Here is a 43,946-nt window from a genome sequence, read left to right on the forward strand (position 1 = left end):
TACTCCGCGACCATCGCGTCGCCGAACGCTCCTCCGGCCACCAGGACCAGGAACCCCAGCCCGACGGGCACGGCGAGCACGGCGGTGAAGACGGCGGCCCGGCCGTACTTGTGCAGCGCCGGCCTGTCCCGGCGGATGCCGTAGATGCGGTTGCTGCCACGCTCGACCTGCGCCATCGCCGTCGTCATCGAAAGGACGGCGAAGAGGAGCCCCAGGGCCAGCGCGATCTCGCCGGTGCCCTCCGACCCGCCGGCCAGGGCGTCGACGAGCGCGTCGTCGTCACCGGTCGCGGGCGAGACGGCGTTGACGGTCGCCGCGACGACCCGTGCGGGCCGGTCGTCGTCGATGTCGGCCGCGAGCCCCATCACGGCGAGAAGGAACGGCACGACCGCCAAGCAGGTCTGCAGCGCCAAGGCCCGGCTGTTGGTGAAGCCGTCGCCGTACCGGAACCGGATGAAGGACCCGACCATGACCGCTCGGAGACCGTAGCGGCGGGCGAGGTGCCAGGCGTCCCCGGCGTCGAGCTCGTCGCCGTCCATCTCCGTCGTCACCGGCACGGTGCGGGCCGTGGTCATGGCGGCACCCTATGTGAGTCGGCGCTCGCCTCCCCGCCCCACTCGTGGTCAGGGGACAGCTGGAAACGGGATCCCGGTGTTGGCGTGGCAGCGGTAGCCGTAGGGGTTCTTGTGGAGGTACTGCTGGTGGTGCGCCTCGGCGTAGTGGTAGCTGCCGGCGGGGGCGATCTCGGTGGTGATCTCGCCGTAGCCGCGGCGGGCGATCTCGTCGCCGTACACCTTGGTCAGCTCGCGGGCGGTCTGCTCCTGCTCGGGGGAGTGGAAGTAGATCGCCGAGCGGTACTGCGTGCCGACGTCGTTGCCCTGGCGCATGCCCTGGGTGGGGTCGTGCACCTCGAAGAACTTCTTGACCAGGTCGGCGTAGGACACCTGGTCGGGGTCGAAGACGACGCGGACGGCCTCGGTGTGGCCGGTGCGGCCGCTGCAGACTTCTTCGTACGTCGGGTTCGGCGTGACGCCGCCGGCGTAGCCGACCGACGTCGACCAGACGCCCGGCACCTGCCAGAAGATCTCCTCCGCGCCCCAGAAGCAGCCCAGGCCGAACTCGGCGACCTCGAGGCCCTCGGGAACGTCGTCGGTGACCAGCGGAGCGTCCAGGACGGCGTGCTTCTCAGGCAGGGCGAAAGCAGGCTCGGAGCGCCCCGGGAGCGCCTCGGCAGGGTCGACCATCTCGGTCTTGCGGCGGGAGAGGAACATGCCTCCAGTCTCCCCGCGGGCGCAAGCTCCACACCGCTCTCCGGAAACTCTTAACCCTGCCCGTGGACGGCGCACCAGGCGTCGCGCTCGGCCGAGTCGGGCGTCGCGAACATCCGCCGGATCATCAGGGCCTGGAGCGCGGCGTACGTCTCGATCTCGCGCTGCACCAGCCTCCGCTGGAGGGGGGTGCGCGCGAGCGCGAGCTGCTCCGCGTGCCGCCAGACCATCTCCCGCCAGCCGCGCATGATGACGCCCGCGACGGTCTCGTCGATCGAGCCGGCGTCGATGTCGTCGAACCTCGGGTCGAAGCGCGCCGCCTCCTCGGCGAACACCGGCGCGTAGAGGGAGTCGAGCCGCCGGTTGTAGCGGTTGTGGTCGGCCTTGTGGCTGGTGCCGTCGGGGGCGGTGAGACCGACCCGGGCGATGACGTAGGGGAAGTCGCGGTTGATGTGGGCGTTCATCGCGAGCATGAAGTTGCCGAGCCCGGACACCGCCTTCTCGTCCTCGGCCCGGAGCGCGATCCGCCACGCGCCCGGGATGTTCGTGCGGCGGCCGCGCTCCCAGCGCCGGGTGACGTCGAAGTAGAGGTCGGCGAAGACCGTGTCCACGCGGTTGAGCCACTTCCGGTCGTCGAAGTAGCCGGAGCGGACGGCGTTGCGGACGTTCTGGGTCACCCGAAGGTAGGCGAGGGAGAAGATCGCGCTGTGTGAGCAGGACGCAGCAAGGACGTCGAGCCGCGCGCGCATCCGCTTGATCACCCGGTTGATGCATCGGATGCTCCCGGAGCGGCAGAGGTCGCCGGCGTAAGCCGCGCCCGGCACGGGCAGCGGCGGCAGCAGCCCGACGAACGTGTCCAGCGGCGGCAGCACGACGCTGCGGACCGGGTCCGGGTCGGGCTCCGGGTCGGCGGCGGTCGCCGGTGCGAGGGACGCAGCGGCCAGCACGAGCGCGAGCAGGGTCCCGAGGACGGCGCGGATCAGGGAGGTCACATCAAGGTCCAACGAGAACGGGTTCCAACGGCTACGAGAGGTACGGCGGCGCGGCCGGCCCCGTGGCGTCGTACCCAGGACTAGGTTGACGGGTCATGAGCGACACCTCGGACTCCTCGTACCCGCCGCCCCCGCCACCCACAGCGCCCACAGTTCCGGCGAACCATCGCCACGAGAAGCGGCGCTCCATGGTGCTGCGGCACCTCGTCAGCGCGGCGGTCGCGCTGGTCCTGACCCCGATCGGGATCGTCCTGTTCGACATCGGCGCGACCCGGTACCGGACGCTCCAGCTGGTCGCCCTCGACGACGGCGGGAACGTGCCCGAGCTCCTGGTGATGGGGATCGGGCTCCTGCTCCTCCTCGCCGCTGCCGCCTGCGGTCGGGTGTCCGGCCTCGGTCCGCTCCTTGCCGGCCTGGTGTGGGGCGTGGTGCCCGCGGTCTGGGTGTACGCCGACGCGATCGGGTTCTACGAGGTCGTGCTGGAGCTGCCGACGGTCTGGGACCACTCGAACTGGTTCGGCGTCGCGTCCTACCTCTTCCCCCTCGTCGCGGCCCTGCTCCTCGGGGCGGCCGTGGCGGGACGCTGGGCGGGTCGCAAGCCGTAGGTCCTGGGCAGGACGTCCGCCACGGCGGGTCGCTACGCTCGCCGGGTGAGCCAAGAGCATCGCGACAAGAGTGGCTTCGAGACCCGCGCCATCCATGCGGGCTACGAGCCGGACCCGACGACCGGAGCGGTGATCCCGCCCATCTACGCCACCTCGACCTACAAGCAGGACGGGGTCGGCGGCCTCCGCGGCGGCTACGAGTACAGCCGCAGCGCGAACCCGACCCGGACCGCGCTCGAGGGAGCGCTGGCGGCGCTCGAGGAGGGGGAGCGCGGGTTCGCGTTCGCGTCCGGGCTCGCCGCCGAGGACACGCTGCTGCGTGCGCTCTGCCGGCCGGGGGACCACGCGGTCATCCCCGACGACGCCTACGGCGGCACGTTCCGGCTGTTCGACAAGGTCGCGGTGCCGTGGGGGCTGAACCACAGCCCCGCCCCGGTGGACGACGTCGACGCGGTCCGCGCCGCGATCCGCCCCGGTGAGACGAAGGTGGTGTGGGTCGAGACCCCCACCAACCCGCTGCTCTCGATCGGTGACATCGAGGCGCTCGCCGCCGTCGCCCACGAGGCCGGAGCCCTGCTCGTCGTCGACAACACGTTTGCGTCGCCGTACCTCCAGCAGCCGCTGCGCCTCGGCGCCGACGTCGTCGTGCACAGCACGACGAAGTACGTCGGCGGTCACTCCGACGTCGTCGGCGGCGCTCTCGTCGTCCGCGACCACGAGCTGGCCGAGCGGATCGGCTTCCACCAGAACGCGATGGGTGCGGTGCCGGGGCCGTTCGACGCGTTCCTCACCCACCGCGGGCTCAAGACATTGGCCGTCCGGATGGACCGGCACTGCGACAATGCCGAGCGGATCGCGGACTTCCTCACCAGCCACCCGAAGGTCGGCGACGTGATCTACCCCGGCCTCGAGACCCACGCGGGCCACGAGGTCGCGCAGCGGCAGATGAAGCGCTTCGGCGGGATGGTGTCGTTCCGGTGCACGGGCGGGGAGGAGGCCGCCCTGAAGGTGTGCGAGCGAGCGGAGGTGTTCACGCTCGGGGAGTCCCTCGGCGGCGTCGAGTCGCTCATCGAGCACCCCGGCCGGATGACCCACGCCAGCGTCGCCGGCACCGACCTGGAGGTGCCGGCCGACCTGGTGCGCCTCAGCGTGGGCATCGAGACCGTCGACGACCTGGTCGCCGATCTCGAGCAGGCCCTCGGGTGATCCCCGCGATGACCCCCGCAATGACGCAGCGATGAGACAGGACGTCGTCGTCTGCGTCGACGTCGGCTCGACGTACACGAAGGCCCTGCTCGTCGACCTCGCCAGCTCCACCGTCGTAGCGACCACCCAGCGGCCGACGTTCGGCACAGGTGACGTGCTCGACGCCGTGGACGGGTGCCGGTCCGACCTCGCGGCCGCCGACGGGCGGGCGGGTGTCGCCGAGGTGCTGGCGTGCTCGAGCGCGGGCGGTGGCCTGCGCGTCGCGGTGGTCGGTCACGAGGCGCTGGTGACCGCCGAGGCCGGTCGCCGGGTCGCGCTGTCGAGCGGTGGGAAGGTGGTCGGGGTCGTCGCGACGGCGGGGCTCGACCGCGACGAGGTGGTTGCGAGGCTTGCCGGGCTCGCGCCTCAGCCGGACCTGGTCCTGCTCACCGGCGGCACCGACGGCGGCAACCGGGACGCGCTGGTCGCGGCCGCCCGGGCCGTGGCCGCCTCCGGTCTCGCAGGCCCGGTGGTCGTCGCGGGCAATGTGGAGGCACACCCGGAGGTCGACGCGATCCTGGCCGGCCGGCCCCACGTGCTCGCCGACAACGCGGTGCCCCGGATCGGCGTCCTCGCGCCCGAGAGCGCCCGCGCGGCCGTGCGGGCGCAGTTCCTGCAGCACGTGATCGCGGGCAAGGGTCTCACCGCGCGGGGCGAGGAGCTCGCGCGGCTCGTGCAGGGCCCGACCCCCGACGTCGTGCTCGCGGGCGTGGAGATGCTCGCCCACGGCATCGACGAGCAGCGGCCCGGGATCGGCGACGTCGCCGTCGTCGACGTCGGCGGGGCCACGACCGACGTCTACTCCGTGGTCACGCTCGACGCCGAGCGCGCCGACGACGGGCTCGCGCACGAGGTGGTGGCGCCGACGGCGGCCAACCGGACCGTCGAGGCGGACCTCGGCATGCGGGAGTCGGCAGGGCTGCCGGCGTCGTACGTCCCGACGACCGAGGAGGAGTACGCCGCCGACGAGGAGATCGCCCGCGCCGCAGCCGCGACCGCCGTACGACGCCACGCCGGCCGCTCGCGGGTCGTCCTCTCGCCGGACGGCCGGGTGGTCGAGCGGACGGGGGTGGACCTGCGCGAGGTGCGGTTGCTGATCGGCAGCGGCGGCGTGCTGCGGCACGGCCGGCCGGGAGTGGCACAGCGGGTGCTGGGAGGTCTCGTGACGTCCGACGACCCGGAGGGGTGGCAGCTGCCGGAGCGCGCGCGGATCGTCGTCGACGACGAGTACCTCCTGATGGCTGTCGGGCTGCTCGCCGGCCGTCACCCCGACGTCGCCTACCGGCTCGCCGACCGGCTGACGCACCGGCTGACAGGGTCGCTCGACACCGAGGGTTCTAGGGTGGCTCCGTGACCGAGGACGAGCCCGCCGGGGGGGAACCGGACGACCACCGGCACCGGCGCTTCCCCCGGCTCCGCCGGTCCGAGGAGGGCGACGAGCGCTCGGAGCACGAGCGGCTCGAGCGGCTCGAGAGCGTCCTGCAGCGGTTCGCGACCCAGTGGGCGATGGTGCGCGAGGAGCGTCGCGGCGGACCTGCGCCGATCACGACCGGGCCCTCCCGGTTCGACCGGGCCCAGGTGCCCTGGGGGCTCGACCTCGCCGCCGCGTGGGCATGGCGGCTGCTGATCATCGCGGTCGCGGGCTACGTCCTGCTCTGGCTGGTCAGCTTCTTCGCGATCGTCACCATCCCGATCGCCGTCGCGCTGCTCATCAGCGCCCTTGCCTGGCCGTTGGTCCGCGCACTCACCTGGCTCAGGGTCCCCAAGGGACTCGCTGCCCTGGTCGTCGTCATCGGTGGTCTCGCCGCTGTCGGGGCGCTGCTCACCTTCGCGGGCCAGCAGGTCGCGACCGGGGCCGCGGACCTGGCCGACTCCACGGTCCAGGGCCTGGAGGAGATCCGCGCGTGGCTGCGCGACGGACCGGTCAATGCCAGTGACTCCCAGATCAACGACTGGATCAAGAGCGTGCAGGAGACGATCAGCGAGCGCTCCCAGAATGGTGAGGCGCTCTCGCAGGTGACCGAGCTCGGCACGGCCGTTGGTCACGTCATCGCCGCGTTCTTCATCACCCTCTTCGCCACCTACTTCTTCCTCGCCGACGGCGACCGGATCTGGTCCTGGCTCGTCCGGATCGCCCCGCGGGTGGCGCGCGAGAGGGTGGACAGCTCGGGCCGGGTCGCGTGGGTGTCGCTGGTCCAGTTCGTGCGCGCGACGGTGATCGTCGCCGCCGTCGACGCGGTCGGAGTGATGATCGGCGCCGCCGTGCTCGACGTGCCGTTCGTGCTGGCGCTCGGCGTGCTGGTCTTCCTCGGCGCGTTCGTCCCGCTCATCGGTGCGACGATCGCCGGCATCGTGGCGGTGCTCGTCGCGCTGGTCGACCAGGGTCCGCTGACCGCACTGCTCATGCTCGCGGTCGTGATCGGCGTGCAGCAGCTCGAGGGCCACATCCTCCAGCCGTTCCTGCTGGGCCGCTGGGTGTCGCTGCACCCGCTCGGCGTGATCCTCGCGATCGCGGGCGGCGTCCTCGTCGCGGGAGTGGCGGGCGCGCTCGTCGCCGTACCCCTCGCCGCGGCCGCGAACGCCGTCGTGCTGCACCTGGCTGAGCTGTCGCAGATGCCGGTCGAAGAGGCCGCGGAGGAGCTGGAGCCCGATGTCATCCACCCACCCGACGAGGGAACCGATGCCTGACCTCCTGACCCTCGCCGACATCGAGGGCGCCCGTCCGCTCGTCGACGCCGTCGCGGTCGCGACGCCGATGGTCGAGTCGCGCTGGCTGTCCAGTGTCGCCGGCACCCCGGTGCACCTGAAGTGCGAGAACCTCCAGCGCACCGGGTCGTTCAAGGTGCGCGGCGCCGCGGTGCGGATCGCCCGGCTGTCCGACGAGGAGCGCGCTCGCGGCGTCGTCGCGGCGTCAGCCGGCAACCACGCCCAGGGCGTCGCGCTCGCCGCGCAGCAGCACGGCATCCCGGCAACGATCTTCATGCCCGACGGCGCGCCGATCCCCAAGGAGCGGGCGACGCGCGGCTACGGCGCCGACGTCCGGTTCGCGCCCGGCGTGCTCGAGGACTGCCTCGCCGCCGCACGGGCGTTCGCCGAGGAGACGGGGGCCGTGCTCATCCACCCCTTCGACCACCTCGACGTCGCCGCCGGGCAGGGCACCCTCGGCCTGGAGATCCTCGAGCAGGTCCCCGACGCCGCCACCGTCGTCGTGCCGACCGGGGGAGGCGGGCTGGTCGGCGGCATCGCGGTCGCGGTCAAGACGCTGCGTCCCGACGTCCGCCTCGTCGGCGTCCAGGCCGCCGGGGCCGCGGCGTTCCCTCCGTCCCTCGCCGAGGGTCATCCGGTCCGGCTGCCCCAGATGGCGACCATGGCCGACGGCATCGCGGTGGGCCAGCCGGGCGAGCTGACGTTCCGGCTGGTGCAGGAGTACGTCGACGACCTGCTCACCGTCTCCGAGGAGGCGCTGTCTCGCGCGCTGCTCGCGCTCGTCGAGCGCGAGAAGCTGGTCGTGGAGCCGGCCGGTGCCGCCGCAGCAGCGGCGCTGTGCGAGGAGCCGGGCCGCTTCACCGGCCCGGTCGTCGTGCTCCTGTCGGGCGGCAACATCGACCCGCTGTTGCTCGGCAAGGTGATCCGCCACGGCATGGCCGCGGCCCGGCGCTACCTCAACCTGCAGGTCACCCTCGCCGACGTCCCGGGCGGCCTCGCCCGGCTGCTGACCCAGATCGGCGACGCGGGCGCCAACGTGATCGAGGTCGCCCACGAGCGGATCTCACCGAGCCTGCTGCTCGACGAGGTCGACGTGCACCTCCAGCTCGAGACCCGCGGCGAGCCGCACGCCGAGGCGCTCATCGACCGGCTGCGCGAGCACGGCTACACCGTGCTCGACCGGGGATAGGCGTCAGCCGCGGCCGCTCGGGCGATCAGGCGCCGTAGGGCTTGGCGTCGAGGATGACGACCTGCAGCTTCTTCCCGTTGGGCGCCTCGTAGGCCACGGTCTCGCCGGTCTTGTGGCCGATGATCGCGCTGCCCAGCGGGGACTGGGGGGAGTAGACCGTGAGGCCCTCGGGTTCGATCTCGCGGGCGCCCAGCAGGAAGGTCTCGGCCTCGTCGTCGCCGTCGCCCTCGAACTTGTAGGTCACGACCATGCCGGGCTCGACCACGCCGTCGTCGGCCGGGGTCTCGCCGACCTCGGCCTTGCGGAGCATGTCCTCGAGCTGGCGGATCCGGCCCTCGATCCGGCCCTGCTCGTCCTTGGCCGCGTGGTAGCCGCCGTTCTCCTTGAGGTCGCCCTCGTCCCGCGCCGCGCTGATCCGGGCGACGATCTCCTGCCGCTGCGGACCCTTGAGGTCCTCGAGCTCCGCCACGAGCTTGTCGTAGGCGTCCTGGGTCAGCCAGATCGTCTGGTCGGTCTGCGTCATCGGGTACTCCTGGATATGCGGGGATCTTCTCGGTGCGTGCCGTGTTCGTACAAAGGTCCGGGTCGTCTCGCCCGCTTCTGCTGCGGGACCCCGTGGCTGACGGGATGGCGTTCGGTCTGGGAGGCGCCCCGGGGTTCCCCCGGCCGGGGCGCCGGCTCGAGGCCGGACAGAAGGATCAGTTTACCAAGCCGGGGGTGAAGACGCCGATTTTCAGCGCGGACGGGGTTGGTCCTCGGCGGTGCACCCGATGTTCTCGACGGCGGTGGCCCGGCGCTCCGTCGCGATCTCCACCGAGTGGTCGGGGCCCTCGTCGGCGGCCGGCTCGAAGGTGGCCTGGCCGACCACGGCCTTGTCGTGCGCGAGCGCCCGGACCGTGCAGCGGGCTGCGACCGGCTCGTCGCCCCACTGCACCCGGATCACCGCGGTCGCGGTGTGGTCGTCGACGATCTCCGACGAGATCAGCTCGGAGGACACCGGCGGGTCGGACTGCTCGATCGTGATCCACGTCCAGACAGCAGCAAGGGCACCGACCACGACCACGACCAGCCCGATGAGCGCGAACCGCCGCCAGCGCGGGGGTGCGCCGTACCGCTCGGCGAGGGAAGAGTTCGGCGCGCTCACTGGTTCATGCTCGCATGGTCGACGCTTCTACGATGACGGGCATGCCCACCGGATCTCGACCGGCTCGACCGACGGGTTCGCGCCCGGGTCTGCGCCTGCTGGCCGTCCACGCCCACCCCGACGACGAGTCGAGCAAGGGCGCCGCGACGACGGCGCGGTACGTCGCCGAGGGGGTCGACGTCCACATCGTCACCTGCACCGGCGGCGAGCGGGGCTCGATCCTCAACCCGAAGATGGACCGCCCCGGGATCCTCGACAACATCCACGAGATCCGCCGCCAGGAGATGGAGCGGGCCCGCGACATCCTCGGCGTCACCCAGGACTGGCTCGGGTTCGTCGACTCCGGCTGGCCGGAGGGCGACCCCAAGCCGCCGCTGCCCGAGGGCTGCTTCGCGCTGGTGCCGCTCGAGGAGGCGGCGGCGCCGCTGATCCGGCTGGTCCGCAGCTTCCGGCCCCACGTGATGACGACGTACGACGAGAACGGCGGCTACCCGCACCCCGACCACATCAAGTGCCACGAGATCTCGGTCTTCGCGTTCGACAAGGCGGGCGACCCCGACTACGCCCCCGAGCTGGGCGAGCCGTGGCAGATCAGCAAGCTCTACTACCACCACTCCTGGAGCTACCAGCGGATGTCGGCGCTGCACGAGGCGATGCTCGAGCACGGCCTGGAGTCACCGTACGCCGAGCGCCTCGAGCAGTGGGAGCGCGACCCGGAGTGGGAGAAGCGGGTGACCACCCGGGTGCCCTGCGGCGACTACTTCGGCGTGCGCGACCAGGCCCTGCTGGCGCACGCGACCCAGATCGACCCGGACGGCTTCTGGTTCGCCATCCCGCGCGAGATCCAGCAGATGGTGTGGCCGACCGAGGACTACGAGCTGGTCAAGAGCCACGTGCCCAGCGAGCTGCCGGAGGACGACCTGTTCACCGGCGTCGACGTGGCAGTGGGACAATGACGCCATGGTTGTCGATCTGATTCTCGCCGCGCCCAAGGACGAGGACGTGGTGGCCGGTCCGATCGGCTTCGTCATCTTCATCGCACTGTGCCTCGCGGTCGCGTTCCTCGGCTGGAGCCTCAACAAGCACCTCAAGAAGGCCGACCGGGCCGCCGACGAGGGTGTCTACGGCGACCCGGTGCAGCCGGCCGTCGACAAGAAGGCCCCCGAGGACGACTGATGGTGGGCCTCGACCAGCTGCTCGGCTTCGGCGTCGCTGCGCTGGTCCTGATCGTGATCCCCGGCCCGAGCGTCGTCTTCGTGGTCGGCCGTGCCGTCTCCTACGGCCACCGGGTCGCGCTCGCCAGCGTGGTCGGCAACACGGCCGGGCTGTTCCTGGTCATGACGCTGGTCGCGGTCGGGCTCGGCGCGGTGGTGGCCGAGTCGATCGCGCTCTTCACCGTGATCAAGCTCCTCGGCGCGGCCTACCTGGTGTGGCTCGGCCTCCAGGCGCTCCGCCACCGCCGCGACATGAGGGTCGAGGACGGCGCCGTGCGGAGCCCGCTGACCTGGCGGCGCGCCGTGCGGCAGGGCTTCGTCGTCGGCGTCAGCAACCCCAAGGGCTTCCTGCTCTTCGCCGCGCTGCTGCCGCCGTTCATCGACCCGGACCGCAGCACGGTGCCGATGCAGATGTTCGTGCTCGGCACGGTCGCGGTGCTCCTCGGGCTCGTCTGCGACACCGTCTGGGCGCTCGTCGCCGGCCGCGCCCGCGAGTGGTTCGCCGGGTCGGCGCGCCGCGGCAGCGCGCTCGGCGCCATCGGCGGCACCTCGATGATCGGGCTCGGCATCGGCATGGCGCTCAGCGGTCACGAGAGCAGGTAGCCCGCCACCAGCGCGACGATCTCGTCGAGGATCTGGTCGCGGGTGATCGCCGGCTGGTCGAGGACCCACCGGACGGCGAGGTTCTCGATCGCCAGCACCGTCACCCAGGTCGACACCGACGGCACCGGTCGACGGCTGTGCTCGGGCCGGGCGAGGAGGTACGTCGCCGCCAGCTCGCCGACCCGGCGCTCGAGCGCGGCGCGCCGGGGGCCGCTCCGCGCCAGCGGCAGCTCCTCGGCGACGACCCGGAGCAGTGCACGGTCCGCCTCGAGGGCGGTGAGCAGGGCGTCGACGATGTCGCGGACGACCTCGATCCCGATACCGCCGATCCGCTCGGACATGGCGGCAGCGACCCGCTCGGCCGTCTCCTCGGTGTAGCGGTCGACCACCAGGTCGAGGATCGCGGACTTGTCCGGGAAGTACTGGTAGAGCGAGCCGGGGCTGATCCCGGCGGCCGCCGCGACCCGGTTGGTGGAGAACGCGTCGTAGCCGTCTTCGACGAGCACCTCGCGGCCGGCGGCGACGATCCGCTCGACCATCTGACGCGACCTGGCCTGCCGGGGTTGCTTCCGCATGACGCGAATTGTATGCGAGTGATCGCTCGCGTCACCATGGAGCATGGTCGCGATGCAGGACGAGTCACTGCCGGTGGGCGCCTTTCCCCAGCGGTTCCGCGAGGCCGAGGCGCGTGGCGTCCGGCTCGGCGTCCCGCTGCGGGTGATGGGCCGGGTCAAGGGCGTGGACGAGGAGCTGATGGACCGGGTCGGCCGCGCGTTCGGCGAGCGCGACGAGCTCGGCGCGGCGCTCGCGGACGCGATCCGCATGCGAGCAGGGCAGCCGGGACGGGTGTCGATGGAGCAGCTCCGTACGGCGCTCGCGGGCGGGCTCGCCGCCGTACCCGATGCGCCGCCGGCGCTCGTCTTGTTCCTCACCGAGGTCGAGCAGGTGCCGGACTGGGTGGACTGGGACCTGCTCGACGAGGGTGCCCTCGTCGCCCGCCGACTCGGCCAGAACGCCGCCGACGTCCTCACCCAGCTCTCGCTCATCGGCGGCTACCGCTTCGGCGGCCCTTCGGACCTGCTCGTCGCCACCGGCGGGCTGGTCGGCGACGACACCCGCCGCCGCCTCGGAGAGACCCAGAAGTGGGTCGTGGAGCTGACCCGGCCCGGCTCGCTGCGGCCGCCCGGCCATGGGGGAGACGGGCGGCCCGGCGGCGAGGCGTGGCGGCTCACCGTCCACGTCCGGGCGATGCACGCGCTCGTCAACGCCGCGTTCGAGCCCGGCTGGGACGTCGAGCGGTGGGGGCTGCCGATCAACCAGGCCGACCAGGCGTCCACGCTGATGCTCTTCGACGGGATCCTCGTGATCGGCTCCCGTGGGCTCGGGGTGCGCGTGAGCCGCCGCGAGTCGCGGGCGCTCATGCACCTGTGGAAGTACGTCGGCTGGCTGATGGGCGTCGCCGACGACTTCCTCGTCGACGACGAGTGGGAGCGCCACCGGCAGGCCTACCACGTGCTGCTCGCCCAGGCCGACGTCTCTGAGGCCGGCCCCCGGCTGGCGCAGGCGATCGTCGCGGCGCAGCGGCAGCGCCGCTACCCGGGCTGGCCGCGGCCGCTCCAGGTCCTGCGGGCGACGTACGAGCGCGAGCGCCTGCTCAGCATGCTCACGACGTTCCTCGGCCCGGGCAGCATGCGCGACCTCGGGCTGCCGCTGCGGCCGCCGTGGGCGCACGCCTACCTCTGGGTGCTCAACACGCTGCGCTACCGGGTGGTCGGACGGACCGCGTGGGGCCGTCGCCGGCTCCTGACGTGGGGCGACCGGGTCAGCCAGCGCCTGCTGGACAGCTACTTCGTCGACGAGGAGCAGGCGGTCGGGGAGCTGCGCCCCTGAGGCCGAGGTCGAGCAGCTGGTCGGCGACCGCGTCGGCGAGGTCCCGGTCGTGCGTGACCCAGAGCAAGGCGCAGTCCCGGTCGGCGAGCCCGGTCATCAGGCAGTCGGTCGTGGTCTCCTGCGTGACCAGGTCCAGTCGCGACGTCGCCTCGTCTGCGACCACGAGCGCCGGCCCCGGCAGCATCGCGCGGATGATGGCCAGCCGCTGGAGCTCGCCCCCCGAGACCTGGCCGGGGCGGCGCTCGAGGAGGTCCTCGGTCAGGCCGACGGCAGCGAGGAGTGAGCGCAGCCGCTCGGGCGGGACGTGGTGCCGCCCGAGGACGTCCGCAAGTGCGGTGCCCAGGCTCACCCGGGGCGGGAACGACGAGGCCGGGTCCTGGTAGAGCTTCTGGATCCGGCCGTCCCGGAGGGCCGGGGCGTGGTCGACGAGGCCGCGGTCGGGGCGGACCAGCCCCACGAGCACGTTGCCCAGGGTCGTCTTGCCGACCCCGCTGGGACCGCTGACCGCCCATCGCTCACCGGCCCGGATGGTCAGCGAGAGATCCTCGAAAAGGGGCTGGTCGCCGTACGCCTTGGCCAGACCGGTTGCCGTCACCAGCGGTGGCCCTGCCGGCTCCGGCGTCGAGGCCCGCATCCACGGCAGCTGCCAGCGGCTCGGCTCGGCGGCGACCAGCCGCCGGGTGTAGTCGTGCGTCGGCGCGCCCAGCACGTCGGCGACGGCGCCGCGCTCGACGATGGTCGCCTCGCGCATCACGAGCACGTCGCCGCCGAGCCGACGGGCCAGGCGCAGGTCGTGGGTGATGGTGAGCAGCGCGCCGCCGTCGGCGCAGTGCTCGAGGAGCAGGTCGGCGAGCTGGTCGAGCGCGACCGGGTCGAGACCCTTCGTGGGCTCGTCCACGATCAGCACGCGTGCGCCGCCGATGGTGGTCGCGGCGAACGCCACCCGCTGCGCCATGCCGCCGGACAGCTGGTGGGGGAACGCGCGACCCGCCCCGGAGAGACCCAGCCGCCCGAGAGCGGCGTCGGCGCGTGCGCCGGCGCCCCGGTCCCGCCACCGGAACCCCGGCACGCCCTCGGCGACCTGGCTGCGCACGCGCATCGTCGGGTCCAGTGCCGCGGCAGGCTCCTGCGGGAGGAGGGCGAGCTCGCGGCCCCAGAGGCTCCGACGACCCCGGAGGTCGCTGAGGTCGAAGCTGCGCGCGCCGAGCCGGAGCGCGCCGGTGACCTCGAGGTCGGCCGGCACGGTGCCCATGGCCGCGTGGGCGAGCAGGGACTTGCCCGAGCCGCTCTCGCCGATGATCGTCAGCGGCCGCCCGGGTGCGACGTCGACGTCGGCGACGTCGACGAGCAGGTTGCCGTGGTGGCGGACCCGGGCGCGGTCGATGGTCAGTGCGATCTCGCTCATGCGGTCTCCGTCCGGCGCAGGCCGAGGAAGCAGACGGTCAGGAGGAACAGCACGGTGACCGGTGCGAGCGACAGCCAGGGCGCCACGTCGTAGTAGGGGAAGGACTCGGTCACCATCAGGCCGAGCTCGGCGCGGGGCGGCTCGAGCCCGACCTTGACGAAGCCGAGGGTCGACATGGCCAGGATCGAGGTGACCATCCCGAGCGACGCGAGCGTGGTCAGCAGCGGCCGGAGGTCGGGCCACAGATGGCGGCGTACGACGTGCCGCCAGCCCAGGTCGAGGAGCCGAGCGGCCTCCACGGCGGGGGAGGCGAGGACGACGGCGGCGCGCGCCCGCACCACCCGGAAGTACTCCACCCACTGCGCCAGCGCGATGCCGACGTACAGCGCCCAGACACCGCCGTCGGCCGTCGCCGCGACCAGGAGCACGACGAGGAGGGCGGGCATCGCCACGAACACCTCGGACACCGACCGGAGGATGGTGTCGACCCAGGTGCCGCGCCAGGCGGCGAGGATCCCCGCGGCGGTGCCCACGACAAGCGCGGTGGCGACGCAGAGCGTGGCGAGCACGAGCGAGAGGCGGGTGGCGTGCGCGAGCCGGGAGAGGACACTTCGACCGTACTCGTCGCGGCCGAGCGGCTCGGCGAGGCTGGGCGCCTCGAGGTAGCGGTCGAGCGTCTGCGCGGCCGGGTCGGCGAGCAGCAGCGGTCCCACGACGGCGAAGAGCACGAGGCCGCCCAGGAGGACGGTGCTGACGCGGCGGGTGAGCACCGACGCGCGCGATCGGCGGGCAGGCCGCGCGGTCGCGCGCATCGGCTCGGAGAGCGTGGTCATGACATCGCCTCCTGTCGCCGCGGTCGGGGGTCGAGCCACAGCACCGTGAGGTCGACCAGGGTGTTGACGGCGACGACGAGCAGTGCGAGCACCAGCGCGGTGGCCTGGAGGACCGGGATGTCGCGCCAGAACACCGCGTGCACCAGGGCATGGCCGAGCCCCTGCCACGAGAAGAGGGCCTCCACCACGACCACGCCCTCGACCAGCACCACCGCCTGCACTCCGAGGTAGGGGACGAGCACCGCAGCCGCGTTCCGCGCTACGTGGCGCAGCAGGACCAGCCGATCGGTGAGCCCCTTGGTGTGGGCGAAGCGCACGTGGTCCGACTGCCGGGTCTCCACGACGGCGTCCCGGGCCACCCGGGCGATGAGTCCGGACAGTCCGAGGGCGAGGGTCAGTGCCGGCAGCACGATGGTGGTGGACCCGCCGTGTCCCGCCGACGGCAGGAGCCTCAGGTGGACCGACAGCACCACGATCAGGATGAGCCCGAGGAGGAACGCCGGCAGCGCCCGCACCAGGGCCACCCAGAGATCGGTGAGCCGGTCCACGACGCCGCCCGGTCGCAGGGCCGCGGCGGTGCCGAGCGGGCAGCCGATCACGACCGCGAGGAGCAGCGCGACCGCAGCGAGCTGAAGGGTTCCAATGAGGAAGTAGCCCACCTCGGAGAGGACCGGCTGGTGGGTCACCAGCGACCGGCCGAGGTCGAGCCGTCCCAGGTCGCCGAGCCAGCCCAGGAGCTGCTGCCAGGCAGGTCGGTCGAGACCGAGCTCCTCGCGGACGCCGGCCGCCGCGTCCGCGTCGACCAGGTCGTAGCCGTAGCGGCCGGCGGCGATGCGGTAGGCGACGTCGCCGGGCAGGCGCTGGACCACGATGAAGCACAAGCCGGAGACGAAGACGGCGACCCCGACTGCCTGCAGGGTCCGGCCGACGAGCTCAGGACGCCCACCGGGCCTCCGAGAGGTGCCAGGAGGTCTCGAGCGGATCCATCACGAAGCCGTCGACGTGGTCGCCGACCGCCGCGTTCATCCGGTACCAGGCGACCGGCATCAGCGGCAGCTGCTCCTGGGCGATCGTGGCGACGGTACGACGCAGCTCGGCCGCCCGCTCCTCCGTCGGGCCGGCGAGCAACCCATCGACGGCGGCGCTCATGTCGGGGTCGGACCAGTTGTGCACTCCCCAGTCGGATCCCTCGGGGGCGAAGGTGTCGGCGATCGTGACCAGCGGGTCGGACACGAGCGCGAAGTGGCGGGCGACCAGCGCGAGCTCGAGGGTGTCGTCGGCGTGCCGCACGGGGATCTCCGTCGAGTTGGTGACCTCGACCTCGATGTCGATGCCGACCTCCTTGGCGGAGGCCTGGATCGCCGTGGCCAGGGCCGGCAGCTCGGGCCGGTCGGGGTACGTGACGAGGCTCAGCCGCAGCGGCTCGCCGTCCTTCTCCAGGATGCCGTCGGACCCGGGCGTCCAGCCGGCCTCCTCCAGGAGCTCCCTCGCGGCCTCGACGTCGTGCTCCAGCGGCGCGAGGTCGGGCTGGTTCCAGGCGGTCAGCGACGGCGGGAGGAGCTGGGTGGCGGCGAGCTCGTGCTCGCGCAGCACCGCGTCTGCCATGGCCTCCCGGTCGAGCGCCATGCTCAGCGCACGCCGGACGGCCAGGTCGCCGAGGACGGGGTGCTCGTTGTTGACCTTGAGCAGGATGGTCCGCGGCTGGAGGGTCGAGACCAGCTCCACACCGTCCGCCGCCTCGACCTGCTGGCGGCCGGCAGGCTCGAGGTGGAACACCACGTCCGCCTGGTCACTCGCCGCCATCAGGGCGCGGGCCTCCGGTCGGGACACGGTCTGGTAGCTGACGTTCTCGATCTCCGGGGCCGTGCCGCGCCAGTCGTCGAACCGCGTCACCTCGATCGAGGCAGGAAGCTCGACCCGGTCGATCCGGTAGGGACCGGTCCCGATCATCTCCGCGACCCGGCCCTCGTCGTCGTACGCCGCCGGGGCGAGGATCATCGCGCTGTAGTGGGTGAGGATCGCGGGCAGGGTGAGGTAGCGCTCCGTGAGGTCGAACCGCAGGCCCGACTCCGTCGCCGAGATCTTCTCGATCGGTGCCTCCGCGAGCGGGCTGGCCTCGTCCTCGCGCACGGTGTCGAGCGCGTTGACGGCTGCTCCGGGGGTCAGCGGCGTGCCGTCGTGGAAGGTCACGCCGGGCACCAGCTCGAAGGTCCACGTCCGCCCGCCGCGAGCGGAAGCCCACTCAGAGGCAAGGCCCGGGGCCAGCTCGCCCTCGAGATCGGCGGTCACCAGGGTCTCGGCGACCTCCAACCGGGTGAAGAAGCCGCTGGTCGCCGTCGGCTCCAGGCTGTGGATCTCGAACGGGCCGGCGACCCGCAGCGTGTCGCTGTGGTGGTCCTCCGCCCGGCTCGTGCTGCATCCGGGGGCGAGCCCCAGGACCATCGCCACGGTGACTGCTGCGCTCGTGCGCCGAAACCTCTGCATCGTCCGCCTTCTCTCGTTGGTGGGCTGGACGATAATGAGAACCGTTCTCAAAAGACAAGTCGACGCCGCTGTCGGCGCGCTGTGGCAGATTTCGGGTCGTGCCCGAACGTCCCGACGTCCCTCTCGACTGGGTGGAGCGGCTGCGTGCCGTGTTCGAGGCCTTCCCCGAGTGCTACGAGGAGGCCGCGTGGACCGGTGTGCGCTGGCGGGTCGGCCAGGCGACCGTGGCGCACGTGTTCGGCGGTGAGGACCAGCTCTACCGGATCACGTTCCGCGCGGAGCCCGACGAGGTGCTCGCGTTCGAGCACCTCGGGGCGCCGTACTTCAAGGGCAGCTGGGGCGGCAACGTCGTCGGCATCCTGCTCGACGAGGACACCGACTGGGACGAGCTCGCCGAGCTGCTGACCGACTCCTACTGCGTGCAGGCGCCACAGCGACTCGCCGAGCTGGTGGAGCGGCCGGGCGCCTAGCCGGCCTCAGTCGTAGGTGTAGAAGCCCCGGCCGGTCTTCCGGCCGAGCAGCCCGGCGGACACCATCCGCAGGAGCAGCGGCGGGGGAGCGTAGAGCGGCTCCTTGAACTCCTCGTAGAGCGACTCCGCGACGGCCTTGACCGTGTCGAGGCCGATCAGGTCGGCCAGAGCGAGCGGCCCCTGCGGGTGGGCGGCGCCGAGCACCAGACCGTGGTCGATGTCCTCGGGCGTGGCGAAGCCCGACTCCATCATCCGGATCGCCGACAGGATGAACGGGATCAGCAGCGCGTTGACCACGAAGCCCGCGCGGTCCTGGCACAGGATCGCCTGCTTGCCCAGCTGCTGCTCGACGAACGCGCGGGACCGGGTCGTCGTCTCCTCCGACGTCATCAGGCTCGGGACCAGCTCGACCAGCTTGAGGACGGGGACCGGGTTGAAGAAGTGGATGCCGAGGATCTGCTGCGGCCGCTGCGTGACGACGGCGAGCTTCATGATCGGGATCGACGAGGTGTTGGACGCGAGGATCGCGTCGGGCGCGACGATCTTGTCGAGCTTCGCGAAGAGGTCGACCTTGGCGTCCTCGTTCTCGACGATCGCCTCGATGACGAGCTCGCGGTCGGCGAGCTCGTCGAGGTCGGTGCCGACGCGGACCTGCGCCAGCACGTCGTCGGGGTGGAGGATCTTGCCGCGCTCGGCCGCGCGTCGTACGGACTTCTCGATGCGTGCCCGGGCGGCCTCAGCAGCGGGTGCGTCCGACTCGACCACGAGCACGTCGCAGCCGGCGCGGGCGCACACCTCCGCGATGCCCGACCCCATCAGGCCGCCACCCACGACGCCGATCCGTTCCATCATGTGCGCATCCCATCCCTGTGATCTGCCCCCGCGCCGCCACGCTATTGGCTACTGGCGGGTCAGCAAACTCGCTCTTATCGGGCTCAGCCGTGCAGACCGTGGAAGAGCACGCCGGTCACGGCCGAAGCGAGCGTCTCCGGTGGGATCGGCCCGTCCGGGCGGTACCAGTCGACCAGCGAGTTGACCATGCCGAACACGAGACGGCTCACGATCTCCGGGTCCAGGTCGTCGCGCAGGTCGCCCTCGTCGACGGCCTGCTTGACCACCGTCGCGAGCCGCTCGTCGATGTGGCGCCGACGCTCGAGCGCCGCCTGCTCCAACGGGCTGTTGCCGCGGACCCGCAGAAGCAGGGTCACTGCCGGCAGGTGGGCGACGAGGATGTGGACGGCAGCCTGGACCGTGGCCTGCAACCGGTCGTAGGCGCGCTCGTCGCGGGTCGCGTCGGCAGCGGCGGCGACGGCCGCGTCGAGCCCGTCCAGGGCCTCGTCGAGGGCAGCCGCGAGGATCGCTTCCTTGCTGTCGAAGTGGTGGTAGATCGCCGACTTCGTGATCCCGAGGTCGACGGCGAGGTCGTTGATCGACGTGGCGTCGTAGCCCTGCCGGTTGAAGAGGTCGATCGCCCGCCGCAGGACCGTGTCCTGGTCGTAGCCCGGCCGTCCGCGCGGACGTCGTGCAGCCGGGGCGGCGGGCGCGGCAGTGACGTCAGGCATGCGCCTGATCGTCCCAGGTCTTCGCGACCAGGGTGAGCACGTCGTACGTCGCCACCGGGGCGTCGTCCTGGTTGGTGACGACCGCGTCCCACCGGACCTCGCCGTAGTCGGCGGAGGACCGGGGCGTGATCTGCTTGACGGTGAGCGTCACCCGGATGGTGTCCTCGGCCTTCACCGGCGTGAGGAACCGCAGGTTGTCGACACCGAAGTTGGCCAGCACCGGTCCCGGGTCGGGGTCGACGAAGAGGCCGGCGGCCAGCGAGACCACGAGGTACCCGTGGGCGACGATCCCGCCGAACAGCGGGTTGGCGGCCGCTGCTTCCGGGTCGGTGTGGGCGTAGAACGTGTCGCCGGTGAACTCCGCGAAGTGGTCGATGTCGGCGAGGCTGACCGTGCGCGGCTCGGACACGATGCTGTCGCCGATCCGCAGCTCCTGCAGGCTCTTGCGGAAGGGGTGCACGTCGTCGTCGCGCCGCTGGGAGCCGGTGGTCCAGCGGCCGGTGATCGCGGTGAGCATGTCGGGGGAGCCCTGGACCGCGGTGCGCTGCATGTGGTGGAGCACGCCGCGGATGCCGCCGAGCTCCTCGCCGCCACCGGCGCGTCCGGGACCGCCGTGCACCAGCACGGGAAGCGGGCTGCCGTGCCCGCCCGCCGCCGCAGCCTCGGCGGCGTCGTCGCGGTCGAGCACGAGGATCCGGCCGTGCCAGGGCGCCAGGCCCAGGGTGACGTCGCGCGCGAAGCCGGGGTCATGGGTCGCGACGGAGGCGACCAGGCTGCCCCTGCCGCGGGCGGCGAGCTCGACCGCCTCCTCGGTGGAGGAGTAGGGCAGCACCGTGGACACCGGGCCGAAGGGCTCGACGTCGTGTGGCTCGGCGGCACCGGGGTGGGCCTTGAGCAGCACCGGCGACATGAACGCGCCCCGCTCGGGGTCGGCGCCCACGACGTCGACACGGTCCGGGTCGCCGAAGACCACGTCGGAGCTGTTGCGCAGCGCCTCGATCGCCTTCCGCACCTCGTCGCGCTGGGCGAGGCTCGCGAGAGCGCCCATCCGCACGGACTCGTCGGCAGGGTCGCCGACGGTGATCTTGGCGAGGCGCGCGCTGATCGCCTCGACGACGGCGTCGGTCATCGGTGCCGGGACGATCGTCCTGCGGATCGCGGTGCACTTCTGGCCGGCCTTCACCGTCATCTCGGTGACGACGCTCTTCACGAAGAGGTCGAACTCCGGGTCCTCGGTCTTCACGTCGGGCCCCAGGATCGAGCAGTTGAGGGAGTCCGCCTCGACCCCGAGGCGGACGCCGCGGTGGAGGACCGCGCGATGGTTGCGCAGGATCTCGCCGGTGTGGGCGGACCCGGTGAACGCCACGGAGTCCTGCTCGCCGAGCTCGTCGAGGAGCGTGCCTGCGCTGCCGCAGACCAGCTGGAGGCTGCCCTCTGGGAGGATCCCGGACTCGAGGATGCGCCGGACCACGGCCTCGGTGAGGTACGCCGTCTGGCTGGCCGGCTTCACGATGCTGGGCAGCCCTGCGAGGAACGCCGGCGCGAGCTTCTCGAGCATGCCCCAGACCGGGAAGTTGAAGGCGTTGATCTGCACGGCGACGCCCGTGCGCGACGTGTGGATGTGCTGACCGACGAAGGTCCCGCCGCGACCGAGCGCCTCGGTCCCGCCGTCGAGCACGACGGTGTCGTTGGGCAGCTCGCGGGCGCCCTTGCTCGCGTAGGAGAACAGGGTGCCGATGCCGCCGTCGATGTCGACCATCGAGTCGCGCCGGGTGGCACCGGTGTGGCGGGAGACCTCGTAGAACTCGTCCTTGTGCTGGCCGAGGTGCTTGGCGAGCGCCTTCAGCAGTCCGGCGCGCTCGTGGAAGGTCAGCCGTCGTACGGCGGGACCGCCGACCTCGCGCCCGTAGGACACCAGGGCGGCGTGGTCGAGCCCTCGGCTCGAGACCCGGGCGACCTCCTCGCCGGTGACCGCGTCGAGGACCGGCTCGCCCTCGTCCTGCGCGCGGAACCAGCTGCCCGCGACATAGCTCTCCAGCAGTGCGCTCACGGTTGCGCTTCCTTCCGATGGGGGTCGGGGCGGGCCGTTGCGCGACCCGGATGCGTGTGCCACAGTATTACAGAACGTTCGGTCAGTAAATAGTCGTTGTCGCCCTGGAGGTGCCCATGTCGTCCGCCGTCGCGGAACCCGAGCTCGCCGCGCAGTTCGAGGCGACCGTCCGCCGCAAGGACCGCATCGAGCCGCGCGACTGGATGCCCGACGCCTACCGGAAGACCGTGGTGCGGCAGGTCGCCCAGCACGCGCACTCGGAGATCATCGGCATGCAGCCGGAGGGCGCCTGGATCGGCCGCGCGCCGTCGCTGCGGCGCAAGGCGACCCTGCTGGCCAAGGTGCAGGACGAGGCCGGCCATGGGCTCTACCTGTACTCCGCCACGGAGACGCTCGGCGTCTCCCGGCAGCACCTGACCGAGATGCTCATCGCCGGGAAGCAGAAGTACTCCTCGATCTTCAACTACCCGGCGCTGTCGTACGCCGACGTCGGCACCATCGGGTGGCTGGTCGACGGCGCTGCGATCTGCAACCAGGTGCCGCTGTGCCGCACGTCGTACGGGCCCTACGGACGGGCGATGATCCGGATCTGCAAGGAGGAGTCCTTCCACCAGCGGCAGGGCTACGAGCTGCTGATGACGATGATGCGCGGCACCGACGAGCAGCGGGCGATGGTGCAGGAGTCGGTCGACCGCTTCTGGTGGCCGGCGCTGATGATGTTCGGCCCGCCCGACGACGCGTCGCCGAACACCGAGCAGTCGATGGCGTGGGGGATCAAGACCCATACCAACGACGAGCTGCGGCAGCGGTTCGTCGACATGACCGTGCCTCAGGCCGAGGCGCTGGGCGTCACCCTGCCCGACCCCGACCTGGTGTGGAACGAGGAGCGCGGCGCGCACGACTTCGGCCAGCCGGACTGGGACGAGTTCTGGGACGTCGTGAAGGGCAGCGGTCCGTGCAACGCGCAGCGCATCGCCCACCGCAAGCGCGCGTGGGACGAGGGCGCCTGGGTGCGCGAGGCCGCGGTGGCCTTCGCGAACGCGAACGACGAGGAGGTGCCGGCATGAGCGACGTCCGGGGCGAGTGGCCGCTCTACGAGGTCTTCGTCCGTGGCAAGCGCGGCCTCAACCACGTCCACGTCGGCTCGCTGCACGCACCCGACGACGAGATGGCCGTGCGCCACGCCCGCGACGTCTACACCCGCCGCAACGAGGGCGTCTCGATCTGGGTGGTCCGCTCCGACGAGATCACCGCGTCGAGCCCGGACGAGAAGGACCCGCTGTTCGCGCCGAGCGGCGACAAGGTCTACCGGCACCCGACGTTCTACGACATCCCCGACGACGTGCCTCACATGTGAATCTCGACAGGCTCGATCACCAAGGAAGACGCGATCACCAGGAAAGACCCGATGGCTGAAGTCCACACCCACGAAGCCGACGACCACGACTCGGCGTACGCCGGCCTGCTCGTCAACGACGCCCACTGGGCTTTCGGCACCGACTTCGAGGACCCGCTGGCCGGCGTCGACACCACGGTCCCCGAGGGGGTCGACGCGCAGGAGCTGGCGGCGTACTGCCTCCAGCTGGGCGACGACGCGCTGATCCTTTCCCAAAGGCTCTCGGAGTGGTGCAGCCGCGCCCCCGACCTGGAGGAGGACATCGCGCTGGCCAACATCGCGCTGGACCTGCTCGGCCAGGCGCGGTTGCTCCTGGCCAGGGCGGCGGCAGCCGACCCGTCGTTGGTGCCGGCCCTGCCGGAGGGGTCCCCGGTGCCGCCGGAGGACGCGCTGGCGTTCTTCCGCAGCGACCGCGAGTTTCGCAACGTCTGCCTGGTCGAGCTCCCCAACGGCGACTTCGCCGAGACGATCTGCCGGGTCCTGGTGTTCTCGACCTACCGGCTCGCGCTCTTCCAGCGGCTCACCGCGCACCCCGACGCCGTCCTGCGCGCGGTCGCGGTGAAGGGCCTGAAGGAGCTGGCCTACCACCGCGACTTCGCGGGCCGGTGGTTCCTCACCCTGGCGCGCGGGACCGAGGAGTCCCGGCGGCGCCTCGAGGCGGCGCTGGCTCAGGTCTGGGCCTACCGCCACGAGCTCGGGGACGACCAGGATGCCGAGGTCGTGCTCGAGCAGGTGCTGGCCACCAGCGGCGTCGCAGCGCCCGGCGTACGACCCGTCTCGACCGTGGGCGGGCACACCGAGCACCTGAGCCGGCTGCTGGCCGAGATGCAGGTCGTGGCCCGTGCGCACCCGATGGGGCTCTGGTGAGCACCCTGGAGCAGGCGCGGGCGGTGGCGGCCTCGGTCGTCGACCCCGAGCTGCCGATGCTCACGCTGCACGACCTCGGGGTGCTGCGGGAAGTCGCCCTGGACGACGACGGCGCGGTCGTCGTGGCCATCACGCCGACGTACTCCGGCTGCCCGGCGATGGCGACGATGCGCGACGACCTGGTCCGGACGCTGCGGGACGCGGGGTTCGGCGACGCCCGGGTGCGGGTCACCCTCGACCCGGCGTGGACCACCGACTGGATCACCCCGGAGGGCAGGGCGGCGCTGACCGAGGCCGGGATCTCGCCCCCGGGGCCTGCGCCCCGTCGCGAGGAGTCGGTCACCCTCCAGCTGGCGCCGACCCGGCGTTCGGTCCGGTGCCCGCGGTGCGGGGCCGACGACGTCGCGCTGACCTCGGAGTTCGGGTCGACCGCCTGCAAGGCGATGTACCGGTGCCGGGCGTGCCTCGAGCCGTTCGACCACGTGAAGGAGATCTGACGTGACCGCGACCCTCGCCCCCGACCGGGCGGCCCGGACCGCCTTCCACGCCCTCACCGTCACCGACGTCCAGCGGCTGACCGACGACTCGGTGGCGGTCACGTTCGCCGTACCGGACGACCTGCAGGAGACCTTCGCCTTCGAGGCCGGCCAGTCGCTGACCCTCCGCCGCACGATCGACGGCGTCGAGCACCGGCGGACGTACTCCATCTGCTCGCCCGTCGGGTCCCCTCCGCGGATCGGTGTCCGCGAGATCCCCGGCGGCCTGTTCTCCTCGTGGCTCGTTCACCAGGTGCGCCCGGGCGACCGGATCGAGGTGCAGCCGCCGAGCGGCAGCTTCCGCGCCGATCCCGCCGCGGGCGGCCGGCACCTGTGCATCGCGGCCGGCTCCGGGATCACGCCGATGCTGTCGATCGCCGCGTCGGTGCTGGCCAACCCGCAGGCGCACGTGACGCTCCTCTACGGCAACCGGGCTACGACGTCGGTGATGTTCGCCGAGGAGCTGTCCGACCTCAAGGACGTCCACCACCACCGCTTCGACCTGGTGCACGTCCTGTCCCGGGAGCCGCGCGACGTCGAGCTGTTCTCCGGGCGGCTGGACGCCGACCGGCTCCGCGACCTCCTGACGCTCCTGGTGCCCCTCGCCGACATGGACCACGTCTGGCTGTGCGGGCCGTTCGGCATGCTGGCGGACGCACGAGCGGTCCTGGAGGAGCTGGGGGTCCCGGCGGAGAAGGTGCACTTCGAGCTCTTCTATGTCGACGAGCCGCCCCCGCAGCTCCGGCACGCCGACCGCGTCGTCGACGGGGTGACGAGCGAGGTGACCGTCACCCTCGACGGGCGTACGACGACCACGCCGATGGAGCGGGCCAAGTCCATCCTCGACTCCGCCCAGGAGATCCGGAGCGACCTGCCGTTCGCCTGCAAGGGCGGGGTCTGCGGCACCTGCCGCGCCAAGGTCTGCGACGGCGAGGTCGACATGGTCCGCAACTACGCGCTCGAGCCCGACGAGGTCGAGCGCAACTTCGTGCTCACCTGCCAGACCTACCCCGTCAGCCCTGCAGTCACCGTCGACTTCGACGCCTGAGAGCCGCGCAAGGAGACCTATGTCCGAGGCATTCATCCTCGACGGCGTACGCACGCCGATCGGCCGGCACGCCGGTGCGCTGGCCGGCGTACGCCCTGACGACCTCGCCGCGCTCGTGGTCCGCGCCGTCGTCGACAGGAGCGGCATCGACCCGGCCGACATCGACGAGGTCGTGCTCGGCGCCGCCAACCAGGCCGGCGAGGACAACCGCAATGTCGCCCGGATGGCCACGCTGTTGGCCGGCCTGCCCGACAGCGTCCCCGGGTTCACCGTCAACCGACTGTGCGCCTCCGGGCTCACGGCGATCACCACGGCCCGGCAGATGATCGCCTCGGGTGACGCCGACGTCGTCGTCGCGGGTGGCGTGGAGTCGATGACCCGCGCGCCGTGGGTCACCGAGAAGCCCGCGCGGGCCTGGGCGAAGCCCGGCCGGACCTGGGACACCTCGATCGGCTGGCGGTTCCCCAACCCGGCGTTCGACGCCGACACCACGATCACGATGCCGCAGACCGCGGAGCGGGTCGCCGAGCGATGGGCACTGGCCCGGGAGGAGCTCGACGCGTTCGCGCTGCGGTCGCACCAGCGGGCGGTGGCGGCCCAGAAGGACGGGCACTTCGACGCCGAGCTGGTCGCGGTCGGCGAGACGACCCAGGACGAGGGGCCGCGCGCCGACACCACGGCGGAGAAGCTGGCACAGCTCCGCCCGATCCACGGGCCGGGCGGCGTCATCACGGCGGGCAACTCCAGCCCGCTCAACGACGGCGCCGCGGCCGTCGTGCTCGTGAGCGAGGCGTACGCCGCGCGGCACGGTCTGCAGCCACGGGCGCGGGTCGTCGCCGGGGCCAGCGCCGGGGTCGCCCCCGACATCATGGGCATCGGACCGGTGCCGGCCACCCGCAAGGTGCTCGCCCGCGCCGGCTGGTCGGTGGCCGACCTCGACTCCGTCGAGCTCAACGAGGCCTTCGCCTCGCAGTCGCTCGCGTGCGTGCGGGACCTCGGCCTCGACGAGGAGGTCGTCAACCCGGACGGGGGCGCGATCGCGCTGGGGCACCCGCTCGGCTGCTCGGGAACGCGGATCACGGTCACCCTGCTGCACCGGCTGGAGCGCACCGGTGGGCGCCGCGGCCTGGCCACGATGTGCGTGGGCGTCGGCCAGGGCTCCGCGCTGCTGCTGGAGCGGCCGTGACCGGGCCGGTGCTCGTCGAGGAGCACGACGACCGGGTCGTGCTCCGGCTCGACCGGCCCGAGGTCCGCAACGCCATCGACCACGCAACCGTCGACGCGCTCCACGAGGCCTGCCGGTTGCTGGAGGACGAGCCGCGGGTGGCGATGGTCATCGGGTCCGGCGGCACGTTCGCCGCCGGTGCCGACATCGTCCAGCTCCGCGAGCGGCGGCGCGACGACGCCCTCGCCGGCATCAACTCCGGCGTCTTCGACCGGATCGCCCGGCTGCCGATGCCCGTGATCGCCCTCGTCGACGGCTACGCGCTCGGCGGGGGAGCAGAGCTCGCCTACGCCTGCGACTTCCGGATCGGCACCCCGGCCACGCGGATCGGCAACCCCGAGCCCGGGCTGGGGATCCTCGCCGCGGCCGGGGCGACGTGGCGGCTGCGCGAGCTGGTGGGGGAGCCGCTCGCCAAGGAGATCCTGCTCGCCGGGCGGGTCCTCGGGGCCGACGAGGCGCTCGCCGTACGACTGCTCAACGAGGTCGTCCCGGCGGAGGACCTGGAGGCCGCCGGCCACCGGCTGGCCGACCGGATCGCCGCCCAGGCGCCGCTCGCCGTACGCCTCACCAAACGGGCGTTCCACGCCCCGCGGGAGGCGCACCCGCTCATCGACGACATCGCCCAGGCGGTGCTCTTCGAGACCCAGGACAAGCACGAGCGGATGACCGCGTTCCTCGAGCGGCGCTCGAAGCCGGAGAAGGAGAAGTGATGACCGTGGCCCCGCTGCCGCAGGCGATCGGCGTGTACGGCGGAGGCCGGATGGGCGCCGGGATCGCCCATGCGTTCGCCGTCGCAGGGGCCTCCGTGACGGTCGTCGAGAGCGACGAGGAGGCGGCGGTCGCGGCGCGGGACCGGGTCGCGAAGAGCCTGGGCCGAGCGGTCGAGAAGGGCGTGGCCGTGGTCGGCTCGGTGGAGGTCGTGACCGACCCCGACCGGCTCCGTCCGACGGGCCTGGTCGTCGAGGCGGTCCCGGAGCTGGTCGACCTCAAGCGCGAGGTGCTGGCCCGGATCGCCGCCGTAGCGCCGGAGGCGGTGGTCGGCACCAACACCAGCTCGCTGTCCATCGACCAGCTGGCGGACGCGCTGCCCGACCCCTCCCGCCTGGTGGGCCTCCACTTCTTCAACCCGGTCCCGGTCAGCGACCTGGTCGAGGTCGTCGTGGGCAGGCGGACGTCGCCGGCGCTCGTCGCCGATGCCCAGGCCTGGGTCGCGGCGCTCGGCAAGACCGCGATCACCGTGCGGGACTCACCGGGCTTCGCCAGCAGCCGCCTCGGGGTCGCGATCGCGCTGGAGGCGGTGCGGATGCTCGAGGAGGGCGTCGCGAGCGCAGCGGACATCGACACCGCGATGACGCTCGGCTACCGACACCCCGTCGGACCGCTGCGGACGACCGACATCGTCGGTCTCGACGTGAGACTGTCGATCGCCGAGCACCTCGAGCGCGAGCTCGGTCCGCGGTTCGCGCCGCCGGCCCTGCTGCGCGAGAAGGTCGCGGCCGGCGAGCTGGGCCGCAAGACCGGACAAGGGTTCTACTCGTGGTAACCACCCTGCAGGAGGAACGATGACCGACCAACCCGTGCTCGTCGACCGCGCCGACGCGGTCGCGACCGTCACCCTCAACCGACCCGACCGCCGCAACGCGTTGACCGTCGAGGTCAAGGAGGCGCTGGTGACGGCGCTGGCGGGGATAGCCGAGGACACCGACGTCAGGGCCGTGGTGCTCACCGGCTCCGGGTCGGCGTTCTGCGTCGGGCAGGACCTCGGCGAGCACGCCGACGCGCTCGAGGAGGACCCGGCCACGGCGTTCGACACCGTCGTCCAGCACTACACGCCGATCGTCACCGCGCTCGCGACGATGCCGAAGCCGGTGGTCGCCGCGGTCAACGGCACCTGCGTCGGCGCCGGGCTCGGGTTCGCGCTCGCGTGCGACCTGCGGGTGTTCGCCGCCGGTGCCACGCTCGGTACGGCGTTCACGGCGATCGGTCTCACCTGCGACTCCGGGCTGGCCAGCACCCTGCCGCGTGCGGTCGGCGAGGCCCGCGCCCGGGAGCTGGTGCTCCTGGGCCGCAACTTCACGCCGGAGGAGGCGGTGACATGGGGGATCGCCGGCCAGGTCGTCCCGGTCGACGACGTGGCGGCGACCGCTGCGGAGACCGCCGCCCGGCTCGCCGCCGGCCCCACGCTCGCCTACGCCGAGTCGAAGCGGCTGCTGGCCGTCGGTCTCGACCGGAGCCTGGCCGACACCCTCGGCGAGGAGGCGGTGGCCCAGGCGCGCTGCGGCGCCAGCCAGGACCACGCCGGCGCCGTCACGGCCTTCCTCAACCGGGAGCGGCCGACGTTCGCCGGCGAGTAGGACGTCAGTCGTTCTCGACCCGGAAGTCGGGCGCGCCGCCGACGCAGGTCGCGTGGACCTCGGTCTCGCGGTCGCCGTCCGTCGAGCGGAACCTCACCTCGAGCTCACGGCCGCTGTGGCGGGTGTTGGTGTCGATCTCGTAGCCGTCGGCGGGGCTCGCCCCGTCGAGCCGCAGGTCGTCCCCGGTGCAGGAGACCCGGACCACGCCGGCCTCGCCCTGCCAGGTGCTCGAACGGCTGACGGGCGCAGCCTCCGACGTCGCGTCGCCCGACGGCGGGGGAGGAGGGACGATCGTCTGCGGGGCGGTTGTGGCGACCGTCGGCGCGGTCGAGGGGCCGGCGCCGGGCGTGTCCTCGGACGGGCCGCCGGGCGGCGTCGTTCGGGGTGTGCGGGTGCTCCGGGGGTCCCGGGGCGTCCGGTCGTCCGAGGGGGCGGTCGTGGTCGCCGACGGTGTCAGTCCGTCGGGTGCCGGCTCGGCGAGGACCTCCTCGCCCGCGGAGTCGATCACCCACCACGTCACGAGCGCGACGACGGCGACGACGCCCGCCCAGGCGAGCCCCGCCGAGATCCACCACGGTCTTCTCATCGGCCCCATTGTCCCGTCTGCTCGCGAGCGCGGGGGCGTTCCCGTACCTTCGCAGCATGGCGAGCGTGGTCGTGGTCGAGGACGATCCCGCGATCCGGCGCGGCCTCATCGGCGGGCTGACGGAGCGGGGGCACGCCGTCGCGTCGTACCCCTCCGGTCTTCCGGTCCTCGAGCACGTCGTCAAGGACTGCCCGGACGTCGTCGTGCTCGACCTCGGTCTCCCGGACGTCGACGGTCGCAAGCTGCTCGCGATGATCCGGGCGGTGTCGGACGTCCCGGTGGTCGTGGTGACCGCGCAGGACGACGACCAGTCGATCGTCGCCACCCTCGACCAGGGCGCCGACGACTACGTCGTGAAGCCGTTCGGGATCGAGCAGGTGGCGGCCCGGATCCGTGCGGTGCTCCGGCGTACGGCGACCGGGCCCGGCTCCGGCCCGATCGAGGTCGGGGAGCTGGTGGTGGACCCGCGCTCGCGGACGGCGACCCTCGCCGGACGTGAGCTGGAGCTGGCCCGGCGGGAGTTCGACCTGCTGGTCGCGCTCGCGTCGCGCGCGGGCGAGGTGGTGACCAAGCGCGAGCTGCTGGCCGAGGTGTGGCAGCAGCCGTACGGCGGCGCCGACCGCACGCTCGACGTGCACCTGTCGTGGCTGCGGCGCAAGCTCGGCGAGTCGGCTGCGCACCCCCGCTACCTGCACACGGTCCGCGGCGTCGGCGTCCGACTGGAGGCGCCGTCCGGGAGGCCCGCCGGATGAGGCGGCGGATCGGCTGGTTGGTCGCGGGCACGACATCAGCAGTGATCCTCGGGTTCGTGATCCCGCTGTGCCTGCTCGTGCAGACGCTCGCGCACGAGCGAGCCGTGAGCAGCGCCCAGGACGACGCCGACGACGTGGCGCTCGTGGTGTCCGGCCTCCACGGCGACCCCGGCCTCGCCGACGTCGTCCGCACGGCCACCGCCAGCACCGACGTCGAGACCAGTGTGGTGACGCCCCGGCGCAGGGTGCTCGGAGCTCAGGTCGAGGGCCTGGCGGCGGACCCCGACGTCGCCCGCGCCCGCGCGGGTGAGGCGTTCACCGTGGCCGACGACTCCGGGGTCACGATCCTCACGCCCGTCGTGACCGCCGACGGGACGTACGTCGTCCGCGCCCGCGTCGACGAGGACCAGCTGTCGGCGGGGGTGACCCGGGCGTGGCTGGCGATCGGTCTGCTCGGCCTGCTGCTGACCGTGCTGGCGATCGTGATCGCCGACCGGCTCGCCCGCCGCATCGCGACGCCGGTCACGGAGCTCGCCGAGGTCGCGCTGCGGCTGCGCGACGGCGAGCTCGACGCCCGTGCGGTGCCGACCGGTCCGCCGGAGACGGTGGAGCTGGCCGAGGCGTTCAACCAGCTGGCCGACCGGATCAGCGAGCTGCTCGTCGCCGAGCGCGCCGCCGTCGGCGACCTGTCGCACCGTCTCCGCACGCCGGTCACCGCGCTGCGGCTGGACGCCGACGCGGTGGCGGACCCGGAGGTCGCCGACCGGCTCCAGTCGCACGTCGCGCAGCTCCAGCGCACGGTCGACGCGATCGTCCGCGACGCCCGGCGCCCGGTCCGCCACGCGATGCGCCCCGGCTGTGACGCCCGTGCCGTGGTGGCCGAGCGGATGGCGTTCTGGTCCGCGCTCGCCGAGGACCAGGAGCGCCCGGTCGAGGTGACCCTGCCGGACGGCCCGGCGCCGGTCCCGGTCGACGCGGCCGACCTGACCGACGTGCTCGACGTCCTCGTCGACAACGTGTTCGCCCACACCCCCGACGACACGGCGCTCGCGGTCAGGCTGGCGGTGCCCGACGATCACGTCGTCATCGAGGTCGCCGACAACGGGCCGGGGATCGACGCCCGCCCGCCGGGCGAGCGCCCCGGGTCCACGGGCCTCGGCCTCCAGATCGCCCGGCGCACGGTCGCGTCGATCGGCGGCACCATCGACATCAGGTCCGGCGAGGGGACGACGGTCCTGCTGAGCCTCCCCAGCACCCAGCACGTGCCCGCCTGACTCCTCAGTCGTCGTCGCGGTCGTCGTCGTCCCGGTCGTCGTCGTCCCGGTCGTCGTCCCGGTCGTCGTCGTCATCGTCGTCGTCCCGGTCGTCGTCGTGGTCGTCATCGTGATCGTCGTCGTCCCGGTCGTCGTCGTGGTCGTCGTGATCATCGTCGTCGTCCCAGTCGTCGTGATCGTCGTCGTGATCGTCGTCGTGATCGTCGTCGTGGTCGTCCGGGTGGTCGACGTCGTCGTGGCGACCGTCCCCGCCGCCGTCCCCGCCGCCACCACCGTGGCCGTCACCGCCCGGGCTCCCCTCCGTGGTGCCGACCGAGGTGGACTGCAGCGGCGGCGCGGCCGGCGCGGCGACGTACTCCGTCAGGGTCCGCTCCTCGATCCGCAGGCACACCTTGGACCGCGGGACGGTGCCCTTGGGGCAGTCGGCCAGCTTCGTGACGGCGCGGGCCCGTCCGGGTTTCGTGGGTGCGGCCTCGGCTGTGCTGTCGGCGGGGGCGGTCGCGTCGTAGGCCACCACACCGGCGGTGCCGGACGCGGCCACGACGACTGCGGTGATCGCGAGTGTCGTGAGCTTCATGGCGGCAGCGTGGTCGCCCGATCGATAGGCGCACATCGCGGGACCCTCAAGGACACGTCAAGAAGTCGCCCGGTGATGACGTGCTCTTAACGGAGCACTGAGGCCGGCCTAGGCTCGCCCGCCCGAGTCTCGTCGTACCCCGTCCGAGGAGGAGCGACATGACGTACGACGCGAGACAGCGTGACCGCTACCGGCTGGCCGTCACCGCCGTGACCGGGCTCGCCACCTGCGCGGTGGCCGCCGCGACCGGAGCCGCGACGGGGATGGCCGAGGCGAAGACCGCGCAGGAGCAGGCCGCGCAGGCGACCGGGCACCCGCCGGCGCAGGCAGCCGCGCGAGGGAAGCGCGTCATCATGAAGGAGCGACCGGTGCGGACGAAGGTCGTGACCCGGGTCGTCCAGGTGACCGTCGGTGGCGGCGAGGCGACGCCGGTGTCATCGACCGGCACCAGCGGCTCGACCAGCACCAGCACCAGCAGCTCCGGCGGCTCGGGCAGCTCGGGCAGCTCGGGCGGGTCGGGCAACTCCGGGCCGGGCAGCAGCCAGTCCGGTCCGTCGCAGCCGCCCCCGCCGCCCCCTCCGCCGTCGCAGTCGTCGGGGTCGTGACATGGCGACCGGCATGGCGCGGTGGCGGGCGTGGAGCACCTACGTCCACCTGTACGTCGACGACGAGGCTCTCCTCCCACGGGCCGAGGTCCTGACCCGACAGCTGCTCGACGACGTCGATCGCACCTGCAGCCGGTTCCGCGAGGACTCGGACCTGTCCCGGCTCAATGCCGCGCCGGGTCGGTGGGTGGAGGTCGACCCGCTGCTCGTCGCGGCGACCCGGGTCGCGGTGGACGCGGCCCGGATCACCGACGGGCTGGTCGACCCGTGTGTAGGGCGGGCCCTGGTGAGCTGGGGGTACGACGTCGACCTCGACGTCCTCGTGCGCCGGTCCGGGGTCGCCGTACCCGATGTCGCGGCGCCGCTGCCCGACTGGCGCGAGATCCGGTGGGACGACGGCGCACTGCTGGTCCCGCAGGACTGCCTGCTCGACCTGGGCGCGACCGCGAAGGCCTGGGCTGCCGACCTGGTCGCCGAGACCCTGGCCGACGAGCTCGGCTGCGGGGTCCTCGTCAGCCTCGGCGGCGACGTGCGGGTCGCGGGGCGCGCGACCTCGGCATGGCCGCTGCGGGTCACCGAGACCGAGCACAGCGGCCACGGCCAGGCCGTCGGCCTGAGCAGCGGCGGGATGGCGACGTCGACGATCCTGGCCCGGCGGTGGCGCACCGACGGCGGCTGGGCCCACCACCTGATCGACCCGCGCACGGGTGCCCCCGTCACCGGGGCGGTGCGCACGGCCACCACGCTCGGGGAGGCCGCGGTCGGCGCGAACGTCGCGTCGACCGCGGCCCTCGTCCTCGGCGCCGAGGCAGCGGGATGGCTCGCTGATCGCGGCGTGCACGCGCGCCTGGTGCTGGCGGACGGCTCGGTCCGGACGGTCGGCGAGTGGCCGGCGGAGGTGGAGGCGGCATGAGCGACGCGATGCTGTGGTTCCTCAACCGGGGAACGGGGATGGCGCTGCTCGCCGTCCTCACCATCAGCGTGTGCCTGGGCGTCCTGGCCACTCGGGGCCGCGCCGGGTCGCAGGTGCCGGCCTTCGTCACCCGCGCGCTGCACCGCAACCTCAGCCTGTTCGGAATGGCCCTGCTGGCCGGGCACATCGTGACCGCCGTGCTCGACGAGTTCGTCGACATCCGGTGGTGGATCGCGTTCGTGCCGTACGGCTCCGGCTACGAGCCGCTCTGGGTGGCGGCCGGCACCGTGGCGACCGATCTCTTCCTCGCCGTCGTGGTGACGACGATGGTCCGGGCACGACTTGGCCTCAGCCGCTGGCACCGCGTGCACCAGCTCGCCCACTTGGCGTGGGCGCTGGGGCTCGTGCACGGCCTCGCGATCGGCACCGACCGGCGCGAGCCGTGGGCCGTCGGCTGCTACCTCGTCGCAGTCGCGCTGGTGGCCGTCGCCGTCCTGGCGCGGGTCGGGTCGCCCCAGCCCGTGCGGCAGGGGGAGCCGGCATGAGCACCGACACGCTGCGCACCGCGGAGGTCACCGTCGTGCGGGGTCCCCGCCTGCTCTCCGCGATCGGCGGCGGTCCCTCCCTCGCCGCGCACCGGGCCCTCCACGGGTCCCCGGGCCGGACCCGGCTCGCGACGTTGCTCGCCGACCTCGAGCGGATCGACCTGCGCGGCCGCGGCGGTGCGGGCTTCCCGTTCGCCCGCAAGCTGGCGTCCACCGCCCAGGCGCGCGGCCGAGCGACGGTCGTGGTCAACGTCAGCGAGGGCGAGCCGCCCAGCTCGAAGGACGCGGCGCTCGCGACGACGGCGCCACACCTGATCCTCGACGGCGCCATGATCGCGGCCGAAGCCCTCAAGACGCGCCGGATCCACCTGGTCGTGCCCGACAACGAGCGCGCCGTACGAGACGCGATGGCCACCGCCGTCGCCGAGCGCGCGGGGGAGCGCGTCTCGTGGGCGGTCCACCGGGCCGACGACGTGTTCGTCGCCGGCCAGGCCAGTGCTGTGGTCGAGCTGATGTCGGGACGGCCCAACCGGCCGGTCACCACCTGGCAGCCGGCCGCCGTGCGGGGCTACCAGGGACGCCCGACCCTGCTGTCCAACGCCGAGACCTACGCCCAGCTGGCCCTGCTGACGCTCCACGGCCCGGACGCCTACGTCGCCCACGGCACCGCGGCCGAGCCCGGGACGACCCTCCTGACCGTCCACGACGGCGGCGGGCGCCGGGTGGTCGAGGTCGAGCTCGCCAGCCCGTGGTACGACGTGCTCGCGCTCGAGGACCTCGGCCGGCCGGTGCTGCTCGGGGGCTACCACGGCACCTGGGCCGCGGCCGGCGAGCTGCGCGCCCTCACCGTGTCCCGGGTCGGCCTTGCCGCTGCCGGGCTCACCCTCGGCGCGGGCGTGGTGCTCGTGCCCGACTGCTGCCCGCTGACCTTCGCGAGCGCCGTGGCGTCGTACCTCGCCGGCGAGAGCGCCGGCCGCTGCGGGCCGTGCTTCAACGGCCTGCCGGCGCTGGCGGCCGCGCTGGAGCGGGTGGTCGCCGGGCGCGGCGGGATCGCGGAAGCCGAGCGACTGTGCGCCCTGGTGGAGCGCCGGGGCGCCTGCGCCCACCCGGACGGCACGGCCCGCATGGTCCGCTCCGCGCTCGAGCGGTTCCCCGACGAGGTGGACCGGCACGCACGCGGCGGGTGCTCCTACCCGCGCGACGGACGGGGAGGCTGAGATGGCGAACGGACGACTGCGCGTGGACTGGCCCGTCTGCCGGGCCCGCGGCCTGTGCTTCGAGCTGCTGCCCGAGGCGATCGAGCTCGACGAGTGGGGCTACCCGGTCGTGACCGGCGAGATCACGCCCGAGCTGACGGGAGCGGCGCGGGCGGCGGTGCGCGGCTGCCCGCGGATGGCCCTGCGACTAGTCCAGACGTGACCGGCTCGGCGCGAGCGCCGGGCCGAGCCATCGGCGTACGAGCGCGCGGAGCTCGTCCTCGGACCGCGGGGGATCCGCCGGGTACTGCAGGAACGACACGAACAACCGCATCAGGATCTCGGCGAGACCCTCCAGCTCGTCGTCCTCGACGCCGATCTCGGACCAGTCGACGGGGATCCGGCGCAGGATGCCGGCGCCCAGCGCGACCGCCATCGACGAGGTCGTGTCGCGACTGAAGACGTCGGTCTCGCCGGCCTGGAACAGCGCGCCGATGTGTCGCTCCTGCGGGATCGCGTGCACGGCGTAGACCACGGACTCGATCGCCGCCTCGGACGGCGTGGTGAAGGTGGACAGGTGCTGCTGCATCCGGTCCACGAAGTCCTCGAGCCCGGCGTGCGCGACGGCCGCGAAGAGCTCGGCGAGGTTGGCGTAGTAGCGGTACACCGTCTGCCGGGTGACACCGAGCTCGCCCGCGACGTCGGAGAGCGTCGTCTTGGCGGGCCCGAACCGCTCGAGGCAGGTCGCCGCAGCAGCGACGATGCGCTCCCGCGCCTCGGCCTCGGTCCGCGGCGGGTTGCCCTGCCAGCCGTGATGACCCATCGACGCTCAGCCCACCGCGACCGGAGCACGCCGCCGCGCGGAGTGAAGCACAGCGAGGACCGCTGCCGCTGCCGCGAAGGAGACGACCGTGTACCAGCCGCTGCCCACCCGCGTGCCGTCGCTGGTCATGCCGTTCTCGGCGTCGAGGAAGTCGGGCAGGGCCACCAGCCAGAGGAGCGCCATCGCGCCAAGGTAGACGACGGGGTAGATGCGGGCGAACGGCGTCATCGGCTCCGGGGGCTCGACGTCGCGACGCCGGACGTGGTCGACCAGGATCCAGAGGCCGGCCAGCCACACCAGTCCGAGCTCGATCCCCAGCACCCATGCCTGAGCCGTGACGTTCGGCGTCTCGCCGCCGAACACGGCGGACGGGATGCCGAACAGGGCCATCGACGGCGGGGTGAGGACGCCGGCCACGGCGATCCGCCAGGTGAGGGACCACCCGCGACGCGGTCCGCCGTCGGGGGTCTTCGACCCGGCCAGCTTGACGGCCAGGAACGTCATCACGCCGAAGGAGACCGAGGCGAAGAGCAGCATGCTGTTCATCGGCACCGATGCCAGGGCGGGATGGTTCACCTCGACGTTCGCGTCGTTCCACCCCCACCACTTCAGCTGGGGGCCGAGCTGGTCGAAGACCTCGTAGAAGACCTGGCAGACGAAGGCGACCAGGACCGAGCCCACGAGCGCTCCGCGGTGCTTGAACACCCCCATCACCCGGACCACCTCGTAGACGAGCTGACTCAGCGCGGGGTAGATCGCGATGATGTAGAGCGGCAGCCGGTCCCACATGAACTGCACGGTGAACACGTTGTGGGCGAAGATGAAGCCGTACTGCTCGTCCAGGCCGAACCACTCGGGGAAGTACAACGGCGGCTCGGTGACGAACAGGTAGATCAGCGACGCGCACCAGATCGCGAGGTTGACCGGGTCGCCCGCGCGCAGCCGTCGTACGGCGTGCACCAGCGCCCACACCGCTCCCGCGATGATCACCAGCTCGAGGACCGGCATCGTGCCGTTGGCGAGGTCGAAGGGGTTGCGTACCGAGACGACCGGGCTCACGTCGTGGCAGTCGAACCCGAGGTTGCGGGTGAGGCGCTCCGCGGCCTCCTCGCACGTCGTGCTCATCGGCTGCCTGCCAACGCGGCCGGGTGCTCCACCACCCCGGGGGTCCAGTCGGTGCCCGGCGGCTCGTGCTGCGCGTCGAACCCGAACGGCACCTTGTTGCGGCCGAGCAGCGAGTTGACCTTGAAGCGGAGGAGCCCGGCCAGCACCCGCGGGTTCCTCATCATGTCGCCCAACGACTCGTCGAGGTTGAAGACGCGCGCGAAGTGCTCGTCGACCACCGCGTCCTCGCGGGCCGCCCCGGTGATGAGGTTGAACGCGGGCCAGGTCATCGAGGCGAGGATCTTTCGCTGCCACGCCGGGAGGGTCTCGGTGCCGGTGGCGCACTCGTAGCCGCGGTCGCGCGCCATCGCCATGCCCCACGGGACCTTGAGCCAGGTGCGCTGCTCCGCGAGGAACTTCCGGGAGAACCGCTGGTCGAGGGGTTCGCCGGACGCGGTCGCCGCCTCGAGGTGCGCCCTGAGGATCAGCGCCGAGCCTGCGGCGGAGCTGATGCCCTGGGCGTAGAAGGGGTTGAAGGCACAGATCGAGTCCCCGATGAAGGCGATGCCCGCCGGGACCTCGGGGAGCCGGTCGTAGCGGCGCCACTTGTTGCCGGTCGAGCGGGTCAGGTGGACGTCCGAGACCGGCTCGCACTCGGCCATGGCGGCCGCGAACAGCGGGGTCCGGACCCGTTCGGCCGACGCCACGAAGTCCTCGGTCGTGCGGGGCATGTCGATCCCCCAGGAGCCCATGCAGGCGATCGTCCGGCCGCCCTCGATGGGGAAGAAGTTGACGAGGAACTCGTGCTCGGGCGGGTGGTCGCCCTTGTCCTGCGTCGGCATGAGCACCAGGTGCTGCCACCACCAGGACGCGGGCCGGTCCTGGGGAGCGGGGAGGTCGTACCACCGCGAGGTGTAGGTGACCTTCGCGTCGAGCGTCTGCACCGGGACCTCGGCCCACCCGGCCTCCACCAGCCAGTCGGCGACCGACGACCCCCGGCCCATCGCGTCCACGACCAGGTCGGCGTCGATCCGCTCCTCGCCGCCGGGGGTGGTCGAGAAGACCACGCCCGAGACCCGACCTCGGGCGGTGCCGCCGTCGGCCGTCTCGATGCCGCGCACCGACACTCCCTCGCGGATGACGACGTTGCTCACCTCGCGCACCTTGTCGCGCAGCACCCGCTCGATCAGGATGCGTGAGCTGTAGACCATCGTCATCGACGACTGCTTGCGCGAGGCCCAGCCGGCACCCTCGAGGTAGGCGGCGTCCATCGACGGCATCAGGTGGAGCCCCCCGGCGGCGATCAGGTCCTCCTCGAACCCCGGAAAGAGCTCGCTGATCGCGCGGCGACCCGAGTTCAGCAGGAAGTGCGGGTGCTTGCTCTGCGGCACACCGCGGCGGTGCTGGGCGCCGGCCGGCAGCTCGTCCCGCTCGAGGACGAGCACCTCGTCGAAGTGGGGCGCGAGTGCACCCGCGGCACACAGGCCGGCCATGCTCCCACCGAGGACGACGGCTGTTCTGCCCAGGCTCATGACGTCTCCATTCATTCATACAAAGTCTGGATGAATGTATGAATGAAGTGGTCAGTTGTCAACGGCCATGCCGCAGTGGGTCGGGGCGGGCTGGGCTGACGCGGCTCCTCGAGCCCGGTCAGTCGGCGCCGAGGATGACGGCCTGCAGGATCATCCGCGCCAGCCACCTCTCGTAGCGCTGGGGGGACCAGCCGTAGTCACCCATGAGCATGCCGGCGACCTGCGGACTGTAGAGGACGTAGAGGGTCGCCGCGGCCTCCTCGTGGCTCAGGCGCAGGCCGTCGGGACCGCCGACGAGCCTCGCCGAGGCGGTCATCTCCTCCCGGCGAGCCGCCTTGACCACCTCCATCATCGCGGCCAGCTCGGGATCCGAGGCCGCAGCCTCCTCGGCGACCCGCACGATGGGCGCCACGCGTTGGCTGATCTGCACGCTGATGGCGGCGTCGAGCTCGGCGCGCCGTCGGGCGTCGGGTTCGGCGGCGACCGCCTCCGCCTCGGCGCGCTCCGTGACGGGGGCGGGGTCGTCGTCGCCGGTGATGGTGCTCTCGATGAGCTGCCGCAACAGCTCGCGCTTGTTCCCGAACACGGCGTACACCGTCTGGACGGCCACTCCGGCTCGCTCGGCGATCGCCTGGATCGTCGTGGCGGCGTACCCCGTCGAGACGAAGAGCTCGTGCGCCGCGTCGAGGATCGCGCGGCGGGTCTCCCGGGCCTGGGCTTTGCGCTTGGCGGATGAGTACGACCTCTTGACAGCCACGTCACTAGAGTAGCAGTCTAATGAATAGAGTAAGACTCTATGTAAAAGGAGACGGTCATGGCATATGCAGTTCTGATGGAGTTCGACGTCGATCTCGACACCCACATGAAGCTCGGTGAGCTCATCGGCGACGCCCCGGTGAAGGGGCTCATCGTCCACGCAGGGGGTCCGAGCGAGCGCGGCGTGCACAGCCTCGACGTGTGGGAGAGCAAGGAGGACTCCGAGCGCTTCTTCGCCGAGCGCCTGCAGCCGGCGGTGGAGCAGCTCGGTCTCGGGAGCGGTCCCCCGCTGAGCTTCCAGGAGTTCGACATGCCGTACCTGTTGCGCGGGTAGCTCACCGCGCCCGGCTTGGGCGGCAGGGGGACAATCGGAAGTTGTGAACCGTCTCGCCGACGCGACGTCGCCGTACCTCCTCCAGCACGCGGACAACCCGGTCGACTGGTGGGAGTGGGGGCCGGACGCGTTCGCCGAGGCGAGGGCGCGCAACGTGCCGGTGCTGCTGAGCATCGGGTACGCCGCGTGCCACTGGTGCCACGTGATGGCGCACGAGTCGTTCGAGGACGACGCGACCGCGGCCTACATGAACCATCACTTCGTCAACATCAAGGTCGACCGCGAGGAGCGGCCGGACGTCGACGCGGTCTACATGCAGGCCACCACGGCGATGACCGGTCACGGCGGCTGGCCGATGACGGTCGTGCTCGACCACGAGGGCGCCCCGTTTTTCGCCGGGACCTACTTCCCGGACCAGCCGCGGCACGGGTCGCCGTCGTTCCGGCAGGTGCTCGCCGCGCTGAGCGAGGCCTGGCGCGACCGGGGCGACGAGGTACGACGCGTCGCCGGCCAGCTGCGCGAGCACCTTGCCATGACCGGCGACCTGCCGTCCGGCGCGATGTCCCGGGAGCTGCTCGACGGCGCGGTCGCGACGCTGGCCAAGGAGTTCGACCCGATGGCCGGCGGGTTCGGCAACGCTCCCAAGTTCCCGCCGACGATGGTGCTGGAGTTCCTGCGACGGGTCTCGACAAGCTCGACCACCGAGAGCAGCGACGACGAGGTCGTGAAGCAGGCGCGCCACATGCTCGCCCGGACGACGGCGGCGATGGCCGGCGGCGGCATGTACGACCAGCTCGGCGGCGGCTTCGCCCGCTACTCCGTCGACCGCGGATGGGTCGTGCCGCACTTCGAGAAGATGCTCTACGACAACGCCCAGCTGCTCGGGCTCTACGCCCGCCTGAGCACGGAAGCGGGGGATCGCGTCGCCCGCGAGACCGCCGACTTCCTGCTGCGCGAGCTGCGCACGCCCGAGGGCGGCTTCGCCTCGGCCCTCGACGCCGACAGCCCCGATCCGGAGACCGGCCGCAGCGTCGAGGGCGCGTTCTACGTCTGGACCCCGGCCCAGCTCGTCGACGCGCTCGGCGAGAGCGACGGCGCGTGGGCGGCCGATCTGTTCTCGGTGACCGCCGACGGCACCTTCGAGCACGGCACGTCGACGCTGCAGCTGCGGCACTTCCCGTCCGCCGAGTCGGACCGGGCACGCCTGGCCGACGTCCGGGCGCGCCTGCTCGACGTGCGCGACCAGCGCCCGCGGCCGGGCCTGGACGACAAGGTCGTCGCCGCCTGGAACGGTCTCGCGATCAGCGGGTTCTGCGACGCCGGCCTGCTGCTCGGCCAGCCGGCGTACGTCGACGCCGCGGTCGCCGCGGCCGAGCTGATCGAGCGCATCCACCTCGAGGACGGCCGGCTGCTCCGGGTCTCCCGCAACGGCGTCGCGGGACCGCATGCCGGCGTGCTGGAGGACTACGGCTGCGTCGCGTCGGGTCTCCTGTCCCTGGTCCAGGCGACGGGTGACGCCCGCTGGCTGACCCTGGCCACCGCCCTCCTCGACACCGCCCTCGACGGCTTCCGGGCCGACGACGGCGGGTTCTTCGACACCCACCGCGAAGCCGAGGCGCTCGTCGCCCGCCCGCGCGATCCCGGCGACAACGCGTCACCCAGCGGCTTCAGCGCGATGGTCCACGCGCTGGTGACCGCTCACGCGCTCACCGGCGACGGCCACTACCGCGATGCCGCGGAGCAGGCCCTTGCGACGGCCGCCGGCCTGGCCGAGCGCGCGCCCCGGTTCGCCGGCTGGTCGTTGGCCGCCGCCCACACCATGCTCGACGGGCCGCTCGAGGTCGCGGTCGTCGGTCCGGCCGGCCCGGACCGGGACGCCCTCGCCGACCGGGCGCGCAGGCTCCCCGGCGCGGTCGTGGTCGTGGCCGACGAGGCGAGCGACGCCGTACCCCTCCTCGCCGGGCGAACCCCGGTCGACGGCCAGCCGGCAGCCTACGTCTGCCGCGGGTTCGTGTGCGAGCGGCCGGTGACCTCACCGGACGAGCTCGGATGACGACCCCGCGATGAGCCGACCGCTCAGCGAGCGATGGCGCTCGGGGGTCGCGCTGCTGGTCAGCGTGGTCGTGCTCGGCGCGATCATCCTGTGGGCCCCTGCGGACGGCCCGGCCGGGCTGCGCCGGTTGCTGGGCATCGGTGACGAGCGGCTGGGTGACCCGGCGGACGTGCCGAAGGGCGGCACCCATGCCTTCCTCGCCCACCAGCCGGGGGACCCCGAGGAGCCGGTCGCGTGGGACCCGTGCGACGAGATCCACTACGAGATCAACCCCGACGGTTCGCCGTTCGACGCGGAGGAGGCCGAGGAGTTCGTCGCCGACGCCGTGGAGGTCGTCGCGCACTACACCGGTCTGTCGTTCGTCTACGACGGCCGCACCGATCGCCGGCCGGAGTGGGACCGGGCGTTCGTGCCGTCGATCGGTCGGCACCAGCCAGTCCTGATCGCGTGGGCGACCGAGAGCGAGGTGCCGCAGCTCGAGGACGACGTCGCGGGCATCGGCGGCGCACTCGCGGTCGAGGTCAACCCCGGCGGCTGGCACCGCTACGTCACCGGCGGCGTCACCCTCGACGCCGACGCGTTCGAGGAGCTCGACTCGGTCTTCGGCGACGGCGGCGAGAGCCGGGCGATCCTCCTCCACGAGCTCGGTCACCTGGTGGGCCTCGACCACGTCGCCTCGCCCGACGAGCTGATGTTCGCCGACAACATCGGCATGGACGAGTTCGGCATCGGCGACCTCAACGGCCTGGTCCGGCTCGGCGAGGGCAGGTGCGCCTGACGCCGTAGCGCCTCCCGCACCGCCACAATCGCCACATGGAGCTCGCGCCCACGACGCCGCACCCGGCCGCGTTCTACGACGGTGGCCTGCCCGGCGGGCGGCCGCGCCCCGACCTCCGCGCGAAGGTCATGCTCGAACGGGTCGAGAGGTCCTCCGGTGGCCTGGCCCGCGAGTCGTTCCGGATGCTGCGGCGGATCGCCTACAACGACGAGGAGTACGGCGAGATCCTCGTGCCGGCCGACCTCGACACCTTCGACACCGACTTCGCCTCGGTCCCCGGGCTGCTCACCTGGCTGGTGCCCAAGACCGGTGCCCACCTGCCTGCCGCGCTGATCCACGACGGGCTCGTCGGCGGCAGGGACTACGTCGCCACGAGGTACCCGCCCGACGCCGACCCGATCGACCGGGTCGCCGCCGACCTGGTGTTCCGCCGGGCGATGCGGGACAGCTACATCCCGCTGATCCGGCGCTGGCTGGTGTGGTCGGCGGTCACGCTCGGGACGATCCGGCACGGCTCCGAGAGCTGGTCCCGGGCCCGACACCTGCGCTACCAGGTCGCCGCGCTCGGCACCCTGCTGTGCGTCGCCGGCCTCGGGATCATCGCCACCCTGGACCTGTTCGACGTCGTGGCCTGGCTGCCGTGGATGGGCGCCGACCGCGGGTTCGTCACGGAGCTGGCCGGCGGGCTGGCGGGTGCGATCGTTGTCCCGTTGCTGCTCGGCCTGACGTGGGGCAGGTTCGCGATCGCCGGCGCGATGACGGGGGTCGCGCTCGCCGTACTCCTCCATGTCACGGCGCTCGTGATCGTCGCCAGCCTGGTCTTCACGCTAGCCCTGAGCGGGACCGCGTGACCCCTGGCGGCAGGGGCGGCAGGGGCGGACCAGCCCGGCCGGCGCCGAGCCTCGAAACCAGCTGGGCATGACGATGGCCCCGCCCGAGGGGGGGTGCCGGGCGGGGGGGCTACTGTTCGGGCGGGTGGCGGGCCTGGGGGCCGTGCGTGCCGGTGGGGTCGGCCAGCCATTCTCCGGCGGG

General features: G+C 72.6%; 49 protein-coding genes (1 of these 49 cut by a window edge). 30 read left to right on the forward strand and 19 right to left on the reverse strand.

Annotated elements, in window-relative coordinates; translation table 11 throughout:
• The 3 genes in view from F0U47_RS17090 to F0U47_RS17100 are tightly spaced (at most 50 nt apart) and all read right to left on the reverse strand, a layout consistent with a single transcriptional unit that may run on beyond the window.
• Window positions 1-575: the 5' portion of a YihY/virulence factor BrkB family protein gene (locus F0U47_RS17090; RefSeq protein WP_149751668.1), read on the reverse strand. 397 nt of this gene lie to the left of the window's left edge; only the first 575 of its 972 coding nucleotides appear in the window; the start codon lies at window positions 573-575; its stop codon lies beyond the left edge, outside the window.
• 48 nt (window positions 576-623) lie between these two features.
• Window positions 624-1,271 (reverse strand): peptide-methionine (S)-S-oxide reductase MsrA, encoded by a 648-nt coding sequence (msrA, locus tag F0U47_RS17095; protein WP_149751669.1) that lies wholly within the window; start codon window positions 1,269-1,271, stop codon window positions 624-626.
• Between the two features lie 50 nt (window positions 1,272-1,321).
• Window positions 1,322-2,260 (reverse strand): DUF5995 family protein, encoded by a 939-nt coding sequence (locus F0U47_RS17100; RefSeq protein ID WP_149751670.1) that lies wholly within the window; start codon window positions 2,258-2,260, stop codon window positions 1,322-1,324.
• Between the two features lie 95 nt (window positions 2,261-2,355).
• On the opposite strand from F0U47_RS17100, the gene F0U47_RS17105 reads away from it, so the two are divergent.
• From F0U47_RS17105 to ilvA, 5 genes are read left to right on the forward strand one after another with little or no spacing between them, the layout of a single operon-like run.
• Window positions 2,356-2,865 carry a hypothetical protein gene (locus F0U47_RS17105; protein WP_149751671.1) on the forward strand — a complete coding sequence of 170 codons (510 nt, stop codon included), beginning with the start codon at window positions 2,356-2,358 and terminating at the stop codon, window positions 2,863-2,865.
• Window positions 2,866-2,910: 45 nt separating this feature from the next.
• A complete protein-coding gene (locus tag F0U47_RS17110; RefSeq protein ID WP_149751672.1) occupies window positions 2,911-4,071 on the forward strand; it encodes a cystathionine gamma-synthase in 1,161 nt (386 codons plus the stop codon).
• A 31-nt stretch (window positions 4,072-4,102) separates the two neighbouring features.
• Window positions 4,103-5,464, forward strand: coding sequence for a glutamate mutase L (locus tag F0U47_RS17115; RefSeq protein ID WP_149751673.1), 1,362 nt, complete (start codon window positions 4,103-4,105; stop codon window positions 5,462-5,464).
• A complete protein-coding gene (locus tag F0U47_RS17120; RefSeq protein WP_246159675.1) occupies window positions 5,461-6,798 on the forward strand; it encodes an AI-2E family transporter in 1,338 nt (445 codons plus the stop codon). Before F0U47_RS17115 ends, F0U47_RS17120 begins: the two co-directional genes overlap by 4 nt.
• Window positions 6,791-8,005, forward strand: coding sequence for a threonine ammonia-lyase (gene ilvA / locus F0U47_RS17125; protein WP_149751674.1), 1,215 nt, complete (start codon window positions 6,791-6,793; stop codon window positions 8,003-8,005). Before F0U47_RS17120 ends, ilvA begins: the two co-directional genes overlap by 8 nt.
• A gap of 25 nt (window positions 8,006-8,030) precedes the next feature.
• On the opposite strand, the gene greA is transcribed toward ilvA, so the two are convergent.
• Together greA and F0U47_RS17135 are read right to left on the reverse strand one after the other, a co-directional pair.
• A complete protein-coding gene (gene greA, locus F0U47_RS17130) occupies window positions 8,031-8,528 on the reverse strand; it encodes a transcription elongation factor GreA (RefSeq protein ID WP_149751675.1) in 498 nt (165 codons plus the stop codon).
• 210 nt (window positions 8,529-8,738) lie between these two features.
• Window positions 8,739-9,149 carry a DUF4307 domain-containing protein gene (locus F0U47_RS17135; RefSeq protein ID WP_149751676.1) on the reverse strand — a complete coding sequence of 137 codons (411 nt, stop codon included), beginning with the start codon at window positions 9,147-9,149 and terminating at the stop codon, window positions 8,739-8,741.
• A 32-nt stretch (window positions 9,150-9,181) separates the two neighbouring features.
• On the opposite strand from F0U47_RS17135, the gene mca reads away from it, so the two are divergent.
• The 3 genes from mca to F0U47_RS17150 are packed head-to-tail and all read left to right on the forward strand — an operon-like array spanning window position 9,182 to window position 10,966.
• On the forward strand, window positions 9,182-10,105 hold the full coding sequence (mca, locus tag F0U47_RS17140; RefSeq protein ID WP_438362082.1) for a mycothiol conjugate amidase Mca: 924 nt from the start codon (window positions 9,182-9,184) through the stop codon (window positions 10,103-10,105).
• Between the two features lie 4 nt (window positions 10,106-10,109).
• Window positions 10,110-10,325, forward strand: coding sequence for a hypothetical protein (locus F0U47_RS17145; protein WP_149751678.1), 216 nt, complete (start codon window positions 10,110-10,112; stop codon window positions 10,323-10,325).
• Entirely contained in the window at window positions 10,325-10,966 is a 642-nt protein-coding gene (locus F0U47_RS17150; RefSeq protein WP_149751679.1) for a LysE family translocator, read from the forward strand. The genes F0U47_RS17145 and F0U47_RS17150 overlap by 1 nt, the downstream gene beginning before the upstream one ends.
• Here F0U47_RS17150 and F0U47_RS17155 read toward each other — a convergent pair.
• Window positions 10,951-11,541 (reverse strand): TetR/AcrR family transcriptional regulator, encoded by a 591-nt coding sequence (locus F0U47_RS17155; protein ID WP_223162810.1) that lies wholly within the window; start codon window positions 11,539-11,541, stop codon window positions 10,951-10,953. The genes F0U47_RS17150 and F0U47_RS17155 overlap by 16 nt on opposite strands.
• 52 nt (window positions 11,542-11,593) lie before the next feature.
• Between F0U47_RS17155 and F0U47_RS17160 the strand changes: the two genes are divergently transcribed.
• Window positions 11,594-12,856: an oxygenase MpaB family protein gene (locus F0U47_RS17160; protein WP_223162811.1), complete on the forward strand. Its 1,263-nt coding sequence runs from the start codon at window positions 11,594-11,596 to the stop codon at window positions 12,854-12,856.
• On the opposite strand, the gene F0U47_RS17165 is transcribed toward F0U47_RS17160, so the two are convergent.
• From F0U47_RS17165 to F0U47_RS17180, 4 genes are read right to left on the reverse strand one after another with little or no spacing between them, the layout of a single operon-like run.
• Entirely contained in the window at window positions 12,789-14,261 is a 1,473-nt protein-coding gene (locus F0U47_RS17165; protein WP_149751680.1) for an ABC transporter ATP-binding protein, read from the reverse strand. The two genes, F0U47_RS17160 and F0U47_RS17165, sit on opposite strands and share 68 nt — an antisense overlap.
• On the reverse strand, window positions 14,258-15,094 hold the full coding sequence (locus F0U47_RS17170) for an ABC transporter permease (RefSeq protein ID WP_149751681.1): 837 nt from the start codon (window positions 15,092-15,094) through the stop codon (window positions 14,258-14,260). Before F0U47_RS17170 ends, F0U47_RS17165 begins: the two co-directional genes overlap by 4 nt.
• Entirely contained in the window at window positions 15,091-15,975 is an 885-nt protein-coding gene (locus F0U47_RS17175; protein ID WP_223162812.1) for an ABC transporter permease, read from the reverse strand. The genes F0U47_RS17170 and F0U47_RS17175 overlap by 4 nt, the downstream gene beginning before the upstream one ends.
• A gap of 52 nt (window positions 15,976-16,027) precedes the next feature.
• Entirely contained in the window at window positions 16,028-17,578 is a 1,551-nt protein-coding gene (locus F0U47_RS17180) for an ABC transporter substrate-binding protein (protein WP_149751683.1), read from the reverse strand.
• Between the two features lie 98 nt (window positions 17,579-17,676).
• Here F0U47_RS17180 and F0U47_RS17185 point away from each other — a divergent pair, with 98 nt between their 5' ends.
• A complete protein-coding gene (locus tag F0U47_RS17185) occupies window positions 17,677-18,048 on the forward strand; it encodes an MmcQ/YjbR family DNA-binding protein (RefSeq protein WP_149751684.1) in 372 nt (123 codons plus the stop codon).
• A 6-nt stretch (window positions 18,049-18,054) separates the two neighbouring features.
• Here F0U47_RS17185 and F0U47_RS17190 read toward each other — a convergent pair whose 3' ends face one another.
• The 3 genes from F0U47_RS17190 to paaZ all read right to left on the reverse strand — a co-directional run bounded on the left by F0U47_RS17190 (window position 18,055) and on the right by paaZ (window position 21,660).
• The gene (locus F0U47_RS17190) at window positions 18,055-18,897 is read right to left on the reverse strand and encodes a 3-hydroxybutyryl-CoA dehydrogenase (protein WP_149751741.1); all 843 of its coding nucleotides are present in this window, start codon (window positions 18,895-18,897) and stop codon (window positions 18,055-18,057) included.
• A gap of 86 nt (window positions 18,898-18,983) precedes the next feature.
• Window positions 18,984-19,610 (reverse strand): TetR/AcrR family transcriptional regulator, encoded by a 627-nt coding sequence (locus F0U47_RS17195; protein WP_149751685.1) that lies wholly within the window; start codon window positions 19,608-19,610, stop codon window positions 18,984-18,986.
• A complete protein-coding gene (gene paaZ / locus F0U47_RS17200; protein WP_149751686.1) occupies window positions 19,603-21,660 on the reverse strand; it encodes a phenylacetic acid degradation bifunctional protein PaaZ in 2,058 nt (685 codons plus the stop codon). The genes F0U47_RS17195 and paaZ overlap by 8 nt, the downstream gene beginning before the upstream one ends.
• Window positions 21,661-21,776: 116 nt before the next feature.
• Here paaZ and paaA point away from each other — a divergent pair, with 116 nt between their 5' ends.
• From paaA to F0U47_RS17245, 9 genes are read left to right on the forward strand one after another with little or no spacing between them, the layout of a single operon-like run.
• Window positions 21,777-22,727, forward strand: a complete 951-nt coding sequence (paaA, locus tag F0U47_RS17205) for a 1,2-phenylacetyl-CoA epoxidase subunit PaaA (protein WP_149751687.1) — start codon at window positions 21,777-21,779, stop codon at window positions 22,725-22,727.
• Window positions 22,724-23,017, forward strand: a complete 294-nt coding sequence (gene paaB / locus F0U47_RS17210) for a 1,2-phenylacetyl-CoA epoxidase subunit PaaB (protein ID WP_149751688.1) — start codon at window positions 22,724-22,726, stop codon at window positions 23,015-23,017. The genes paaA and paaB overlap by 4 nt, the downstream gene beginning before the upstream one ends.
• Window positions 23,018-23,068: 51 nt before the next feature.
• Window positions 23,069-23,923 carry a 1,2-phenylacetyl-CoA epoxidase subunit PaaC gene (gene paaC / locus F0U47_RS17215; protein WP_149751689.1) on the forward strand — a complete coding sequence of 285 codons (855 nt, stop codon included), beginning with the start codon at window positions 23,069-23,071 and terminating at the stop codon, window positions 23,921-23,923.
• Window positions 23,920-24,420, forward strand: a complete 501-nt coding sequence (gene paaD, locus F0U47_RS17220) for a 1,2-phenylacetyl-CoA epoxidase subunit PaaD (protein ID WP_246159676.1) — start codon at window positions 23,920-23,922, stop codon at window positions 24,418-24,420. The genes paaC and paaD overlap by 4 nt, the downstream gene beginning before the upstream one ends.
• Before the next feature lies 1 nt (window position 24,421).
• Window positions 24,422-25,507, forward strand: coding sequence for a 1,2-phenylacetyl-CoA epoxidase subunit PaaE (paaE, locus tag F0U47_RS17225; protein WP_149751690.1), 1,086 nt, complete (start codon window positions 24,422-24,424; stop codon window positions 25,505-25,507).
• Window positions 25,508-25,526: 19 nt separating this feature from the next.
• Window positions 25,527-26,693 (forward strand): thiolase family protein, encoded by a 1,167-nt coding sequence (locus F0U47_RS17230; protein WP_149751691.1) that lies wholly within the window; start codon window positions 25,527-25,529, stop codon window positions 26,691-26,693.
• Window positions 26,690-27,442 carry an enoyl-CoA hydratase/isomerase family protein gene (locus F0U47_RS17235; RefSeq protein WP_223162813.1) on the forward strand — a complete coding sequence of 251 codons (753 nt, stop codon included), beginning with the start codon at window positions 26,690-26,692 and terminating at the stop codon, window positions 27,440-27,442. Before F0U47_RS17230 ends, F0U47_RS17235 begins: the two co-directional genes overlap by 4 nt.
• Entirely contained in the window at window positions 27,442-28,275 is an 834-nt protein-coding gene (locus tag F0U47_RS17240; RefSeq protein ID WP_149751693.1) for a 3-hydroxyacyl-CoA dehydrogenase family protein, read from the forward strand. Before F0U47_RS17235 ends, F0U47_RS17240 begins: the two co-directional genes overlap by 1 nt.
• A 19-nt stretch (window positions 28,276-28,294) precedes the next feature.
• Complete coding sequence (locus F0U47_RS17245; RefSeq protein WP_149751694.1) at window positions 28,295-29,086, forward strand: enoyl-CoA hydratase/isomerase family protein; 792 nt, start codon at window positions 28,295-28,297, stop codon at window positions 29,084-29,086.
• A gap of 4 nt (window positions 29,087-29,090) precedes the next feature.
• Here F0U47_RS17245 and F0U47_RS17250 read toward each other — a convergent pair whose 3' ends face one another.
• Window positions 29,091-29,672: a hypothetical protein gene (locus F0U47_RS17250; RefSeq protein ID WP_149751695.1), complete on the reverse strand. Its 582-nt coding sequence runs from the start codon at window positions 29,670-29,672 to the stop codon at window positions 29,091-29,093.
• Window positions 29,673-29,728: 56 nt separating this feature from the next.
• Between F0U47_RS17250 and F0U47_RS17255 the strand changes: the two genes are divergently transcribed.
• Window positions 29,729-30,424, forward strand: a complete 696-nt coding sequence (locus F0U47_RS17255; protein ID WP_149751696.1) for a response regulator transcription factor — start codon at window positions 29,729-29,731, stop codon at window positions 30,422-30,424.
• On the forward strand, window positions 30,421-31,698 hold the full coding sequence (locus F0U47_RS17260; RefSeq protein WP_149751697.1) for a sensor histidine kinase: 1,278 nt from the start codon (window positions 30,421-30,423) through the stop codon (window positions 31,696-31,698). Before F0U47_RS17255 ends, F0U47_RS17260 begins: the two co-directional genes overlap by 4 nt.
• A 4-nt stretch (window positions 31,699-31,702) precedes the next feature.
• On the opposite strand, the gene F0U47_RS21325 is transcribed toward F0U47_RS17260, so the two are convergent.
• Window positions 31,703-32,275 (reverse strand): hypothetical protein, encoded by a 573-nt coding sequence (locus tag F0U47_RS21325; RefSeq protein WP_188111396.1) that lies wholly within the window; start codon window positions 32,273-32,275, stop codon window positions 31,703-31,705.
• A gap of 158 nt (window positions 32,276-32,433) precedes the next feature.
• Here F0U47_RS21325 and F0U47_RS17270 point away from each other — a divergent pair, with 158 nt between their 5' ends.
• From F0U47_RS17270 to F0U47_RS17290, 5 genes are read left to right on the forward strand one after another with little or no spacing between them, the layout of a single operon-like run.
• The gene (locus F0U47_RS17270; RefSeq protein ID WP_149751698.1) at window positions 32,434-32,880 is read left to right on the forward strand and encodes a hypothetical protein; all 447 of its coding nucleotides are present in this window, start codon (window positions 32,434-32,436) and stop codon (window positions 32,878-32,880) included.
• A 1-nt stretch (window position 32,881) separates the two neighbouring features.
• On the forward strand, window positions 32,882-33,793 hold the full coding sequence (locus tag F0U47_RS17275) for an FAD:protein FMN transferase (protein ID WP_149751699.1): 912 nt from the start codon (window positions 32,882-32,884) through the stop codon (window positions 33,791-33,793).
• Window positions 33,790-34,338, forward strand: coding sequence for a DUF8596 domain-containing protein (locus tag F0U47_RS17280; protein WP_149751700.1), 549 nt, complete (start codon window positions 33,790-33,792; stop codon window positions 34,336-34,338). Before F0U47_RS17275 ends, F0U47_RS17280 begins: the two co-directional genes overlap by 4 nt.
• Entirely contained in the window at window positions 34,335-35,555 is a 1,221-nt protein-coding gene (locus F0U47_RS17285; RefSeq protein WP_149751701.1) for an NADH-ubiquinone oxidoreductase-F iron-sulfur binding region domain-containing protein, read from the forward strand. The genes F0U47_RS17280 and F0U47_RS17285 overlap by 4 nt, the downstream gene beginning before the upstream one ends.
• Window position 35,556: 1 nt before the next feature.
• Entirely contained in the window at window positions 35,557-35,757 is a 201-nt protein-coding gene (locus F0U47_RS17290) for a ferredoxin (protein WP_149751702.1), read from the forward strand.
• Here the strand turns inward: F0U47_RS17290 and F0U47_RS17295 are convergent.
• The 4 genes from F0U47_RS17295 to F0U47_RS21330 form a co-directional block, all read right to left on the reverse strand.
• Window positions 35,743-36,357, reverse strand: a complete 615-nt coding sequence (locus F0U47_RS17295) for a TetR/AcrR family transcriptional regulator (RefSeq protein WP_149751703.1) — start codon at window positions 36,355-36,357, stop codon at window positions 35,743-35,745. The two genes, F0U47_RS17290 and F0U47_RS17295, sit on opposite strands and share 15 nt — an antisense overlap.
• A gap of 6 nt (window positions 36,358-36,363) precedes the next feature.
• Window positions 36,364-37,482 (reverse strand): hypothetical protein, encoded by a 1,119-nt coding sequence (locus F0U47_RS17300; protein WP_149751704.1) that lies wholly within the window; start codon window positions 37,480-37,482, stop codon window positions 36,364-36,366.
• Window positions 37,479-38,993 carry an NAD(P)/FAD-dependent oxidoreductase gene (locus F0U47_RS17305; protein WP_149751705.1) on the reverse strand — a complete coding sequence of 505 codons (1,515 nt, stop codon included), beginning with the start codon at window positions 38,991-38,993 and terminating at the stop codon, window positions 37,479-37,481. The genes F0U47_RS17300 and F0U47_RS17305 overlap by 4 nt, the downstream gene beginning before the upstream one ends.
• A gap of 118 nt (window positions 38,994-39,111) precedes the next feature.
• Window positions 39,112-39,750, reverse strand: coding sequence for a TetR/AcrR family transcriptional regulator (locus tag F0U47_RS21330; RefSeq protein WP_188111397.1), 639 nt, complete (start codon window positions 39,748-39,750; stop codon window positions 39,112-39,114).
• 57 nt (window positions 39,751-39,807) lie between these two features.
• Here F0U47_RS21330 and F0U47_RS21335 point away from each other — a divergent pair, with 57 nt between their 5' ends.
• The 4 genes from F0U47_RS21335 to F0U47_RS17325 are packed head-to-tail and all read left to right on the forward strand — an operon-like array spanning window position 39,808 to window position 43,765.
• Window positions 39,808-40,083 carry a hypothetical protein gene (locus F0U47_RS21335; RefSeq protein ID WP_188111398.1) on the forward strand — a complete coding sequence of 92 codons (276 nt, stop codon included), beginning with the start codon at window positions 39,808-39,810 and terminating at the stop codon, window positions 40,081-40,083.
• Window positions 40,084-40,126: 43 nt separating this feature from the next.
• A complete protein-coding gene (locus F0U47_RS17315) occupies window positions 40,127-42,136 on the forward strand; it encodes a thioredoxin domain-containing protein (RefSeq protein ID WP_149751707.1) in 2,010 nt (669 codons plus the stop codon).
• Window positions 42,137-42,146: 10 nt separating this feature from the next.
• Entirely contained in the window at window positions 42,147-42,914 is a 768-nt protein-coding gene (locus F0U47_RS17320; RefSeq protein ID WP_149751708.1) for a matrixin family metalloprotease, read from the forward strand.
• Between the two features lie 35 nt (window positions 42,915-42,949).
• A complete protein-coding gene (locus F0U47_RS17325) occupies window positions 42,950-43,765 on the forward strand; it encodes a DUF1353 domain-containing protein (RefSeq protein ID WP_149751709.1) in 816 nt (271 codons plus the stop codon).
• Window positions 43,766-43,946: the final 181 nt, after the last annotated feature.

Origin of the sequence: Nocardioides antri, from assembly GCF_008373765.1 — a bacterium.
GTDB lineage: Bacteria > Actinomycetota > Actinomycetes > Propionibacteriales > Nocardioidaceae > Nocardioides > Nocardioides antri.

What these genes read in the sequence shown, in the direction of transcription:
- msrA (WP_149751669.1), bottom strand. Translation starts at nt 1,271, where the DNA reads ATGTTCCTCTCCCGCCGCAAGACCGAGATGGTCGACCCTGCCGAGGCG.
- F0U47_RS17105 (WP_149751671.1), top strand. Translation starts at nt 2,356, where the DNA reads ATGAGCGACACCTCGGACTCCTCGTACCCGCCGCCCCCGCCACCCACA.
- F0U47_RS17115 (WP_149751673.1), top strand. Translation starts at nt 4,103, where the DNA reads ATGAGACAGGACGTCGTCGTCTGCGTCGACGTCGGCTCGACGTACACG.
- ilvA (WP_149751674.1), top strand. Translation starts at nt 6,791, where the DNA reads ATGCCTGACCTCCTGACCCTCGCCGACATCGAGGGCGCCCGTCCGCTC.
- greA (WP_149751675.1), bottom strand. Translation starts at nt 8,528, where the DNA reads ATGACGCAGACCGACCAGACGATCTGGCTGACCCAGGACGCCTACGAC.
- mca (WP_438362082.1), top strand. Translation starts at nt 9,182, where the DNA reads ATGACGGGCATGCCCACCGGATCTCGACCGGCTCGACCGACGGGTTCG.
- F0U47_RS17145 (WP_149751678.1), top strand. Translation starts at nt 10,110, where the DNA reads ATGGTTGTCGATCTGATTCTCGCCGCGCCCAAGGACGAGGACGTGGTG.
- F0U47_RS17150 (WP_149751679.1), top strand. Translation starts at nt 10,325, where the DNA reads ATGGTGGGCCTCGACCAGCTGCTCGGCTTCGGCGTCGCTGCGCTGGTC.
- F0U47_RS17155 (WP_223162810.1), bottom strand. Translation starts at nt 11,541, where the DNA reads ATGCGGAAGCAACCCCGGCAGGCCAGGTCGCGTCAGATGGTCGAGCGG.
- F0U47_RS17160 (WP_223162811.1), top strand. Translation starts at nt 11,594, where the DNA reads ATGCAGGACGAGTCACTGCCGGTGGGCGCCTTTCCCCAGCGGTTCCGC.
- F0U47_RS17165 (WP_149751680.1), bottom strand. Translation starts at nt 14,261, where the DNA reads ATGAGCGAGATCGCACTGACCATCGACCGCGCCCGGGTCCGCCACCAC.
- F0U47_RS17170 (WP_149751681.1), bottom strand. Translation starts at nt 15,094, where the DNA reads ATGACCACGCTCTCCGAGCCGATGCGCGCGACCGCGCGGCCTGCCCGC.
- F0U47_RS17180 (WP_149751683.1), bottom strand. Translation starts at nt 17,578, where the DNA reads ATGCAGAGGTTTCGGCGCACGAGCGCAGCAGTCACCGTGGCGATGGTC.
- F0U47_RS17190 (WP_149751741.1), bottom strand. Translation starts at nt 18,897, where the DNA reads ATGGAACGGATCGGCGTCGTGGGTGGCGGCCTGATGGGGTCGGGCATC.
- F0U47_RS17195 (WP_149751685.1), bottom strand. Translation starts at nt 19,610, where the DNA reads ATGCCTGACGTCACTGCCGCGCCCGCCGCCCCGGCTGCACGACGTCCG.
- paaA (WP_149751687.1), top strand. Translation starts at nt 21,777, where the DNA reads ATGTCGTCCGCCGTCGCGGAACCCGAGCTCGCCGCGCAGTTCGAGGCG.
- paaB (WP_149751688.1), top strand. Translation starts at nt 22,724, where the DNA reads ATGAGCGACGTCCGGGGCGAGTGGCCGCTCTACGAGGTCTTCGTCCGT.
- paaC (WP_149751689.1), top strand. Translation starts at nt 23,069, where the DNA reads ATGGCTGAAGTCCACACCCACGAAGCCGACGACCACGACTCGGCGTAC.
- F0U47_RS17230 (WP_149751691.1), top strand. Translation starts at nt 25,527, where the DNA reads ATGTCCGAGGCATTCATCCTCGACGGCGTACGCACGCCGATCGGCCGG.
- F0U47_RS17240 (WP_149751693.1), top strand. Translation starts at nt 27,442, where the DNA reads ATGACCGTGGCCCCGCTGCCGCAGGCGATCGGCGTGTACGGCGGAGGC.
- F0U47_RS17245 (WP_149751694.1), top strand. Translation starts at nt 28,295, where the DNA reads ATGACCGACCAACCCGTGCTCGTCGACCGCGCCGACGCGGTCGCGACC.
- F0U47_RS17250 (WP_149751695.1), bottom strand. Translation starts at nt 29,672, where the DNA reads ATGAGAAGACCGTGGTGGATCTCGGCGGGGCTCGCCTGGGCGGGCGTC.
- F0U47_RS17255 (WP_149751696.1), top strand. Translation starts at nt 29,729, where the DNA reads ATGGCGAGCGTGGTCGTGGTCGAGGACGATCCCGCGATCCGGCGCGGC.
- F0U47_RS17260 (WP_149751697.1), top strand. Translation starts at nt 30,421, where the DNA reads ATGAGGCGGCGGATCGGCTGGTTGGTCGCGGGCACGACATCAGCAGTG.
- F0U47_RS21325 (WP_188111396.1), bottom strand. Translation starts at nt 32,275, where the DNA reads ATGAAGCTCACGACACTCGCGATCACCGCAGTCGTCGTGGCCGCGTCC.
- F0U47_RS17270 (WP_149751698.1), top strand. Translation starts at nt 32,434, where the DNA reads ATGACGTACGACGCGAGACAGCGTGACCGCTACCGGCTGGCCGTCACC.
- F0U47_RS17275 (WP_149751699.1), top strand. Translation starts at nt 32,882, where the DNA reads ATGGCGACCGGCATGGCGCGGTGGCGGGCGTGGAGCACCTACGTCCAC.
- F0U47_RS17280 (WP_149751700.1), top strand. Translation starts at nt 33,790, where the DNA reads ATGAGCGACGCGATGCTGTGGTTCCTCAACCGGGGAACGGGGATGGCG.
- F0U47_RS17285 (WP_149751701.1), top strand. Translation starts at nt 34,335, where the DNA reads ATGAGCACCGACACGCTGCGCACCGCGGAGGTCACCGTCGTGCGGGGT.
- F0U47_RS17290 (WP_149751702.1), top strand. Translation starts at nt 35,557, where the DNA reads ATGGCGAACGGACGACTGCGCGTGGACTGGCCCGTCTGCCGGGCCCGC.
- F0U47_RS17295 (WP_149751703.1), bottom strand. Translation starts at nt 36,357, where the DNA reads ATGGGTCATCACGGCTGGCAGGGCAACCCGCCGCGGACCGAGGCCGAG.
- F0U47_RS17300 (WP_149751704.1), bottom strand. Translation starts at nt 37,482, where the DNA reads ATGAGCACGACGTGCGAGGAGGCCGCGGAGCGCCTCACCCGCAACCTC.
- F0U47_RS17305 (WP_149751705.1), bottom strand. Translation starts at nt 38,993, where the DNA reads ATGAGCCTGGGCAGAACAGCCGTCGTCCTCGGTGGGAGCATGGCCGGC.
- F0U47_RS21335 (WP_188111398.1), top strand. Translation starts at nt 39,808, where the DNA reads ATGGCATATGCAGTTCTGATGGAGTTCGACGTCGATCTCGACACCCAC.
- F0U47_RS17320 (WP_149751708.1), top strand. Translation starts at nt 42,147, where the DNA reads ATGAGCCGACCGCTCAGCGAGCGATGGCGCTCGGGGGTCGCGCTGCTG.
- F0U47_RS17325 (WP_149751709.1), top strand. Translation starts at nt 42,950, where the DNA reads ATGGAGCTCGCGCCCACGACGCCGCACCCGGCCGCGTTCTACGACGGT.